Source organism: Amycolatopsis sp. NPDC051106 (assembly GCF_040682775.1).
Classification (GTDB): Bacteria; Actinomycetota; Actinomycetes; order Mycobacteriales; family Pseudonocardiaceae; genus Amycolatopsis.
Genome location: NZ_JBFBBQ010000076.1, coordinates 1 through 41,253, shown reverse-complemented (window position 1 = coordinate 41,253; position 41,253 = coordinate 1). Strand labels below are relative to the sequence as shown.

Genomic DNA, 41,253 nt, shown 5'->3' with positions numbered 1-41,253 from the left:
GGCTTCTTCTTCGCCATGGGATCCATGATGAGGGACATCCCTTCCAGGAGCTCCCGCCCCTGATCAGAGGTGTCCGCCAAACCGGGTCAAGCCCACGGCGTCCGACGCCAGGAATGAGTCATTCACTGCATCGGCGGCCGGGGTCTCGGCGACGGCGGGGCAGCGCTGCCGGGTCGCGCCGGCAGCCGGACGACATGAACGACCCGTTCATGTCGTCGGACGAGGTGAACGAGTCGTTCACGACATCGCAGCGGCCCCTGTCGGACACCTGCGCCCCGACCTCGCCGAAGCCCTGGGCGCAGGTCGACGGGCGTGGTCGCCTCGGCGAACGTCTTGAATGAGTCATTCAGGACCTCGCACGCCCTGAATGACTCATTCAGGACATCGGCGACCGGCGCCAGCCGTCACAGGCCGTCGACACCCGCCCCCACCTCAGTCACAACCTCGTCACACATATTGTCAACAATTTCATCGACGATTAGTGTGCGAGTATCCAGCATGCGGAGCGACGAGGAACTGCCTTGATCATCGACTGCCACGGCCACTACACGACCGCGCCACCCGCCCTCGCGGCGTGGCGCGACCAGCAGATCGCGTCGCTGGACGATCCCGGCGTCGCGTCCTCGCGGGCCGACCTGCGGATCAGTGATGACGAACTGCGCGAGACCATCGAGCCGAACCAGCTTCGGCTCATGGACGAACGCGGCATCGACCTCACGATCTTCTCGCCGCGCGCCTCGTTCATGGCCCACCACGTCGGCGGCTTCGAGACCTCCGCCGAGTGGGCGGCGATCTGCAACGAGCTCTGCCACCGCGTCAGCACCCTCTACCCGGAGCGGTTCGCGCCGGCCGCGATGCTCCCGCAGTCCCCAGGTGTCGACCCCGCGACCTGCGTCCCGGAGCTGACCCGCTGCGTCGAGGAGTACGGCGCCGTCGCGCTCAACCTCAACCCCGACCCCAGCGGCGGCCACTGGACGGCCCCGCCGCTCACCGACCGGTCCTGGTACCCGATCTACGAGAAAATGGTCGAGTACGACATCCCGGCGATGGTGCACGTCAGCACGAGCGTCAACCCGGCGTTCCACACCACCGGCGCGCACTACCTCAACGCCGACACGACCGCGTTCATGCAGCTCGTGCAGGGTGACCTCTTCGCCGACTTCCCGACGCTGCGACTGGTCATCCCGCACGGCGGCGGCGCGGTGCCCTACCACTGGGGCCGGTTCCGCGGCCTCGCGATGGCGCTGGGCAAGCCGGAACTGGAAGAGCACGTGCTGAACAACGTCTTCTTCGACACCTGCGTCTACCACCAGCCGGGCTCGGACCTGCTCTTCGACGTCATCCCGGCGCGCAACATCCTGTTCGCCTCCGAGATGATCGGCGCCGTCCGCAGTGTCGACCCGCGCACCGGCCACCACTTCGACGACACCCGCCGGTACGCCGAAGCCGCGAAACTGTCCGAAGAGGACTGGGCCGCGATCCGGGAGCACAACGCCCGCGCCGTCTACCCGCGCCTCGACGCCCTCCTGAAGGGACAAGGCCGATGACCAAGACGCCCGGCTGGCTGGACTGGTACGCGAATCCGTCCACACCGGACTTCGCACTGCCGTACGGCACCGTCGACGCCCACTGTCACGTCTTCGGCCCGGAGAAGGAATTCCCGTTCGCGCCGGAGCGCAAGTACACGCCCTGCGACGCGAGCAAGAACCAGCTCTTCGCCCTGCGTGACCACCTCGGCGTCGCGCGCAACGTCATCGTGCAGGCCACCTGTCACGGCGCCGACAACTCCGCCATGCTCGACGCCGTCCGGGCCGCGGACGGCCGGGCCCGCGGTGTCGCGACCGTCCGGCCGGACATCGGGGAAAAGGAACTACGCGAACTCGACGCGCAAGGCGTCCGCGGCGTGCGGTTCAACTTCGTGAAGCGGCTCGTCGACGCCTCGCCCAAACAGGACCTCAGCACGATCGCGAAGAAGATCGCCCCGCTCGGCTGGCACGTCGTGCTCTACTTCGAAGCCGCCGACCTGCCCGAACTCGAGGACTTCTTCGGCGAGCTCCCCGCGCCGCTCGTGATCGACCACATGGGACGCCCCGACGTCACGAAACCGGTGCACGGACCGGAGTTCGCGCGGTTCCTGGAGTTCGTGGACCGCAACGACGTGTGGGTCAAGGTGAGCTGTCCCGAGCGCCTCACCGTGACCGGCCCGCCGGCCCTCGACGGCGAACGGCACGCCTACACCGACGTCGTCCCGTTCGCGCGGCGCGTCGTGACGGAGTTCCCGGACCGCGTGCTGTGGGGCACCGACTGGCCGCACCCGAACCTGAAGGACCACATGCCCGACGACGGCCTCCTCGTCGACTACGTCCCGCAGATCGCCGAAACCACCGAGCAGCAACGGAAACTGCTCGTCGACAACCCGATGCGCCTCTACTGGCCCGGCGAAACCGCCTGAAACCCCCGAAGGGCATGCAATGCAGCACGCCAACGCGTTCAACCGGCTGAACCGCCTGCCGATCTCGCGCTTCCACAAGGTCACCCTGCTCGCCGTCTCGTTCGCCTACTTCTTCGAGTTCGCGGACATCAACAGCTTCGCCACCACCGCGCCCAAGCTGATCAAGCTGTGGGGCGTGACGGTGAACCAGGTCGCCTACGTGACCTCGTTGTCGTTCGTCGGCATGTTCTTCGGCTCGATCATCGCGAGCAAGCTCGCCGACCGCTGGGGCCGCAAGAACGCGCTCATGTGGACGACCGTCTGGTTCGGCGTCTTCTCGTTCGCGGCGGTGTTCTCGTGGGACATCGTGTCGCTGGGCGTGTTCCGCATCCTGACTTCGGCGGGCCTCTCGGCGATGACCGTCGTCGCGGTCATCTACGTCAGCGAGCTGTACCCGGCGGCGAGCCGCGGCAAGTACCAGGCGTACGCGATCGTGATCGGCATCTGCGGCACGCCGGTGACCAACCTGATCGCCAGCGCGGTGGTGCCGATCAACTCCTGGTCGTGGCGGCTGGTGTACCTGTGGGGCGCGCTCGGTGTCCTGCTCGTGCTGTTCACCCGGCACCTGAAGGAGTCGCCGCGGTGGTACGAGAGCCGCGGCGAACACGCCAAGGCCGACGCGGTGCTGCGGGAGATCGAGGAGCAGGTCGCGGCGGAGAAGGGCCCGCTGCCGGAGCCCGCGCCGCCGATCGAGGAAGCCCCGGTGGGCAAGGCGCCGCTGCGGCTGCTGCTGCAGAAGAAGTATTTGTATCCGACGCTGCTGCTGACCGTCCTGTGGGTGACGCAGACGATCGGCTTCTTCGGCTACTCGAGCTGGGCGCCGACGCTGCTGGCCAAGGAGGGCTTCAGCGTCGAGAAGTCGGTGTTCTACGTGGCCCTCACGACGGTCGGCGCGCCGCTCGGCTCGTACCTGGCCGCCCTGGTCACCGACCGGTTCGAACGCAAGTGGTGCCTGGTCGCGTTCGGCGCGGTCATCGCGCTGTGCGGCCTCTTCTACGGGCTGACGTTCAACCCGATCCTGATCGTGGTGTTCGGCTTCCTGGTGAACCTGTTCGAGCGGGGGTACACGGCGCTCGGGTACGCGTACTCGCCGGAGCTGTTCGACACGCGCGGCCGGTCGCTCGGCACGGGGGTGTCGTACGGCCTCGGGCGGCTGTCGAACGCGGTGGGCCCGCTGATCGTCGCCGCGCTGTACAACGGGAGCGGCTACCAGAGCGTGTTCCTGTTCATCGCCGGGACCTGGCTCGTCGGCGCGGTGGTTTTGGCCATCTTCGGGCCGCGGACACGGCAGGCAAGGCTGAAGTCCACAGCGCCGGAAGCGATCACGACGACACCGTGAACGTGTGCCGCCCCGGTCCCGCGTCGACGCTTTCCGAGCCGGGAAGCCTGACGTCGCCCGGTCGAGGCCGCCGCCGGGGCACGGCCGGACGAGGAACCGCCGGTACCCCGCTTCGGCGTGACCCGGGTCGTCCGGCAGCCGGATCCCGGCGACGTGGGTGTGCAGGTCCGGACGCGGACCTGCCACGCCGTCGCCGGACGTCGGGGCAGGTCGACGAGCACGGATCGGTCGCTTTCGCACCGCCCCGACGTCCAGTCCGGGTCGGTCAGCCGGATCTCGTACGCGGGCTGGACGGCCGAACCGGCGGGCAGCCACCAGGAACCGCGCGGCGAAACCGAAGGGCGGCCCGGCGTGAGGTGGTCGAGCCGCAACCGGGTGGGCCGCTTCGGCACTAGCGCACCTTCCGGATCGGCAGGATCAGCACCGCGCCGAGCAGTCCCGCGATCGCGCCCGCGACGAACAGCGCCGGGAAGTTCTGCGGCACCGCGGCCGTCGCGCCGATCGCGAGGATCGCCGGGGCCAGGGCCGGCACCACGGACGTCGGCAGGTTGCCGGCCAGGTTCATCAGCCCCAGGTCCTTCGCCGTGTCGGCCGGGTCGGGGAGCACCTGGGTGATCAGCGCGATGTCCACCGCGAAGTAGACCCCCTGGCCGAGGCCGATGATGCCCATCGCGAACAGGAACAGGGGATAGGTGCCGGTGAACGTCGCGAGCAGCAGGCCGCAGCCGAAGATCACCGCCGCCGTGACGACGAACGGCTTGCGGCGCCCGGCGCGGTCCGAGAGCTTGCCCGCCAGGGGAGCGAACAGCAGGGCCGCGCCGGTGAGCACGAGCGTGGACAGGAAGACCGCGTTCGCGATGCCGGCCGGCGGGATGTGGAAGACGTTCATCAGGTAGAACGCCTGGTAGGCCTGGATCGCGGCGACCCCGAAGAAGATCAGCAGCCGGCTGAGCCAGGTGTAGCCGAAGTTGGGGTGCCGCACCGGGTTCACCCAGAACGTGCGGGGCAGGTCGCGCCAGGCGAACGCGGGCCGCTCCGTCACCGGCAGCCGCCGGTCCCGCATCGTGACGGCGAGCAGGAGCGTCCCGAGGACCGCGAACCCGGCCGGCAGCAGGATCATCGCGGGCAGGTCCGGGGCGACGAGCTGCGCGATGAACAGGCCGAGGACCGCGCCGACGGGGAGGCTCAGCCCGACGACGGCCGACGCCGGACCGCGGCGGTCCGGCGGCAGCTGGTCGGGGATCACCGAGGTGAACGCGACGGTGGCCGCGCTCGCGCCGACCGTCGTGCAGCTCGCCGCCACAGTCAGCGCGAACGTCGTCGCGCCCAGCTGCAACCCGATCGCGCCCAGCGTGAACAGAATCGCGCCGAGCACGAGGAACGGTCTGCGCCGGCCGAACCGGCCCGTCGTCCGGTCGCTGAGCCTGCCGAAGACCGGGAAGGCGACCAGGGAGCACAGGGCGCTGACGCTGGTCACGATGGACACCATCGTCGTCGCGCCCGCCGGGTCGAGCAGCGTCGCCTTCACCGACAGCGTCAGCACGGCCGGGACGAGCACCGCCATCCCCGCGCCGACCGCGGCGAAGGCGAAGAAGAAGAGAAACCCGCGCCGGGGCCCGGGGAACGCCGTCCCGGCGGGTGCGGAGGCCTGGCGGAAAGAAGTACTCATCGTTGGGCACCTTTCACGGCTCGATCGCGGCTGACCTGCGGGAAGGATGAGCGCCCGGGGCCGTGTACCGTGAGAGGGATGCCAACCAATGGAACGCCGAGGTCGTCGTGACCGAGTCCGTGCGCGTGCGGGGACGCCGTCCGCCGCACGGGGAACCGGTCGTCGACCGGGCGTTGTCGCTGCTGTCGGCGTTCGACGCGGAGCACCGGACGCTCACGCTGGCCGAGCTGAGCCGCCGGGCCGGCATCCCGCCGAGCTCGGCGTTGCGGCTCGCGAACCGCCTGGTGGACTGGGGTGCGCTGGAGCGCGACGACAGCGGCCGGTTCTGCGTCGGGCTCCGGCTCCTGGAGGTCGCGACGCTCGCCCCGCGCGGCCACGGGCTGCGGCAGGTGGCGCTGCCGTTCATGAACGACCTCGCCGAGGTGACCCACCAGCACGTCCAGCTCGCCGTCCGCGACGGGATGCAGGCGATGCTCGTCGAGCGGCTTTCCGCGCACCAGGCGACGCCGGTCGACTACCGCATCGGCGGGCGGCTTCCGTTGCACTCCACCGGAGTCGGGCTCGCGCTGCTGGCCTTCGCCCCGAAGGAAGTCCAGGAAGAGCTGCTCGCCAAGCCGGTCTACAGCGAACCGGACAACCGCCTCATCTCCGCCGACGTCCTGCGCCGCACGCTCGCCGAGGTGCGCCGCGAGCGGCTCGCGATCTTCCGGCGCGAGGACGAGCACGAGTCGATCGTGTCCGTCGCCGCACCGGTGTTCGGCCGCGGCGACACACTGGCGGGCGTGCTCGGCGTCCTCGTCCCGAAGCGGGTCGCCCAGCCGCGGCGCCTCGGCTTGGCCGTGCAGACGGCGGCGCGCGGCATCTCCCGGGAGCTGGCCGGCCGCTGACGGTTCAGCGCAGGAGCGTCCCGAACGCGATGGTGAAGAACGCGGCGAAGGAGGAGCCGTCCTTGGTGGCGCGCTCGCCGACGATGGCGCCTTCCCAGGCGTTGACGAGGAACCGCGCCAGCACCTCCGGGTCCTGCGGCGAAGTGACGGACCCGTCCGCCTGGGCTTCGCGGATCGTGTCCGCCACCGCCCCCGCCCAGGTCGCGAAGCTCGTCACCAGGCCGTCGCGGATGGCGGGGCTGTGGTCGGCCGCTTCGTTGCTGAAGTTGCCGAACACACAGCCGCGTTCATAGCCGTGGTCTTCGATGTCCTTGGCGAGGAATTCGAAGTGGGCGCGCAACCGGGCCAGCGGCGCGCCGGACCGGTCGGCGAGCTCCGGCACCCGCCGGGTGGCGCCGTAGCGCTCCATCACCACCAGCGCGAGCGCTTCCTTGCTGGCGAAGTGGTTGTAGAACGACCCCTTCGGCACGCCGGCGCTGTCGGTGATCAGCTTGACGCCGCAGGCGTGGTAGCCGCGCCGGTGGAACTGCTCGTACGCGGCGTCGACGATCTGTTCGCGCACGCTCGCCCTGGCCATCCGGGTCTCCTCCTCCGCAGGTGCGTCAAGCCGACGGGAACGGCGCGTTCGCCTGCCACCAGGCGGTGATGGCGCGAGCGTATCCGGCCGCGTCCTCTTCCCAGGCGAAGTGACCCGTGTCGAGGACGTCGAGCCGGCTGTGGGGCAGCCGCTCGTGCAGGTACTCGGCGTTGGCCGGCGGCACGACCGGGTCCCGCCGCCCGGCGATGATCTGCACCGGCGTCTCGATGCCGGGCAGCAGCTCGCCGAGGACGGGGAGCTCGGCCGGGTACGCGCGGACGTAGGGCATCTGCTCGGCGAACCGTTGTCCCCAGTAGGCGGCGAGGTAGTCCTCGCGCACGACCTCGGGCAGCTCGTAACCCTCGATCGTGCTCAACGCGAGCTTCACGACGTCCTTGGCGCCCAGCGCCCGGTACGGCGCCAGGTCCTCGGCACGCACCCACTCGTCCAGCACGCCGCCCAGGTCCAGGGGGACCGACGCCCCGCCGGACCCCACGGTGACGCTGCGGAACCGGCCCGGGTGGGCGGCCGCGGCGAACAGCGCGGCGCTGGTGCCGATGTCCGGGCCGACGACGTGCGGCTTCGCCAGCCCGAGCTCGTCGGCGATCCGCACGACGAACTCGCCCATCGCCCGCGGCGAAAGCAGGTCTTCGCGCAGTTCGGAGTGCCCGAACCCGGGCAGGTCCACGGCGACCAGGTGGGCGTGCGCGGCCAGGTGCGCCCAGCTCGCGTCGAAGGCGAACAGGCTTTCCGGCCACGGGCTCAGCAGCAGGGCATCCGCTTCGTGCGGCCCGTCGCTCTCGGCGTACCGGATGGACAACCCGTCGATGCTCCGGAACCGGGGCTTGATCTCAGTCATGTTTTCAATATGACCGGTCGTCTTAGATTCGTCAAGGGAGGGCGATCCGACCGCTGCCGGACTCGCGCGGCTACACGTGCCGCCGGAGGCTGGACAGCGCGCGGTGCTGGCTCACCCGCACCGCGCCCGCACTGGGCATGCCGAGCGTGGTGGCCGTGTCCCGCGCGGACAGCCCGAGGAGCACCCGCAGGACGACGATGTTCCGCTGCTGCGCCGCCAAGTGACCGAGCAGGCAGGCCACCCGCTCGCGCCCTTCGGGGTCTTCCGAGGGGGAGAGCTGCGTGGCGGCCAGGTGGGCCACCGGTGAGCTGGCGTCGCGGGTGCGGCGGCGCCGGGCGTCGACCACCTTGTGCGCCGTGATCCCGTAGACGAAGCCCAGGAACCGGTCGGCGTCGTACCGGTAGTGCGGCAGTGCGCGCAGGACGCCGAGCAGGACCTCCCGAGCGCAGTCCTCCGCGTCACTGTCGCGCACGTTCCGGCCGCCGAGCCGGGCGCGGCAGTAGGTGAGCACCGCGGGGCGCACCAGCCCCAGCAGGGTGTCCGTGGCGGTGGGGTCGCCCGCCATCGCCGATCGCAGCAGGGTTTCGTCGACCGTCATCGGCTGCTCCTCGGACGCTCGTCCCGGATGAGGGATGCACGCCCTCGCGTTTTCCTTGGCGCGCCTCGAATCGCGGAAGACGGTGCCCGCCGAAACCCCGGGGAGCCAGGGTTCCGGCGGGCCGTGGTGAGCAATTCCCTTACACCGTCGACGTCCGTTCCGGCTCGGGGGCCGGCACCTGCGGTGTGCCGGGGCCGCGTGAGGCGCCGCGCGCGGCGATCCAGATCAGCGTCACGCCGCCGGCGAGCACGAGCAGGCCCACACCGAGGACGAAGGCCGCCACCCAGCCCAGCGCCGGAACTGTTGCCCCGGCTTCGACCTGCGCCACCACGCCGCGAGAACCGTCGGCGTTCAGCACCACGAGCGTCCAGTCGCCGTCCTGCACCGGCCAGGCGAGCGTCTGAGTGCCCACGCCGGTGGCGCCGGCGGCCCAGATCCCGGCGTCGCCCGGTCGCGTGGCGAGCGCGCCACCGGGGTGGACCGTGGCCACGGCACCGTCTTCCGTCAGGTCCGTGACGGTGCTGTACTCCGCCGCGGCGAGGTAACGCTCGACGTCCGCGGTCTTGGCGATCCCGACGAAGACCGGCTTCTCCGCGCCGGTCGCGCGGATCCGCGTCTCGCCGACGGTCGCGGCCCAGCCGGCGGCACCGGCTTCGACGCCGTGGAGCTGGATCGGGTCGCTCGTGAGGGCGTATCCGCCGGCGGAGAAGCCGTTCGAGCCACTGAAGTAACCGTCGGCGTCGCGCTGGGTGCGGTCCGCCCACAGGACGGCCGCGCCGCCGGTGAGCAGGCCGGCCGAAACCAGGACGAGCGCCGCGCCCGCGATCGCCGCCGCGGTCCGGCCGCCGGTCCAGCCGGCGCGCCCGGGTGCGGGCGAATCCGGAGACGGCACCGGCTCGGTGCCGCCCGGCTCGGCCCCACCCTGGTCGAGGCGGAACGGCGGGTAGACGTCGGTCAGCAGCGACACGTAAGCGGCCACCCGCAGCACCCAGCGGTCCAGGCCGAGCAGGAAGTCGAAGAGCGGCCGCGGGTACCGGCCGGTCACCAGCAGGATCACCCCGGCCACCAGCACGAGGACGCCGACCAGGCCGCCGGCCGCCCAGGTGAAGCCGTCCGAGCCGTCGCGGCCGGCCAGCCAGCTGCCGCCACCGGCGAACAGGCCGACCAGGACGAGGTGCGGCAGGGCCAGCAGCCACGACTTCACGAGGACGAGCCCGCGCGAAAGGTGTTGCGGATACTCGACTTCCAGCCGGGCCGGGTAGTCCGGCACGTCGGCGAGCGTGAACGGGGGATACCGGTCCGTGCCGAGCGCGCTGGTCGCGTAGAACTGGACACGCCAGCTCCAGCGCAGCACGCCGACGGTGAAGTCGAAGAGCGGCCGCGGGTAGCGCCCGGTCACCAGGATCGCGAAGAACGCCACGACGCCGACGAACGGGTAGGCGACCCACAGGACCGCCAGGACCAGGTAGTGGGGGACCGCGAGAACCCATTTCACCAGCCAGAGCCAACGCGACAGGGGTTCGTCGAGCCGGGCTCCGACCCGGACCGGGTAGGTGCGTGCGGCGGTCATGGGTGTCCTTCCTCGAGGCGAGCTCGTGCCGCGCCGATCCGCCCCCGGGTCCGGATCGGCGGGCGGGTCGCCGTGGCCGCCGCCGCCGATGTCCGTCGTGGTCGCGACGGGCCGGGAGGTGGCCGGGTCTCCGGCCGGATGGCCGGTTTCCCCTCTCCAGCCTGGGGCCGCCCGGCGCGCGGGCCAGAGTCCGGCGACCCCCGGGTTCCCGGCGAACGTCACCGGCTCGGGGAACAGCCGTCCTGGACGGGGACCGCTCGCCGGGCGGCCGGCGTGCTCGTCCCGGCGAGGGTCGCCGCGGCCAGGCCCGCCACGAACACGCCCGGGGAGCCCGCGCCGGCGAAGAGCGCGCGCTGGCGCTGCGCGCCGGTTTCCCCGGCTCGCACCACGGCGAGCTGCCGCTCGACCGCCGCCAGGTCCCCGGCGGCCAGCAGCGCCGGCCGGACGTACTCCAGCAGGCCGTCGACGATCAGCCGCTGGGGGCGGAGTTCGCCGGTGAAGGGGTCGACACCGTGGCCGGGGGCGCCTTCGCGGGCCGCGGCGGTGAGGGACGCGAGCACCAGCCGGTCCGGTACCGCCCGGACCGCGACCCCGGCGCGGGCTTCCTCGAGGATCGTGACGACGAGGGCGCGGGCCAGGCCGGCCATCAGCACGGCGTCCTCGACGGTCAGGCCGACGTCCGAGATCCGGATCTCCACCGTCGGGTACTTCGGCGAGAGCCGGGCGTAGAAGTAGACGCCGTGGGCGTCCATCGCGTCACCCCGGCGTACCGCGTCGTCGACGCTCGCGGCGTAGGTGGCCGCGTCCGGCCAGTCGAGCGGCGGGGTCGCGGTCGGCCACCGCGACCACAGGGGGTACCGGCCGCTGGCCCACCCGGAGTCCTCGCCGTGGGCGAGCGGCGAATTCGCGCCGAGCGCGAGCAACGGGGCCAGCCAGGGCCGCAGCCCGGCCAGGACCCGGACGCCGAGCGCCGGGGACGGGATGCCGACGTGCACGTGGCAGGCGCACGTGCCCGCCTGCTGGATGAGCGACGGGAACCGGGCGGCCAGCGCCTGGTACCGGGGTTCGGGAGTGACGCCGGGCAGGCCCGGCAGCTCGCCGTACGGCGGTGTCCCGGATGCGAGCACCAGGCAGCCGGCGTGGCCGGCGGCGTCCGCCACGAGCCCGCGCAACCCGAGCAGGTCCGCCCGGAGCTCGTCGAGGCCGGTGCGGACCCCGGTGGCGGTTTCGATCTGGAAGCGCAGGAACTCCGGCGTCACCGCGGGCTCGCCGTCGAGCAGCTCCAGCACCCGGGGCGCCGCGAGCGCCACCCCGCCGCTGACCGGGTCCGCGAGGACGAATTCCTCCTCGACACCGAAGGTGAGCGGCTCTCGTTCCGGCGGCGGAAGTCGCACGTGCAAGGCCCGCTCCGTTCCTTGGTGGGATCGCCAGTCTCACCGGCGGGCCCGCGCCGGAGAAGGGCCGCCGGTCACTCGTCGGGCAACTTTCGGCCCTTCCGCGGGCCGTACGCCCGGACGCAAGCGATCCTGTCGGCCAACCGGGGAAACCGCGCGTGCGTGGGCGTCGCGCGCACGATCCAGCCGATGACGGCCGGGCAGGCCATCCCGCGGCGGCGAAAGGTTCGTTCGGCCCCCGGGTCGAGGACGGTCGGCCCTGGGCAGGCCGGGGCCGGGGCGACCACGATGACCGGAGGCCGCCCACCCGCTTCGCGCGGACCGGGCCGGCCGGTCGTCGAGAGGACAACGCATGCTGATCCAGATCAGCACGGACCGGACCCTGCACGGCGGCGAAGAGCTGATCCGGCACTTCGAATCGGAGCTCGCCGCCCGGCTGTCGCGGTTCAGCGACCACATCACGCGGCTGGAAGTCCACTTCAGCGAGGAAACCACCGCCGACGGGCCGGACCGGCGCTGCGTGCTCGAAGCCCGGCCGGCCGGACGGCGGGCGCTGACCGTCAGCCACCACGCCGGCTCGGTCGCCGAGGCGTGCCGGGGTGCCGCGCACAAGCTCGAGAGCGCGCTGGAAAGCCAGTACGGCCGGACGGACCACCACAAGGGTGGGGACTCGATCCGGCACCAGGACAGCTGCACCGGCATGTAGTCGTCCGCTATGGACGGTCATTTACGCTGAACTGATTGCCATGAAAGGGGATCCGATCGTGAAACCCGTCGCCGTCCCGGGTCCCCGCCGCCCGGTGCTGGAATTCCCGCGGCCTTCCGGGAACCGGGAGCCGGCCCTTCGGTACCAGGACCTGACGATCACCGAGGAGTGGTGCGGCCCGGCACTGGTCGTCGCCGTGGACGGGGAGGTCGACCTCGGCAGCGCGCCCCTGCTCCGCCACGTCCTCGACGCGGCGCTGGACCGGGCACCGCGGCGGATCGTCGTCGACCTGTCGTACGTCCGGTTCCTGAACGCCGCCGGTCTCGCGGTGCTGATCGACGCCCACCGCCGGGCCGGGCCGGGCACCGACGTGCGCCTGGTGGCCACGACCCGGTCGACCTGGCACCCGCTGCGGCTCACCCGGACGTGCGAACGCCTGGCCGTCCACTACTCGCGGACAGCGGCCCTCGCCGCGCCGCGTGGCCCGGGAGACGGCCGCCGCTGACCCGCCGGGTCAGCGCCGCCGCGCCTGCGGGGTGCTTCGCCACCGGCGGTGCGGTTCCGGCGGTTCCGCGTGAGCGTCGGCCTCCGGCGGACGGCCGTCGGCCGCGGCGAGACCGAGGACGGCGAGCAGCAGCGCGCAGTCGCCGGCGTCGTGCGAGGCGGAGGCGACCACGCGAACGGCCCGGTGCCGCTGTTCTCCCGTCAGGACGAAGGGATCGGTCCGGTCCTCGGGCGGCGGCCACGACCGTGAGCCGGTCATCGGAGCGGGGCTGGGCGCGCGTTCGTGCGGGGGATGGCGTGGGCTGTCATTCCGGCCCTCCGGTCGGCTTCGACCACAGGAGTGGTGCCGCCGGGGACCGGGGCGGAGTCACCGGGGCCTGCTGGCTCCCGGACCCCCGAATGTAGTCCTCCCGGCCGCTCGCCGGGGACGGCAAACGGGTTGGAGTGTGCGGCCCGGACGACGGTTGCGGGACATGGCTTTCGGCTCGCTTGGCGTCCGCCACGACCGCGAAGCCGAGCGACGACAGTCCGCCGGCGACGGGGATTCCGCTCAGCCACGGCCCGAACACCGCGCCCGTCCGGCCGACGCCGGCCACCCAGCCGAGCGCCGTGGCCCGGCTGTCGGCGGGGTAGTAGGCGCCGGCCGCCGCGTAGATCAGCGTCTGCGCGCTGAACAGCCGGGCGAGATAGGGGCCACAAGCGTTGCGTCAAGATTGTTGACAATTCTGGGAATCAGCTATGGACGCAAGTTGGTCACGAGCGGCGGACGCGACGTCGGCACGCACGTTCAGCTCGCCGAGCATCTCCGCGGCCGCCGCCATCTCGTGGGTCCGGCGGACGGCGTGCTTGAAGGAGCCGTCGACGAGCCGGTCCACGGTGGCCGCGTTCGCCGAGGTGAGCTCATCGACGATGATCTTCCGCAGCCAGTCCTCGCAGCCCGCGGCGCGTGCGGCCGTCAGGGCTTCGACCACGGCGGCCGACATGCCCTTGAAGAACACGCTGCGGAGCAGTTTGCGTTCGGCGGCGAGTCCGGCGTCGCCGGCCATGACCTCAATCGCGGCGCCGAATGTGGTGAGCGAATCGGCGACGATCTCGGCGGCGACACCGGTGGCGAGCATCGGGACACGCAGGCCGCGGCCCGGCACCGGCGCCATGATCGCGATGTCGGCGAACGGCACGCCGTGCCGGGCGGCGATGTCCGCCAGCTTGCGCTTGGTGCCGGGGGAGGCGGTGTTTAGATCGGCCCAGGCGGCGCCCGCCTTCAGGCCGGTCAGGCCGGCTTCGAGCGCGCCGACGGCCGCTGCCGCGCTGTTCACGCTGAGCACCAGATCGGCACCCTCGGCGGCTTCGGCCTCGGAGCCGGCCGCGACGACACCCTCGACGGCGGCGACGGCCGGGTCGTAGCCGCGCACGACGGCTCCGGCGGCGGCCAGGTCGCGAGCGAGCGCGCTGCCCGCTTCGCCGAGTCCCAGTACCGCGATGGTTCCGGTCATAGCAAAATCCTCTCTACAAGCTACGATCGAGTACACGATGTTCTCGACAAAATTGTCAACAAACGGAGCCGGGGTATGACGGAGAGTGCGGCCGACGGGCAGCCGGGGGAGCGTTCCGTGGTGGCGGCCATCCGCGACGCGATCGTCCGCGGCGAGTTCGTGCCCAACCAGAGGCTGGTGGAGGCGGACCTGTCCGGCCAGTTCGCCGCGAGCCGCGCGACGGTGCGCGCGGCGCTGATCGAGCTGACGAACGAGGGGCTCGTCGAGCGCGTGCAGAACCGGGGCGCCCGGGTGCGCGCGGTGTCGCTGGAAGAGGCCGTCGAGATTTCCGAAGTCCGGATGATGCTGGAGTCGCTGTGCGCGGCGAAGGCGGCGGAGCGCATTTCCGACGCGGAGGTCGGCGAGCTGCGCGAGCTGGGCGAGCTGATGCACCAGGCCGTGGCAGGCGGGGACGTGGTCGGGTATTCGGGTCTCAACCAGCGGCTGCACCGCCGGGTCCGCGAGATCAGCGGCCAGCGCACGGCGGCGCAGGTACTGGAGAGGCTGCGCGGGCAGAGCGTGCGCCACCAGTTCCGGCTGGCGATGCGCCCGGGCCGGCCGCAGGTATCGCTGCCGGAGCACTTGGCGATCATCGACGCGATCTGCGCAAACGACCCGGCCCGCGCAGCCGAGGCGGCGCGGGCCCATTTGGGGAGCGTGATCGAGGCCCTCAAGGCGGCTGACGCCGCGGAGGTTTCGCCGCTCCACCGCTGATCTCGGGTCGGTTCGGAGCGCCCCAATGTGGCGTTGGGTGCGTTGGACGCACCGAACGCCACATTGGGTGCGTGGGATGCACCGAAGGCCACTTTGGGTGCGTGGGATGCACCGAAGGCCACTTTGGGTGCGTGGGATGCACCGAAGGCCACTTTGGGTGCGTGGGACGCGCCGAAGGCCACTTTGGGTGTGTGGGGCGCACCGAACGCCACTTTGGGTGCGTGGGACGCACCGAACGCCGCGTTGGGTGCATGGCCGCGCCGAACGCCACTTTGGGTGCGGGGGAGCAGCAAGGCCGCCGGGTGCGGAGGTCACGGCCGGTTGCCACCGTCACGCATCCGAGTCCGGCGCGCGCAGCAGGGGCTTGGTGCGCCGGGCGCACTGCGGTGCGTGGGGCGCACCGAACGCCGCATTGGGTGCGTGGGGCGCACCGAACGCCACATTGGGTGCGTGGGGCGCACCGAACGCCGCATGGGTGCGTGGCGCCGGGCGTCGCAGAGGTGCACCCACCTTCGGTCCCACTTTCCGCGCCCATGACCGCGCCGGACTTGCTCACCAAAATTGTTGACAATTTCGTCAACCGAACCGTACCGTGAACCGTATGAAGCCCGTCATCGTCACTGATCCGCCGCGCGCCGATCTCGAGCAAGTCGCGCGCCTGGCCGACTACGGCGTTGCCACCGTGCACGAGGCCCTCGGGCGCTCCGGGCTGCTCGGCCCGGACCTGCGCCCCATCCAGGACGGCGCGCGCATCGGCGGCACCGCCGTCACCGCGCTCTGCTGGCCCGGCGACAACCTCATGATCCACGCGGCCGTCGAGCAGTGCCGCGAAGGTGACGTCCTCGTCGTCACCACCACCTCGCCGTGCCGCGACGGGCTCTTCGGCGAACTGTTCGCCACCGCCCTGCGGTACCGCAAAGTCGCCGGCCTCATCATCAACACCGGGGTCCGCGACGTCGCCGAGCTGCGCGCTCTCGGCTTTCCCGTGTGGTCGGCCGCCGTCAGCGCGCAGGGGACCGTCAAGGCGACCGCCGGTGCCGTCAACGTGCCCGTCGTCATCGGCGGCCAGGTGATCCGCCCCGGCGATGCCATCCTCGCCGACGACGACGGCGTCATGCGGGTCCGCCGCGAGGACGTCCGAAGTGGACTCGAAGCTTCGCAGGCACGGCTGGAAAAGGAAGCCGCCGCAAGGGAAGCGTTCGCCCAGGGGCAGCTCGGCCTGGACCGCTACGGCCTGCGCGAGAAGCTGGAAGCCCTCGGCGTCCGCTACCTGACCGCCGAGGAGTACGAGAAGGAGCAGGCATGACCGGCGTGCGCTGCATGCTCCTGCGCGGGGGCACCTCCAAGGGCGCCTACTTCCTCGCCGAAGACCTCCCCGCCGACCCGGAAACCCGCGACGACCTGCTGATGCGGATCATGGGCACCCCCGACCCGCGCCAGATCGACGGCGTCGGCGGGGCCCAGCCCGTCACCAGCAAGGTAGCCATCGTCTCGAAGGCGAGCGAGCCCGGGCACGACATCGACTACCTGTTCCTGCAGCTCGGCGTCGAAGAACCCACCGTCTCCGACCGGCAGACCTGCGGCAACCTGCTGGCCGGCGTCGGGCAGTTCGCCGTCGAGCGGGGCCTGGTGCCCGCCGGCGGAGACCGCACCACCGTGCGCGTGCGACTGGTCAACACCGGCACCATCGCCGTCTCGACCTTCGCCACCCCCGGCGGCGAAGTCGACTACAGCGGTAGCACCGCCATCTCCGGCGTGCCCGGCACCGCCGCCCCCGTCGAGCTCGACTTCACCGAGACCGAAGGGTCCGTCTGCGGCAGCCTCCTGCCCACCGGCAACGTCCGCGACGACGTCGGCGGCATCCCGGTGTCCTGTGTGGACAACGGCATGCCGGTCGTCGTCGCGCGCGCCGAAGACCTCGGCATCACCGGGTACGAAGATGCTGCCGAGCTCGGCGCGAACACCGCTCTCGCCGAGCGGATCGACGCGCTGCGCGTCGAAGCCGGGAAGCTGATGGGCCTCGGCGACGTCCGCGGCAGCTCGGTCCCCAAGACCACGCTCGTCGCCGCGCCCCGCGACGGCGGCGCGATCTGCACCCGGACGTTCATCCCGGTCAAGCCGCACCCCTCGATCGGCGTGCTCGGCGGCGTCAGCGTCGTCACGGCGCTGCTGCTCGAGGGTGCCGTCGGCCACGAGCTGCTCGAAACCGACGGCGGTCCCGTGCAGATCGAGCACCCGAGCGGCAAGCTCGCGGTGGCGATCGAGTTCGACGGGTCTCGCGTCCGCCGGTCGACGGTGATCCGCACCGCGCGGAAGCTGTTCGACGGCACCGTCTTCCCCCGCCCCTGAGGAGCCCTCGATGCCGCAGCCCTCGCCCCGCCACGAGATCGCGCACCTCGGTCACGTCGAGCTGCTCACCCCGGAGCCGGAGAAGAGCCTGGACTTCTTCGTCCGCGTGCTCGGGCTGACCGAGAACGGCAGCGAAGGCGACTCCGTCTACCTGCGCACCTGGGACGACTACGAGCACCACAGCCTGAAGCTCACCGCCGCGAAGACGTCCGGGGTCGGGCGGACCGCGGTGCGCGCGTCCAGCGAAGAGGCCCTCAAGCGCCGCGTGGTCGCCCTCGAAGAGCGCGGGCTCGGCGTCGGCTGGGTCGACGGCGACACCGGGATCGGCCCCACTTACCTGTTCCGCGACCCGGACGGCCACGAGCTCGAGGTCTACTGGGAAACCGAGCGCTACCGGCCGCCGGAGCACCTGCGGCCCGCGCTGAAGAACCAGGCGCAGGCCTACCCGGGGCGCGGGGTCGGCGTCCGGCGCCTCGACCACGTCAACTACCTGGCCCGGGAGGCCGAGGTCAACGGCCGGTTCGTCTGCGACGCGCTGGGCGGCCGGGTCACCGAGCAGATCCAGCTCGACAGCGGCGTGATTTCGGGGCAGTGGACGCACTTCGCGCAGAAGTCCTACGACATCGTCTACACGACGGACTGGACGAAGTCGAACGGGCGCCTGCACCACATCGCGTTCGCGACCGACACGCGCGAGGACATCCTGCGGGCGGCCGACATCGCGCTCGACAACGACGTCCACATCGAGACCGGCCCGCACAAGCACGCGATCCAGCAGACGTTCTTCCTCTACCTCTACGAGCCCGGCGGCAACCGCATCGAGCTGTGCAACCCGACCGGGCGGCTGATCTTCGCGCCGGACTGGGAACCGGTGACGTGGACCGAGGCCGAGCGGGCGAAGGGGCAGGCGTGGGGGCTGAAGACGATCGAGTCGTTCCACACGCACGGCACGCCGCCGGTGGAGTGATCAGGAGACGTCCGCGGTGGGCCGCCGGCTGATTTCCCGGAAGGCGTCGGCGACGCGGCAGAGGTACTCGGTGTCGCTGCCGAGGTCCTGTCCACCTTGGACGGTCGTCTCGGGAGCGAGCGGGGGCAGGCCGTCCTCGCGGGCGCGCAGGGCGGCCAGGATCTCGGCGGCTTCTTGGTGTTCCCCGGCGCCGGACCCGCTGCGGTACGGGCGGATCACGAGCAGACCGTCGCGAATCTCGATGACCCGCCGGTAGAGCTGCAGGCGGGTCGGGAACACGGTGGTGCGCGGCGGTTCCAGGGCGATCGCGGGCTCGGCCCGGTAGAGGGCCAGCCAGAGCGGGCCGAGCCGGCGGTACTGCCGGTGGCGGCGCAGCCAGCCGGCCGCCGCGGGCACGCCGACGCCGACGAGCACGAGCAGGTGCGCCGTCGTGGGGAGGGCCTTGCTCAGCAGGAAACCCCGGCCGTAGTCGAAGTCGAACGGCGCGCGGGCGGAGATCGCGATGACGGTCCGGATCACCATGTACGCGGCCGCGGCGACGATCCCGGCGACGACCAGGCCGAGCCCGGTGCGCAGGATCCGGTCCGGCGCCTTGCGCGCGTCCTGCAGGCACAGCCGCCCGATGACCGCGAACTCGGGCAGGAGCGCCACCGCGTAGGCGATGCAGTACTCCATGACGAACGGCGACTGCGGCATGACGTCGGGGGCCAGCGTGAAGGTGACGACCATCGCGGCGCCGCCGGCGAGGGCCCAGGCGGTGTGGCGGCGGGCGCTCGCCGGAAGTCCGTGCAGGCGCAGGAGGACCTGGGCGCCGGCCCAGACCGCGCCGACCATGGCGAGGTGGGCGACGAGCAGTTCGACGCTGGGCACGCCGAGGGCGCGGGTGAGGTCGCGGACGGCCGGGATCAGCGCGGTCTGCGAGACGGCGAGACCCAGCACGCAGAACCGCACGAGCCGGCGGCCGGCGGCGGGGCCGGGGCGCAGGACCAGCAGCAGGACCCAGGCCAGGGCGGCGGGGCCGTAGCGGCGCAGGACTTCACCCACGGTCGCCGCCGTCCTCCAGGGCCGAGCGCAGCCGGTCCGCGACCGAATCGCCGCGCTGTGCCAGTCCCGTGTGCTGGCCCAGCATCGAAGCGAAGAACTCCGCCTCCCGCTCCTCCACGCTCGTGTACCCCGCCCGTCCCAGTACCCGCCGCACCATGGCCGGATCCAGGCTGGGCAGCAGCAGCCGCATCTGCTCGGCCGGGGTGAGCGACGCCGGGTAGTGGTCGCACAGCATGTGGCCGATCTCGTGCAGCACGATGTGGTCCTGGTGCGGCGCGCTCGTGTGGCGCTCGTACGCGATCAGGTCGGTCGTGTCCGTCGCGATCCACAGCCCGCACACCTCGGACAGCCCCGGCAGCGGCAGCAGCCGGATCGGCCGGCCGCGCCGCTCGCCCAGGGCCGCGCACAACGCCGGCACGTCGAAGGAGGCCGGCAGGTCCAGGTCCCGCAGCACCGCGGAGAAGCGGTGACGCAGCTGCCGTCGCCCGCGCGAGCTCATCGTTCGGCGTCGCTCGCCGGTTCGGGCAGGCCCTCGAGCTCGCGGACGCGATCGACCATGTCGCTGATCGCTTCGAGGCTCTTCGCCGACAGCCCGCGCGCACGAAGGGCGATCTGCCGGACCGGCGCGTCGCGGAACGCGCTGAGCAGCGTCAGCTCGGCGTCGATGCGCTCGGCTTCCGCGTCGTCGAAGAAGTACGCCGGGGGCACGCCGAAGAACCCCGCGAGCGCTTCGAGGTGCCGCTTGGTCGGGTTGTCGCGCAGGCCTTTGCGCAGCTGCCACAGGTAGGTCGCGGAAATGGTCGGGCCGCCCTGGGTGCGGATCGACTCGGCGACCTCGTCGAAGGTGTACTCGTCGCCGTCGGCGGGGCGCACGACGCCGAACAGGTGGTTCAGCTTCGCGGAGAGGGTTCCCGCGGCGATCTCCTCCGGCATGTCCGGAGTTTAGCGCGGCGCCAGCTGCGGTGAGGCCGGTTCACGGTCACCGGTCCACCTCAGTTGACCGCGCCGGTCACGTCAGTTTACGATCGCCGCCGAGTTCACCAACTGATGTGAATGGGCGAGGGGGCGGTTCACATTCCGAGGAAGACGGTCCGAGCGAGGACGATTCCGGGACGGCTGGCCGTGGTGGGCGCTGCCGGACTGCTCTACGCCCACTGCATCGGAGGCGCCGGCTGCCCTGCGGGGCAGCGAACCTGAAGCGAAGACGCTTCCCCCGACGTCGTGCTCGTCGCGGCGTCCAGCTGCGAGACGACACCGATCATCCACCTGATCCGTATAACGGTCTACACGACGGTGCTCACCGGATCCGGTCCGCCGGTTCCGGTGCCGGTGACGCGCATCGTCCCCGTCCGGCACCCCGGGCCGGCGGACGCCCGCTGCGCCGGTTCCAGCCGCTAGTCCTCTTTTGCGGGACGTCCATCGGGTTCGCCGCCGGTCGTGACCGGAGTCGATAAATCGGCTAGCGGAAAGTGGTGAGCAATTTGGCCAGCGCGCTGCAGGCGGTGGCGGAGGTGTACGGGCCCAGGGCCACCAGTGACGCGACGAGGGCGGCGACCTCGCCCGGGCTGAAGGTCACCGGAGCCACGATGGACGGCATCGTGAGCCGGTAGCCGCCGCCGGCGCCGCGCTTGACCTCGACCGGGACGCCCGCCGCGCGCAGGCGCGTGACGTCGCGTTCGACCGTCCGCACGGTCGTGCCGGTGCGCTCGGCCAGGACCCGGCCCGTGACGAACCGGGGCGCCCGCGCGCGCATCTCCTCGATCAGGGCGTGCTGCCGCTCGACCAGCGGCACGGCCTGGTGCAGCTGGGCCATCCCCGGGTAGCGGCCGGAGCCGACGAGCCGATCCACCTGAGTTCCCCCAACCGACATCGCCTTGTCGGGCATCCGATCCTACGGTGATCCCATGGTCCTGATCCGCCCTGCTTCGCGCTTCGAAGACGTCGCCGCGATCCTCAACCCCAGCGGCAACGACCGCGCCTGCTGGTGCCTCGCGTACCGCGTCACGTCGGCCGAGTACAGCGCGCTGCGCGGCGAAGCGCGAGCTGACCGGGTCCGGGGCCTCTGCGCCGGCGAGCCCGCGCCGGGCGTGCTCGCCTACGACGGGGACACCCCGGTCGGCTGGTGCGGTGTCTCGCCGCGGTCGAGCATGGAACGTCTCGTGCGGTCCCGGACGATGCCCCCGCTCGACGACCTGCCGGTGTGGAGCGTGGTGTGTTTCGTGGTGCGCTCGCCCTACCGCCGCCGCGGGGTGTCCGCGGCGTTGCTGGCCGGGGCGGTCGACCACGCGCGTTCGCACGGCGCGCCGGCGGTGGAGGGTTACCCGGTGGACCCGGAGGGCGCCCGCATCAGTTCGAGCGCCGCCCACGTCGGCACGACGTCGCTGTTCGAAGCGGCGGGCTTCGAGCGGGTCCGGCCGACCGAAGCGCGGGCGGATCGCCGGGTCCGCTGGCTCATGCGGCTCGATCTCCGCTGATCGCGGCCACCGGACACACGCGACAGCCGGTCTTCAGCGGTTCAGGACACGGCGGAGCCCGGCCCGCGATTCGGTCCCGAGGAGCTCGTGGACGCCGAGTTCGAGCTTGCGGACGGTGTCGAGGTCGAGCACGGTCTTGTGCGCGATCTCGGCTTCCGAGTGCCCGTCGGCGGCGAGCTCCGCGACCCGCCGCGAGCGGGGCGGGAGGGCGTTGACCCGCGGCGGCCGGGCGACGGTGACCCCCAGCTCGCCGAGCTCGCCCTCGAGGTCCTTCCGCAGGGCGGCCGCGCCGCACTCGTCGGCCAGCGCGACGGCCTCGGTGAACGTGCGCCGGGCGTCTCCGGTGTGCCCGGACCGGACGAAGGCCGCACCGAGCCGGGCGAGAGTGCGCAGGTACTCCCCGCGCTCCGGCGCGTTCCGCAGGAGGTCGGCGGATTCCGCCAGCAGCGCCGGGCGCTCCGCGTCGACCGCCGCGAGTGTCCGGAGCGCCTGGCCGCGGGTGGCGGGGTCGGCGAACCCGTCGGCCAGCCGCACCGCTTCGGCCGCCACTTCTCGCGCCTCCTCCGGCGCCGAGTGCCGCACCGCTTCGACGAGGTCGAAGCGCCACCCGCAGACGGCGGGGTTGACCACCGGGGCGGCGTCGAGCCGGCGTCCCACCTCGCGCAGGACCGTGGCGGCCCGGCCGTGGTCGCCTTGCGCGAGGAGCAGCTTTCCCGCGACCGCCTCGGGCACGGGCATGACGACCGCGTCCGGCCGGCGGTCACGATATCCCCGGTCCGCGCAGATCTTCGCCGCCGCACCGGTTTCCCCGCGGGCCAGCAGGGTCTCCACGAGCGTGCCGGTGGCGAACCACTCGGCGGGCGTCCCGGTACCGCTGCGGATGGCCAGGCGCAGGGCGATGTCCGTGTCGGCGACGGCGTCGTGGAGCCGGCCGAGCCGGAGCGCCGAGTGCCCGCGGTTGGCGTAGGCGAACGCCAGGTGCGTGCCCCGCCAGCCGTTGCGCTCGAACTCGTCGACCGCCTGGTCGAACAGGCCGTGGGAGACGTCGGCGGCGCCGGAGTAGAGGTGCACGAAAGCGGACACGGTGGCGATCTCCATGCCCTGGTCCACGTCGGCGAAGACCACCCCGGCCCGGATGACCCGCTCGACCGCCGCGAACGCCTCGGCGCGCGGCCGGCCGCGCAGGACGAGGCTCCACGCGTGCAGCGCGATCAGCAGCCGTTCGACGTCGGTGTCGCCGGGCAGCGGGGGCGCGATCCGGTCCAGCACGGCCATCCGGTCGGCGCGGCGCGGATCGTCGGCCCACCAGGTCGCCCAGAGCAGTTGTTCGGCGAGCAGCCGCTGCCGCTGCCGTTCGTCCGGGCAGCGCTCGAGCGCCGCGTCGAGCAGGCGGACGCCGTCGCCGAGCTGGTCGGCGTAGCCGTGGGTCTTGGCCAGCGCCACGGCCGCGTCGGTGCGCAGCAGGTCGTCGGGGGCCAGCCGGTAGGCCGCGCGCAGTTCGGGCAGCGCCGCCGCCACCTGCTCCAACGCGAGGGCTTGGCCGTGCCGGAGCCGCACGCGGCCCTGCCGGGGCACCGGCGGCGGTTCTTCGATCGCCCGCTTGAGGTAGCGCGCCGCCGTGGCGGCGAGCCCCGCCCCGAGCGCGTCCTCGGCGGCGGCGGTCATCCGGTCGACCACCCACGGGTCACCGGCGGCGTGGACGTTCAGCAGGTGCGCCGCGACGGCGTCGGGCGCGGCGTCCCGTTCCTGCAGCAGCCGGGCGGCGGCCAGGTGGAGATCGCTGCGGGGGGACGGGTCGATGTCGTCGTAGACGGCGCTGTGGATGATCGGGTGGCGGAACTCGACCGTCGATCCGGGGACGAGGATCGCCTCGTCGCAGAGCCGGTCGTACTCGCGTTTGGCCTCGGCCGTCGCCAGCCCGGCCAGCCGGGCGGTGTCCCCGAGCGGGTGTCCCGGGCCCAGGACCGCGATGGCCCGGGCCAGCCGCCGTGCCTCCGGGCCGAGGTGGACCAGCCGTTCGGACAGATAGCCCACGACGTGTCGCGGAGTGAGCGTGCCGACCCGGTCCGCGCCGGAGGCCGTGGGTTGCAGGTCGCGTTCCCTCGCCGTGTCGAGCATCCACCGCAGGTAGAACGGATTGCCGCCGCTGCGGTCGAGCAGCGCCGCGCAGAAGCGGTCGTCGGGTTCGTCGCCCCGGCCCCGGGTCGCGAGCGAGCCGCGGTGGACCAGCGTCCGCACCGCCGCCAGGCCGAGGGGCCGCGGCCGCACGACCTCCGTCGCCCGCACCGCGATGCGCGCGAGTGCGGCCCGTTCGTGCGGCCGGTGCGCGAGCAGCAGCACGACGGGCAGCCCGGTGAGCCGGTCGGCGAGGAACTCCAGCCACCGCAACGACTCCTCGTCCAGCCAGTGCACGTCGTCGACCGCGAGCAGCAGTCCTTCCTCGTCTCCGCCGGCGCCGAGGAGGGACGTCGCGTTGACCACCAGCCAGTACAGTGCCTCGGTCAGCCCGATCATCGAATCCGGGCCGCGGTGCCGGGCCCGGGGTACGCCGAGCGGCACGCGGGCGAAATCGGCCGCCCCGGCGAACAGCGCGCGCCGCTCCCGCTCGCCGTGGCCGGCGACCCAGCGGGCCAGCAAGGTGCGGGCCGCGCCGAACGCCATCGTCTGGTCACGCTGGTTGCCCCGCACCGCCAGCGGCACGATCCCGCGCACCGCCGCTTCCGTGCACACCTGGGCCACGAGGTGCGACTTGCCGATCCCGGCCGGGCCCTCGATCACCACCGTGGCGCCGACCCGGTCCCGCACCGCCTCCAGCACCGCCGAGCAGCGGTCCAGGTCCTCGTCGCGCTCCAGGAGCCCGCTGTCGGCCGCGGTGTGCCCGGGCAGCCGCAACGCGTGCAGGACCCGCCGCACGTCCATCGGGGCCTGGCCGTTGACCCGGGCCGACACCACGCATCCGGCGACCACCTTGGCGACGAACTCTTCGCGCGGGCTCCGCTTGCCCGACATCACCTCGGAGAAGGTGGCCGCGGACAGCCCGCTGCGCCGGGCCAGGACGGCGTCGCTCGGACCGCCCACCGCGCGCTGCAGGGTGCGCAGCCGCCGCCGGACGCGGTCATCGGGATCAGCCATTTCCGCCTCCACCCCCGGTTCCGGGCCGCCGGCGAACAGGAGCCGGCGTACGTCCAGGTTATCCCCGGGGCGAAAACCGTTCGGTTCTTCGAATCGCGTGCCGGGCCGGGGGACGGTGGCCACGCTGGTGTGAAAGGCCACTTTTCCCCGAATCGGAGGGCGGAAACACCATGGGCACTTGCGCCGACCTCGAGCGGTTGTTCACCTCGTTGCGAGGAGACGGGACATACCGGCTCACCGTCGTTTCGAACCAGCCCGACGGCATCGCCGGGTTCTGCGGGCGGTTCCCCGGGAACTTCACGCTGAACGCCCGGCTGTCCGGTCCGGGCGAGCTGACGGCATCATCCGACCACTATTTGTTCAGCGACCGCACGTTCGCCACTCCTTCGGACGGTCCCTTCACCGGCCCCGCACAAGGGTTCTCGATCTACGCGCGCGAACCGGTCACCGTTTCGGTGCGGTCGGCGGGAGCCGGGCAGTACGTGGTGATCCTGAACTTCACCGGGGCGATCAACCGCCGCTTCGAGTTTCCCTGCCAATGCGTCGGCGAAGCCATCGTCGGCTACGGCAACGCGATCGGCGCCACCGAATACGCCGACCACGCCACCTACGTCGTCACCGTCGGCCCGTTCACCGCGGACCCGAGGTGAACGGGCGGTGCGCGCGAACACCCGACCTCACGAAAGGAAATCGCCGACCATGAAAATCCTGTTCACCCCGGTTTCGATCGTCAAGATCTGCGGCTTCTGCCTGCTGGTGGGGTTTCTCGCCAGCCTGCTCCTCTGACACGACCCGCGTCAGAGGTCCAGGACGACGTCCTCCCGCGGCCGGGCGCAGCACACGAGCGCCTCGCCGCCGGCCGGGGGCTCCAGCGGGTCCGGGTCGTACTCCACCCGGCCCGAGAGCACCGGGGTCACGCACGTGTGGCACACCCCGGTCCGGCACGACCAGCGCGTCGGCACGTCGCACGCCTCCGCGAGCTCCAGGAGGCTCGGGTACCGCTCGCTCCACGGCACCGTGAGCCCGCTGCGCGCGAACGTCACCGCCGGGCCGGTTCCCGCCGCGCCCGACGGGACGTGCGGGGTCTTCCGGACGACGCCGGTGAGTCCCGGGTTGATCGCGGACACCCCGCCGAACAGTTCACTGTGGACACGGGACGCGGCGAAGCCCAGGGACACCAGGGCTTCCCGCATCGCCGTCATGAACGCGTCGGGGCCGCAGAGGTACGCGGTGGCGTCCGGCGGGAGGCCCAGCGCGGACAACGTCTCCAAGGTCAGCCGGCCACTCTCGGCCGTGTAGTGGACGTGTTCGCGGCCGTGGGGAAGGGCCGCGATCAGCCGGTGCGCCTCGTCCGTGAACGCCTGCTCGGCCGCGGTCCGGGTGGTGTGCAGCCACCACACCTCGCGCGTGGTCCGGGCCGCGGCGAGCGCGTGCAGCATCGCCAGCACCGGCGTCACGCCGATGCCCGCGGACACCAGCACCACGGGACGGTCGTCGTCGGCCAGGACGAAGTCGCCGCGGGGTGCCGCCACGTCCACCAGCGCGCCGGCCGTCAGCCGCGTGTTGAGGTAGCTGCTGACGGCTCCGTCCCGCTTGACGCTGATGCGGTACTCGTGGTCCGACGGCGCCGCCGACAGCGAGTAGCTGCGGACCGGCGCGGGGTCGCCGGCGCCGGGGACGCGCAGGGTGAGGTACTGGCCGGGCTTCGGCCGGGGGAGCGGCGCGCCGTCGTCGGCGGCCAGGTGGATCGAGGACACCGCGGGGCTCTCGGCCACCACCCGGGCGACGCGCATCGGGCGGAAGCCGCTCCACCCGCCCGGTGCGGGGGCCGGCTTCGCCTCCTCGGCCAGGAGGTCGCGGAACGACCCCTGCCAGCCGGGGCTGAGCGCGGGGATGTCGACGGCCTTGCGGAGGGCGCCGGCGTCGCGGCCCGGCAGGTAGAGGAGGGCGTCGATGTCCGCGACGCTCATCTCGTGGCGGCCGGTGCGGGTGCGGACGATCTCGTCGCCGGCTCCGACGTGGCCTTCGGTGATGACGCGCAGGTAGAAGCCGGGCCGGTGGTGCGCGACCAGCAGCGCCGGCATCCGCGGTTCGCCCAGGCGCATCCCGACGCGGAAGCAGGTGACGCGCGGCTGGGTGACCTCGAACTCGGCCTCGCCGATCCGGTACCGGTCGCCGATGTGCACCTCGTCGTCGGGGAGGCCGTCGACGGTGAAGTTCTCGCCGAACTGGCCGTCCTCGAGGTCGTCGCGGCCGAGGAACCGCCGCCAGTGCTCGTAGGACTCGCGCTGGTAGACGAGCACCGCGCGGTTCTCGCCGCCGTGGCCGCCGAGGTCGCCCTGGCCGTCGCCGTCGACGTTGAGCCGGCGGACCAGCCGCCTGCCCTCGACCGGGTACTTGAAGATTCCCGTGTGGACGGTCCGCCCCTGCCAGGGCACGTCCTGGGGCATCCCGACGTTCAGTGACACCAAGCGGGCCATGGTGGTCGTCTCCTTCAGTCCGCCGCGGTACGGGAGCGCTGGTAGTGCCGCCGGGCCTTCATGCGGTTGCCGCACACGGCCATCGAACACCAGCGGGCGCTGTTGGGCTTGCTGTGGTCGATCAGGAACAGCCGGCACTCCGGGTTGGCGCACGGGCGCAGCCGGCCGGGGCTCGACTTGGCGAGCGCGTCCCAGGCGAGCACGGCCCGCGCGGCGGCGGACCGGCCGGCGGGGACGTCGAGGACCCACTCGACGCCGTCGTCGCCGAAGGACGCCCGGTAGGTCACGTCGTCGACGAACCGCGCCGCGGCGGCGGGCGCCTCCTGGCCCCGCACGATCGCCTGCAGCACGGACCGCGCTTCGAGCACCGCGCGGTGCTCGTCGGCGGTGGCCGGCTGCCCGTGCTCGGCGAGCCACTGGCGAGCCGCCTTCGCGTCGGAGAGGTCGTCCCCGGGGGTGCCGTCGCGCACCGGGGTGGTGTTCAGCAGATCCAGGAGCAGCATCTCGTCGGTCATCATCCACCTAACCTCCAAACTTACCCTTGACAGGTTACCCTACCGGTGCTTGCATGTCTAACCATCAAAGAGAGTCAAAAAGGTTAGGAGGACGTCATGGGACTGGCCTGGCAGCAGGGACCACTGGCGACGCGGGCGGTGGGGCACTTCCTGGTCGAGCAGCCGCTGCCCGAGCGGATGCTGTTCGCCGAGCCGCTGCGGCGGCGGATGCGCGTGCGGTTCGGCGGGGAATGGGTGGCCGACAGCGAGGACGTCGTCCTGCTGCACGAACCCGGCCGCTACCCGGTGGCGTACTTCCCCCTCGCCGACGTCCGCGAAGACGTGCTCGCCGCCGAAAACCGGACGACGGCGCACCGCGAGCTCGGGCCGGCCGAGTGGTTCACCGTGCGAGCCGCCGGCAAGCAGGCGCCGCGCGCGGCCTGGCGCTACACCGGCCTCCCGGGCCACGCGGACGTCCTGCGCGACCGCGTCGCCTTCGCCTGGCGGGCGATGGACGCGTTCTACGAGGAGGACGAGCGGATCGTCGGTCACGCGGCCGACCCGTACCACCGCATCGACATCCGGCAGACGTCGCGCCACCTCGTCGTGCGCGACGGCGACCGCGTCGTCGCCGAGACCCGGCGCCCGGTCGTGCTCTACGAATCGGGCTTCGCGCCGCGCTGGTACGTGCCGCGCGAGGACATCGACCTGAACGCGCTGACGCCGGTCGAAGGCGAGACCTTCTGCCCGTACAAGGGGCTGGCCGGCTACTTCGACATCGGCGCGGGCAAGCGCGCCGCCTGGTCGTACCCGGAGGCGTGGCCCGAGGTCGAGCGGGTGTCCGGGTTCGTGTCGTTCGAGCCGGACGTCGTCGACGTGACCCTCGACGGCCGCAAGCTCGCCCTGGAACCGGGCCAGAGCGTCACCCCGCACGGCATCGACCGGGGCCTGGACCCCGGCGAACTGCTCGCCTCGAAAGGAAACTGAGATGACTTCGCTTCAGGATCGCCGCGTGCTCGTCGTGGGCCGCGGCAGCGGGATCGCCCGGGCGGTGACGCTCGCGGTCCGGGCGGCCGGGGCCACGGTCGTCGTCGCCGGGCGCGGCGAGGAGGCGTTGGCCAAGGCTTACGACGACCCGGACGTCACGGCGGCCGCCGTCGACCTGACCGACGAGGACTCCGTCACCGCGCTGGCCGAACGGCTCGGCCGGGTCGACCACGTCGTCTCGACGGCGTCGGCCCGGGCCCGCGGCGCGGTGGGCGAACTCGCCCACGACGTCGTGCTCCGGTCGTTCGACGTCAAGATGCTCGGCCCGCTGCTGCTGGCGAAGCACTTCGCGCCGCGCATGCCCGGGGACGGCTCGTTCGTCTTCTTCTCGGGATCGTCGGCGCGCAAGCCCGCCGCCGGCATGCTCGCCGTCGGCGCCACGAACGCCGCGGTGGACGCGCTGACCCGCGGGCTCGCGGTGGAGCTGGCGCCGATCCGGGTGAACGCGGTTTCGCCCGGCACGATCGACACCGGCGCCTACGACGCGCTCGGGGAAGAGAAGAAGGCGGAGTTGTTCGCGTCTCGCGCGGCCACCAGTCCGGCGCGCCGCGTCGGACGTCCTGAAGAAATCGCCGAAGCCGTCGTCTTCGCGCTGGGCAGCACCTTCCTCACGGGGGTCTCGCTCGGCGTCGACGGCGGCGAACCCCTCGTGTGATGGGAGCGGTCATGAGCACTCGCAAGATTTCGCGCCCGGCCGGCGCGGTGACGCCGGAGGCCGGATTCGTCCCGGCGATCTACGTACCGCGCCGGGTCGTCCGGCGCCCGGCCCGGCGGGGGCGTGCGTGATGGAGTTCCGCATCGAGGTCCTCACCCTGCCCGTCGCCGACGTCGACCGGGCGGTCCGGTTCTACACCGCGCAGGCCGGCTTCACCCTGGACGTCGATTACGCGCCGCACGACGGCTTCCGGGTCGTGCAGCTGACCCCGCCCGGCTCGGCGGCGTCGGTCCAGCTCGGGACCGGCCTGACCGCCGCCGCCCCGGGTTCGGCCCGGGACCACTACCTGGTGGTGGCCGACATCGAGGCCGCCCACCGGGAACTGGCGGAGCGTGGCGTCGCGGTCGGCGCGGTGCGGCACAAGAAGTCCGTGGACTGGCAAGGGGATTTCGCGCCGGGAGCCGACCCGGACCGGCGTGACTACGCGAGCTTCTTCGGCTTCGCCGACCCGGACGGCAACACGTGGATCGTCCAGGAACGCGGCTACACCGCGCGGTAGGCGACGCCGCTCGCGTTGGGTGCCGTGCCGGAGTAGAGGCCCGTCGGGGACGTCGACGTCGAGAGCGAGAACCACGCGTACCGCTCCACGAACGACAGCCCGTCGAGCATCGCGGTGGACCGCTGCACGAAGTCGACCTGCTGGGCCGACGACGGATAGCGCGGAGCCGAGCCCGAGAAGTCGATCAGCGCGTACTCCGTCAGCCAGATCGGGAGGTGGTAGCGGTCGTGGACCTTCTGCAGGTAGGACTGCAACTGCCCGCTGGCCGCGCTCGAGAAGTCCCCGCCGTACCAGTGCAGGGGGATGAAGTCGACGCGGTACCCGCGCGCGGCGGCGCCACTCATGAACCGGTCCAGCCACCCGCCCGCGACGTCGCCGCCGTACGCCACGGCCGGCGCGCCGAGCCGCATGCCGGTGGACTGCAGCCGCGGCCACAGGTCCAGTGCCGTCTCGACGGGCATGCTCGCCTGGCCCGCCAGGTCCGGCTCGTTGAAGGCCAGCAGGGTGCGGCCGGCCGCCTTGGCCCGGTCGAGCTGGTCCTGCGTCACGGAGTCCCGTCCCCAGATCATGGGCACGAACTCGGTGCCGGCCGGCGCGGCGATGCCCTGGGGGTCGGCTGCCCAGGTGTAGAACCACTTCGCCCCGACGTCCTGCAGCGCGGTCGCGGCCCCGGCATAGGGGTTCGCGCTGACGCCTTTCTTGCTGCTCGCCCCGGCGGCGGGACTGGCAAGGCCGCCGAGCGCGAGGAGAACGACGGCCACGACGGCGAGCATTTTCTTCACGAGCCGCTCCTGGAGAGGAAGTCGCGCTGGTCCTCCACCGGGGTAACGCACTCCCGGGAGCCGCGGCAAGAACGCGGGCCCGCCGGGGGTGCGAACGGGAACCGTCGTTGCCCGATCGGCGGTCAGGGGACGGGGAACGTGGTGCCGATGCCCATGCCGGTGATCCATTCGGGCACCGGCTCGTAGCCGGTCCAGACGAGGGGTGCCCCGGCGGCGACCTGGCCGATGAGCCAGCAGCGCACCTCGTGGCCACCCCGGCCCGCCGACGCCTCGAGCGCCTCGTGGCCGAGGCCGGCCACCGCGCCGGCGTCGCCGGTGCTCAGGCGGTCGAGGAACCACCGGTCCCACTCCGTGTTCACCCGGGCGCCCGGGTCGCCGCCCATGGCGCGGACGCGGGGTTCGCGGGCCGCGGCGAAGGCGCGGACGTCCGAGCGCCCGTGGATCAGCGACTCACGGCGTTCGCCCGCCACCTCGCGGGGGTCGTTCGACGGAAGCCAGTGCGACAGTCCGCCGCTCGCCGCCACCAGGACCCGGCCGGGGAAGCTCGCCGACCGCAGAGCCGCCCCCAGCGCCCGGCCCAAGGCGAGGCACCGGTCCAGGGTGGGCAGCGGCGGCGCGGCCGTGTTGACGACGAGGGGGACCATCGGCAGCGTCGTGCCGCCGGTCAGCATCTCGTAGGTCTGCACGATGCCGTGGTCGACGGTGAGGGAATACGACAGCGACACGTCGAAGCCCGCCGTCGTGAGTCCGTTGTGGACCGACCACGCCAGCTCCCCGGCGACCGGCAGCGGACCTTCGGTGCTGCCGAAGTCGCCGAACCCCACCGCGTGTTCGACCCCGAGCACGAACGGCGGCATCACGTCGTAGAAGTTGCCGTGGAAGTGGTCGGGCCCGATCACGACGACCGCGTCGGGGGCGAGGGCCTCGACCGCGCGGCGGACCCGGTCGGCGTCGGCCAGGAACTTCGCGCCCGGCCCGCCCTCGGACGGCGGCGGCAGCAGCGTCGCGAACGGGCTGTGGGACATGCCCGCGAACCCGGCGATCCCGGCCATCAGGACGGGTCCTCTCCGGACAGCAGCCACGTGCGGTGCACGTCGAGGAACTCCGCGACCTTCTCCCACTGCGGCCAGTGCCCGGCGTCGTCGATGACGTGCAGCCGCGCGTCGGGCAGCCAGCCGAGCAGCAGCTCGGCTTCGTCGAGGCCGCCGGTGGGGTCGTGGCTGGTCCACAGCAGCAGCGTCGGCGCCTTGACCTTCGCCACCCACGCCGGGTCCCACGCGAAGTCCTTGCGCACCTCGGGGTCCTGCAGCACGAGCGTGTTCGTGATCGCCTGGACGAACCCGGGGCGGGAGTAGACCCGGCGGCGCAGGTTCACCAGCTCGTCGGTCACCATCTCCTTGTGGTGGAACAGGAATTCGACCCGCCGGCGCACGGTTTCGTCGCTCGGGTCGAGCACGGCCGCCATCGTGCTGTCGCGCATCCGCGCCATCACCTCGGGCTTGTTCGCGATGTTGCCCGGGGTGTTGAGCACGAGCTTCTCGACGCGGTCCGGGTGGTGGGCGGCGGTCCAGGCGACCACCCAGCCGCCGAGCGACTCGCCCGAGAGGTGGGCCCGCCCGATGCCGAGAACGTCCAAAAGGGACACGAGGTGCGCGGACAGGACGTCGATCGTGTAGGGCCGGTCGGGCAGGTCCGACCAGCCGTGGCCGACCATGTCGTAGGCCGTGACGCGGAAGTCGCGGGCGAGGCCGGCCAGGTCGCGGGCGTAGGCCTCGAGGTGCCCGCCGGTCCCGTGGAGCAGGACCAGGTCGGGGCCGGTGCCCGCCTGCAGCACCCGCGTCCGCACGGGACGTCCGTCGAGCGGGACGTCGACGTGGCGCAGCGTGTGGTCGAGCTCGCCCAGCTCGCCCCAGATGCCGACGTGGTCGGGGATCGGCTCGGTCACTGGTCCTCCCGGTGGTCGAAGCGGGCGCGGGCTTCGGCGAGGGTCGCCGTTCCCGCGCTCTGCCGGCGGTTCAGCCCGAGCGAGCCGAGCAGCCGCGAGTTCTCGATGGTCAGGAACTCGACCGGGTGCTCGGCCGAGTCGTTGTGGTGGCGGTGCCAGGTCCACGGCGGCGTGTAGACGAACGACCCGGCCGTCCAGCCCACGGTCTCGTCCTCGATCTCGCTGTGGCCGTCGCCGGTCAGGACGAAGTGGACGGTCTCGTGGTGGTGGCGCTGCAGGTCCGAGCTCTCGCCGGCCGGGATGACCTGCCGGAAGAGCTCGAACGTCGCGGTCGGCAGCAAGCCGGCGATCCGCAGCGACGTCGGGTTCGGGACGGCGCCCGGCGGGATCTCTTCGAGGTCTCCGTCGTGCACCACGAGCGGCCGCCGGCCGTCGGGGCGGACGGCGTGGCTGATGCTCGCGAGGAAGTCGGTCATGGCGAAACCGGGTCCGGAGGTGGTCATGGCGTACCTTCCGCTCAGGCGGGACATTCCGTGCGGCCGCCGTCGACGGTCAGCACGGATCCGTTGACATAGCCTGCTTCGGGCGAGGCCAAGAACGCCACTGCGGCCGCGACCTCGCGCGGCGCGGCGGCCCGCCCGGCCGGGATGGCGGCGAGGTCTTCGGCCAGCGCGGTCGCGACGTCGACGCCCGCCGCGCCGGCCCGGCTGCGCACGATCTCCATGCGCCGCGGGGTGAGGGTCGCGCCGACCGCGACGCAGTTGACCGTGACGCCGCGATCGGCGTACTCGAGGGCGGCCAGCTTCGCCGCCGACGTCGTCGCCGAGCGCAGCACCGTCGAGGCGGCGAGCTCCGGCTGCGGCTGCCGCACCGCCGTCGAGCTGATCACGACGACGCGGCCGAACCCGCGCTCGGCCATCGTGGGCAGCGCGGCGCGCAGGAGGGACAGCGGGCCGAGGACCAGCAGGTCGAGGTCGTGGTGCCACTGCTCGGCGGGCACGTCGAACACGCGGCCCGGCGCGGGTCCGCCGGCGTTGGCCACGACGACGTCGAGCGAGCCGTGCCGCTCGTGCACCCGGGCCACGGCCTCGGCCGCGGCGGCCGGGTCGGCGAGGTCGCACCTGACGTAATCGACACTGTCGACGCCCTCGCCGAGTGCCGACGCGGTTCCGGCCAGCGTCTCTTCCGTGCGCCCGGCGAGGACCACGCGGTGCCCGGCCGCCAGGAGCGCGGCCGCGCAGGCCGAGCCGATGCCGCCGGCACCGCCGCCGACGAGCGCGACGCGGCGGCGTTTCCCGAAGGACTGGTTGCTCTCCATGATGTGACCTACATTCGCGTCATGACCGCCGACCGGCCAAGGACGGGTCCCACTGCCCGGGACTCCAGCGACTCCCGCTTGGACGTCGCGGCGTCCGGCGCGCTCGAACGCGCCGCCGCCCTGCTGGACGCCTTCGACGCGACGCACCGGGAGCTCACGCTGTCCCGGCTCGTCGAGCGCTCGGGCCTGCCGCGGTCGACCGTGCACCGCACCGCGGCCCGGATGATCGAGCTGGGCTGGCTGGACAAGCCCGGCGAGAAGTACCGGATCGGGAATCGCCTGTTCGAGCTGTCCGGCCTGGTGCCGGTGCGCCACGAGCTGCGTGAGGCCGTCCTGCCGTACCTGCAGGACCTCTACGCGGCGGCCAAGACGACCGTGCAGCTCGGTGTCCTCGAAGGCACCCGGGTGCTGGTGGTCGAGAAGATCAGCGGGCACCGTCAGCTGCCGATGCTCGACCAGGTCGGCGGGTTCATCCCGGCGCACTGCTCCGGGCTGGGCCGAGCGATCCTCGCTTGGTCGGACGCCGAAACGGTCGCCGCGGTCGTCGCCGGTGGGCTCGCTCGGCGCACCGCGCGCACGATCACCGGTGCCGCCGCGCTCGAGCGGGAGCTCGCCGTCGTGCACGAGCAGGGCTGGGCCTACGACCGCGAGGAGGGCAACGCCGGGATCAGCTGCGTCGCGGCGCCGATCTTCGACTTCACCGGCGGCGTGACCGCCGCGCTGTCGGTCACCGGGCCCAGCACCGCGGTGCAGCCCGACCGGATCGGCCCGGCCGTCCGGATGGCGGCCGCGGCGGCCAGCCGGGCCTACTCCGCGCGGCGGTGGGCGGTGCCGCGGCCGGAGCTGCCGTCCCAGTGACCAGGACTCGCGGTTGGTCCGCGGTGCGCGGCTGATCCACGCTGTGGCGCACGCCGAGCCGGGCCACCGGTCCCGGCCGTGCCGGACGAGGAGGACCAGGCAATGCGCGTCGCGATCATCGGGGCCGGACTGGCCGGGCTGACCACGGCCAAGGTGCTGTTGCAGGCCGGCCACGACGTCGAGGTCTTCGACCGGACCCCGGACGTCGGCGGGGTGTGGAGCCGGACCCGGCGCTACCCGGGGCTGACCACCCAGAGCCCCAAGGTGCAGTACTCGTTCTCGGACTTCCCGATGCCCGGGCACTTCCCGGAGTGGCCGACGGGAGCCCAGGTCCAGGAGTACCTCGCGGACTACGCCGACGAGTTCGGCGTCACGCCCCACCTGCGACTCGGGACCACCGTCGAGTCGGTGGTCCCGGACGGCGCGCGGTGGGCGGTGACCACCGGGGCGCAGGGGGCCTCGGTGGTCGACCGCGTCGTCGTCGCGAACGGCGTGTTCTGCGAGCCCGCGCTGCCGGACTACCCGGGCCGCGCGGAGTTCGGAGCGGCGGGCGGGCGGCTGCTGGCGGGGTCGGACTTCCACGACGTCTCCGAGGCGCGGGGCAAGCACGTGCTCGTAGTCGGGTACGGCAAGTCGGCCTGCGACGTGACCGTGGCGATCAGCGAAGTCGCCGAGACGACCGACGTCATCGCCCGCCAGCTGCTGTGGAAGGTGCCGCGCAAGATCGCCGGCGTGCTGAACTTCAAGATGCTGCTGCTGACCCGGCTGGGCGAGGCCCTGTTCCGCTACCGGTGGCTGCGCGGGTTCGAGAAGTTCCTGCACGGCCCGGGAAACCGGCTGCGGCGCGCGATGCTCAACTCGATCGGGAGCGTGTCGGTGCGGCAGTTCGGGCTCGCGAAGCACGACCTGGTGCCGCGCGGGCGGATGGAGGACATCATCAAGAACGCGATCGGCCTGGCCACCGAGGGCTTCTTCGAAGGCGTGGCCGACGGCGCGATCCGCGTCCGCCGCGACCAGGTGATCCGGCGGCTGTTCGCCGACGGCGGCCGGCCTCGGGCCGAACTCGCCGACGGGACGGTGCTGCCGGCCGACCTGGTGGTCTGCGCGACCGGGTTCACCCAAGGCGTCCCGTTCCTGCCGGAAGCCGTCCAAAAAGGATTATTCGACGAGCGCGGGAACTTCCTGCTGTACCGGCAGATCCAGCCCCTGGCCGCGCCGGGCCTCTACTTCAACGGGTACAACTCGTCGTTCTTCAGCCCGCTCAACGCCGAGATGGCGGCGCTGTGGATCGCGGCCGACCTCGCGGGCGCGCTCGCCCTGCCCGACGAGGCGACCCGGCGCGCGGACGTCGTCGCCCAGGTGGCCTTCCTCGACGAAGCGACCGGCGCGCACCACTGCCGCGGCACCAAGATCATCCCGTTCTCCGTCCACAACGTCGACGAGGTGCTCGGCGACCTCGGCGTGCAGATCGGCCGCTTCACCCGGTTCACGCACTGGCTGAACCCGGTCGTCCCCGCGGCCTACCGGTCGCTCACGCCCGCCGTCCTGAGCCGGCTGAAGGACACCCCCGAACCCGCGAAGACCCCGCTGGAGCAAAGGAGTTCCCGATGAGCACCGCGACCGGCCACCACGTCATCCACCCGGGCGACGGCACCAACCTCGGAGCGATCGGGCTGGGCATCCACGCCCGGCTGACCGGCGCCGACACGAACGGCGCGTACTCGCTGTTCGAATACGTGGTGCCGCCGGGCCTCGGCGGGCCGCCGACCCACGTCCACACGCGGGAGGACGAGCTGTTCACGTGCGTCCAGGGCCGCGTCGAGGTGGAGCTCGACGGCGAGCGGCACGTCCTCGGCCAGGGCGATTCGCTGCTGCTGCCGCGCGGGGTGCCGCACGTGTTCCGCAACCCGTTCGAGGAGGAGACCCGCGTCATCGCCGTGGTTTCCCCGCCGGGCCTGGAGAACTACTACCGGGAGCTGTCGCAGCTGCCGCCCGGGCGGGACATGAAGCTGGTCGCGGAAGTGATGACCCGCTACGGGCTGGAGCTGCGGAAGTGAGCGGCTCGCGTGAGCGGATGGTCCGCGCGATGTGCGCGGCGGTCGACGCGGGGGACGCTCCGGCGTTCGCCTCGTGGTTCGCCGACGACGCGACGTACGTGTTCGCGAACGGCGAGCCGCTGACCGGCCGCGCCGCGATCACCGAGGCGACGGCCGGCGCGGCGGGCGCGCTGCCGTGGGTCCGCCACGTCGTCGAGCAGGTCGCGGAAGTGGGGGAGGACCAGCTGTTCTGCCGGTTCACGATCGAAACGGCGGCCCCGGACGGCACCCCGCTGGCCCTGCCGTGCGTGACGGTCCTCCGGCTGGCGGGGGACCGGGTGACCGACTACCGCGTCCACATGGACATCAGCCCGGCCTTCGCCCCGGTCGGTGCACCGTCCTGATGGCACACTCGTGGCGCGCACCGGCTGCGCACCACCGAGAGGACCTTCGTGGACGTCGAAACCCTGATGGCCAGGCTCGCGCGGGCCGGGGTCACCGCCCTGATCAAAGCCGACGACGAACGCATGAGCGCGGGCGGCGAACCGTGGACCGTGGTGTTCTCGGGGGCGGCTCTGGGCGCGGAAGGCGGAGTCCGGTCCGACGCGGCCGAGTTGCGTTCGGCACTGGCGGAAGCGCTTGACCGCCTCGCGACACGACCTGGGGATTGGTCGTGGCTCGACGAGTTCCGGACGCCGCGTCCGGCGAGTGTGCCGGGCCCGCCCGCGCGGGCCCGGCACTCCGGTCAGGCGCCGGGGCCCGAGTAGATCTCCGACGCTTTGGGGGCCGTGACCGTCGTCGGCTTGTCCCAGTCGGAGAACTCCAGCGTGCCTTCCTTGGGGGCCTGCATGCGCAGCAGGTAGTGCGGGTCCGCGGCGGCCACCGTCGCGGTGCCGTCGACGCTGGTGAACGTCAAGGCCGGGACGCCGCCGGCGGTGGTCTCCCCGCCGGCCTTGAAGGTCTCCGACGCCAGCTGTCCGACCGTGTTGTCGGTGAAGGTCTTGTAGTCGAGGAACTGCTTGAACGACTCGCCGATCCCCGCGCCGATCTGCGACTTCGAGGACACCCACTTGTCCTTGAGCTGCTTGCCCACCGACGCCGGGATCCCGGCCTTGTCGATCAGCGACTGGCTGAACCGGAAGTAGTACTTGTCCCCGTCGCGCAGGACCGGGATCTCGAGTCCGTCCTGCACCACGGTGCCGCTGGCGCTGCTCGGGTTGAGCTGCAGGTCGAGGTTGACGCCACCCTCGGAGACGGTGCCGCGGACGTGGACCGCTTTGGCCTGCTTCGCGGCGTCGGCGACGGCGGAGCCGGCCTTCGAGCCGTCGAGCGAGGCGGCCGCGGCGCTCGCGGACGTCGTGGTGCCGGTGGACGCGGCGGCCGGCGCCGCCGTCCCGGAGGTGGTCGAGCAGCCGGTGCAGATGAGGGCCGCCGCGGCCCCGGTGGCGATGAGTGCTCCCAGGTGGAGACGAAGCATGGTCAGAGGTCCCCTCGTGAAGGCCCGGGTCGTCCGGACACGAACGGGATATCGACCATTCGGGTGATCCGTTACGCCTCGAGCTCGCGGACTCTTGTGGCGAGGATCGCGTACTCCGTACGAGTGAACTTGAAGTTTCAATTTCTAACCCTGGGTAACGATGGTGGGCGAGTCACGCACCGCAGCCACCTGCGGAAATGATCGAGGACCGACCGGCTCGAGTCCGCTTCGTGACCAAGAGTGTGATTCGGGTCCTGTTACGCGCACGGCTCGCATGGCGACGAACGGCCCAGAACGTGACCGCATCCGGTCCTGCCGTCGCTGCGCTGAAAGAGGCATCCATGTCCTACGCCCCCGTGCCACCCGTGTCCGCTCCGGTCCAGTACAAGAACGGGCTCGGCACCGCCGGGTTCGTCCTCGGTCTGGTCGGCCTGATCTTCGCGTTCATCCCGCTCATCGGGGTCGTCGCGTGGCCGCTGGTGATCCTCGGGCTGATCTTCGGCATCGTCGGCACGCTGCGCGCGAACCGCGGCCAGGCGAGCAACAAGGGGCTGGCCATCACCGCGGTCGTGCTTTCCGCGCTGGGGCTGGTCATCTGCATCATCTGGACCGCGGCGTTCGGCAAGGCCGTCAGCGACACGGCGAACGGCCTGCCGGCCGCGGCGGCGCCGGCGGCGGTCGCCGACGCGGGAGCGGCGCCGGCCAACGCGGCCCCGACCGCGGCGGCGTCGGCCAAGCACACCATCGTCCTCGAGGTCACGACGGCGGCGAAGTCGAACGTCCAGTGGAACAGCGGGTTCACCGCGAACTCCCAGGAGGTCCTGGAGAAGGGCAAGACCTGGCGCCAGACCCTGTCGATGGACGACCTGGCGTTCACCTCGGTCACCGTCACCCCGGTCGACTTCAAGCTGGGGGACAAGGACAACACCTGCAAGATCACCGTCGACGGCAAGACTGTGGTCGAGAAGTCCAACAGCGTCGGCGCCTTGTGCACCTACCAGCCCTGAGCCGGCCCGGCGCTCAGCGCGCCAGGTGCTTCCGGACGTCCTCGGCGACGGCGCCGCGTCCGCTCATCCGGTACTTCGCCAGGATGTTGCGGACGTGGGTCTTGACGGTGTGGAGGCTGATCCTCAGCTCGCGGGCGATCCGCTCGTTCGGCAGGTCGCTGCTCAGGAAGACCGCGACGCCCTGTTCCGCGGCGGTGAGCGTGCGGAAGCGTTCCTCGGGGCCGTTGTCGATGTCGAGCGTGAGCTCGACGAGGTCCGACTGGAGCTGCTGGCAATCGGTGACGATGCGCTGCAGGGCCTCGCGCAGCGAAGCGTCCGGTGCCGCGAGGACGTCCTGGGCTCGCTGCCGGATATCCGCGACGCGGGACGACAGCAGTTCGACGATGTGGTCCGCGGTGACCAGCTGCGGCGCGTCGCCGACGTCGGCCGGCAGCCGGCGTAGCGCGTCGAGGTCTTCGGCTTCCTTGGTCAGCACGCGCGCCACGAGATCGGCGAGCCATTCGAAGGCGCGGACCGCGTTGTCGTCGAAGGTGTCCGGCCGGTAGCTCTGCATGGACATCATGCCGAACACCGCCGGCTCCCCGTCGCGGCCGCGGCGGAACAACGGAGTGGTGACGGCGTCGGCGGACGCGCGGCTGGTGTCCCCGGACGCGACGCCGGCGTTGAGCGCGGCGCCGTTGTCGTACTGCATCCGGTAGGTCTGGCGGTGCTTCAGCAGCCAGGCGGCCTGACCGTGCGGGCCGTAGATGTGCGACGCGGGATCGGTGTACATGCCGCCGTCGTAGCCGTAGGGGTAGCGGACGCGGTTCGCGCCGTGGAAGAACCCGATGTAGAAGTGGTCCAGGGGAACGATCTTGCTCATGACGGCACGGGCGTAGTCGTAGAGGCCGTAGTGGTCGCTGCGGTAGTTGGCGTCGATCTTGTGAAAGGCCTCGCGCAGGATCAGCGTCGTCTCGGCGTCGACCCGGAGACGGGCCGGTGGTTCCGGGTCGGCGGGCACCGCTCCATGATGAGGCCCCGCGCCGATTCCGTCACTCCGCGAGCGATGGAGACCCGGGCGCTGTGCTGAGACCGTCGACGGGGCAACGATCCGCTGCGGGAAACGGAGGAATTCCGATGGAGACCCACACGCGCTCGTGACGCCTCGGGTGAGGGGAGGACCGCCCGGCCGCGGATGTTTCGGCGGCCGGGAATCCGGGTACGCGCTCCAGCGGAGCGGCTTCGGCCGAGCTGGGCGCCGTCGTGCGCTCGGTCGGCTCGGAGCTGCCGGAACGGTCGAGGAAACCGGAGGTGAAGGTGACCGCTGACGGGAGTCGGGTGCGGCCCCAGGATCTGTTGCGCGTGATGGAGCGCCGGGTCGATGGCGCCGAGGTGCTGGAGGTGTCGGGCGAAGTCGACCTGCTCAGCGCCGAGGTCCTGGAAAACGCGCTCCTGGCGGCCGTGAGCCGGGAGCCGGCGGTGCTGGTGGTCGATCTGACCGGGGTGTCCTTCCTCGCTTCCGTCGGGATGACCGTCCTGCTCAAAGCCCACCGCGGCGTCGGGAAGACCACCCGCATCCGGGTCGTGAGCCCCGAGCGCAGCACCGTCGGGCGGGCCTTGAAGCTGACCGGCCTGACCGAGGCGCTGGCCGTCGTCGACACCCGGGCCGAGGCTCTTTCGGCTGCCTGATCGCGGTCGTGCGGAGCCGGCCGGCTCCTAGGGCGTGTCCTGTAAGTGATCCAGCTGCGGTTCGGTTGGATTGCGGACGTGGTCGGTCGCGGTGAGTTGACGGATAAGGCGTGGGCGGTGA

General features: G+C 72.2%; 46 protein-coding genes. 24 read left to right on the top strand and 22 right to left on the bottom strand.

Annotation, left to right across the window (positions count from 1 at the left end; genetic code table 11):
- The first annotated feature begins 194 nt into the window (after positions 1-194).
- The 4 genes from AB0M83_RS37610 to AB0M83_RS37595 all read left to right on the top strand — a co-directional run bounded on the left by AB0M83_RS37610 (position 195) and on the right by AB0M83_RS37595 (position 3,830).
- Entirely contained in the window at positions 195-341 is a 147-nt protein-coding gene (locus tag AB0M83_RS37610) for a hypothetical protein (RefSeq protein WP_364524702.1), read from the top strand.
- 180 nt (positions 342-521) lie between these two features.
- A complete protein-coding gene (locus tag AB0M83_RS37605) occupies positions 522-1,547 on the top strand; it encodes an amidohydrolase family protein (protein WP_364524700.1) in 1,026 nt (341 codons plus the stop codon).
- A complete protein-coding gene (locus tag AB0M83_RS37600; RefSeq protein WP_364524698.1) occupies positions 1,544-2,452 on the top strand; it encodes an amidohydrolase family protein in 909 nt (302 codons plus the stop codon). Before AB0M83_RS37605 ends, AB0M83_RS37600 begins: the two co-directional genes overlap by 4 nt.
- 19 nt (positions 2,453-2,471) lie before the next feature.
- On the top strand, positions 2,472-3,830 hold the full coding sequence (locus tag AB0M83_RS37595) for an MFS transporter (RefSeq protein ID WP_364524696.1): 1,359 nt from the start codon (positions 2,472-2,474) through the stop codon (positions 3,828-3,830).
- A gap of 391 nt (positions 3,831-4,221) precedes the next feature.
- Here AB0M83_RS37595 and AB0M83_RS37590 read toward each other — a convergent pair whose 3' ends face one another.
- Entirely contained in the window at positions 4,222-5,499 is a 1,278-nt protein-coding gene (locus AB0M83_RS37590) for an MFS transporter (RefSeq protein ID WP_364524694.1), read from the bottom strand.
- Between the two features lie 107 nt (positions 5,500-5,606).
- On the opposite strand from AB0M83_RS37590, the gene AB0M83_RS37585 reads away from it, so the two are divergent.
- The gene (locus tag AB0M83_RS37585; protein ID WP_364524692.1) at positions 5,607-6,386 is read left to right on the top strand and encodes an IclR family transcriptional regulator; all 780 of its coding nucleotides are present in this window, start codon (positions 5,607-5,609) and stop codon (positions 6,384-6,386) included.
- A gap of 4 nt (positions 6,387-6,390) precedes the next feature.
- Here AB0M83_RS37585 and AB0M83_RS37580 read toward each other — a convergent pair whose 3' ends face one another.
- The 5 genes from AB0M83_RS37580 to AB0M83_RS37560 form a co-directional block, all read right to left on the bottom strand.
- On the bottom strand, positions 6,391-6,963 hold the full coding sequence (locus AB0M83_RS37580; RefSeq protein WP_364524690.1) for a TetR family transcriptional regulator C-terminal domain-containing protein: 573 nt from the start codon (positions 6,961-6,963) through the stop codon (positions 6,391-6,393).
- Between the two features lie 25 nt (positions 6,964-6,988).
- Positions 6,989-7,822 (bottom strand): alpha/beta hydrolase, encoded by an 834-nt coding sequence (locus tag AB0M83_RS37575; protein WP_364524688.1) that lies wholly within the window; start codon positions 7,820-7,822, stop codon positions 6,989-6,991.
- Between the two features lie 70 nt (positions 7,823-7,892).
- Entirely contained in the window at positions 7,893-8,420 is a 528-nt protein-coding gene (locus AB0M83_RS37570; RefSeq protein ID WP_364524686.1) for a sigma-70 family RNA polymerase sigma factor, read from the bottom strand.
- 139 nt (positions 8,421-8,559) lie between these two features.
- Positions 8,560-9,990: a DUF4389 domain-containing protein gene (locus tag AB0M83_RS37565; RefSeq protein WP_364524684.1), complete on the bottom strand. Its 1,431-nt coding sequence runs from the start codon at positions 9,988-9,990 to the stop codon at positions 8,560-8,562.
- A 218-nt stretch (positions 9,991-10,208) separates the two neighbouring features.
- A complete protein-coding gene (locus tag AB0M83_RS37560) occupies positions 10,209-11,384 on the bottom strand; it encodes a YbdK family carboxylate-amine ligase (RefSeq protein ID WP_364524707.1) in 1,176 nt (391 codons plus the stop codon).
- 352 nt (positions 11,385-11,736) lie between these two features.
- Here AB0M83_RS37560 and AB0M83_RS37555 point away from each other — a divergent pair, with 352 nt between their 5' ends.
- Together AB0M83_RS37555 and AB0M83_RS37550 are read left to right on the top strand one after the other, a co-directional pair.
- A complete protein-coding gene (locus AB0M83_RS37555) occupies positions 11,737-12,090 on the top strand; it encodes an HPF/RaiA family ribosome-associated protein (RefSeq protein ID WP_364524682.1) in 354 nt (117 codons plus the stop codon).
- A 40-nt stretch (positions 12,091-12,130) separates the two neighbouring features.
- On the top strand, positions 12,131-12,595 hold the full coding sequence (locus tag AB0M83_RS37550) for an STAS domain-containing protein (RefSeq protein ID WP_364524680.1): 465 nt from the start codon (positions 12,131-12,133) through the stop codon (positions 12,593-12,595).
- 9 nt (positions 12,596-12,604) lie between these two features.
- Here AB0M83_RS37550 and AB0M83_RS37545 read toward each other — a convergent pair whose 3' ends face one another.
- Together AB0M83_RS37545 and AB0M83_RS37540 are read right to left on the bottom strand one after the other, a co-directional pair.
- Positions 12,605-12,853: a hypothetical protein gene (locus AB0M83_RS37545; protein ID WP_364524709.1), complete on the bottom strand. Its 249-nt coding sequence runs from the start codon at positions 12,851-12,853 to the stop codon at positions 12,605-12,607.
- Between the two features lie 448 nt (positions 12,854-13,301).
- On the bottom strand, positions 13,302-14,087 hold the full coding sequence (locus AB0M83_RS37540) for a DUF1932 domain-containing protein (protein ID WP_364524678.1): 786 nt from the start codon (positions 14,085-14,087) through the stop codon (positions 13,302-13,304).
- A 75-nt stretch (positions 14,088-14,162) separates the two neighbouring features.
- Between AB0M83_RS37540 and AB0M83_RS37535 the strand changes: the two genes are divergently transcribed.
- The 4 genes from AB0M83_RS37535 (at position 14,163) to AB0M83_RS37520 (ending at position 18,156) form a co-directional block, all read left to right on the top strand.
- A complete protein-coding gene (locus AB0M83_RS37535) occupies positions 14,163-14,840 on the top strand; it encodes a GntR family transcriptional regulator (protein ID WP_364524676.1) in 678 nt (225 codons plus the stop codon).
- 601 nt (positions 14,841-15,441) lie between these two features.
- Positions 15,442-16,146: a 4-carboxy-4-hydroxy-2-oxoadipate aldolase/oxaloacetate decarboxylase gene (locus AB0M83_RS37530; RefSeq protein WP_364524674.1), complete on the top strand. Its 705-nt coding sequence runs from the start codon at positions 15,442-15,444 to the stop codon at positions 16,144-16,146.
- Complete coding sequence (locus tag AB0M83_RS37525; protein ID WP_364524672.1) at positions 16,143-17,189, top strand: 4-oxalomesaconate tautomerase; 1,047 nt, start codon at positions 16,143-16,145, stop codon at positions 17,187-17,189. Before AB0M83_RS37530 ends, AB0M83_RS37525 begins: the two co-directional genes overlap by 4 nt.
- A 10-nt stretch (positions 17,190-17,199) precedes the next feature.
- Positions 17,200-18,156 (top strand): catechol 2,3-dioxygenase, encoded by a 957-nt coding sequence (locus AB0M83_RS37520; RefSeq protein WP_364524670.1) that lies wholly within the window; start codon positions 17,200-17,202, stop codon positions 18,154-18,156.
- Here the strand turns inward: AB0M83_RS37520 and AB0M83_RS37515 are convergent, their stop codons facing one another.
- The 4 genes from AB0M83_RS37515 to AB0M83_RS37500 all read right to left on the bottom strand — a co-directional run bounded on the left by AB0M83_RS37515 (position 18,157) and on the right by AB0M83_RS37500 (position 21,049).
- Positions 18,157-19,200 carry an MAB_1171c family putative transporter gene (locus AB0M83_RS37515; protein ID WP_364524668.1) on the bottom strand — a complete coding sequence of 348 codons (1,044 nt, stop codon included), beginning with the start codon at positions 19,198-19,200 and terminating at the stop codon, positions 18,157-18,159.
- On the bottom strand, positions 19,193-19,699 hold the full coding sequence (locus tag AB0M83_RS37510) for a hypothetical protein (protein ID WP_364524666.1): 507 nt from the start codon (positions 19,697-19,699) through the stop codon (positions 19,193-19,195). Before AB0M83_RS37510 ends, AB0M83_RS37515 begins: the two co-directional genes overlap by 8 nt.
- On the bottom strand, positions 19,696-20,133 hold the full coding sequence (locus AB0M83_RS37505; protein ID WP_364524664.1) for a helix-turn-helix domain-containing protein: 438 nt from the start codon (positions 20,131-20,133) through the stop codon (positions 19,696-19,698). The genes AB0M83_RS37510 and AB0M83_RS37505 overlap by 4 nt, the downstream gene beginning before the upstream one ends.
- A 526-nt stretch (positions 20,134-20,659) precedes the next feature.
- Entirely contained in the window at positions 20,660-21,049 is a 390-nt protein-coding gene (locus tag AB0M83_RS37500) for an HTH domain-containing protein (protein ID WP_364524663.1), read from the bottom strand.
- Between the two features lie 55 nt (positions 21,050-21,104).
- On the opposite strand from AB0M83_RS37500, the gene AB0M83_RS37495 reads away from it, so the two are divergent.
- Positions 21,105-21,674, top strand: a complete 570-nt coding sequence (locus AB0M83_RS37495; RefSeq protein ID WP_364524662.1) for a GNAT family N-acetyltransferase — start codon at positions 21,105-21,107, stop codon at positions 21,672-21,674.
- A gap of 33 nt (positions 21,675-21,707) precedes the next feature.
- Here AB0M83_RS37495 and AB0M83_RS37490 read toward each other — a convergent pair whose 3' ends face one another.
- A complete protein-coding gene (locus AB0M83_RS37490) occupies positions 21,708-24,806 on the bottom strand; it encodes an AAA family ATPase (RefSeq protein ID WP_364524661.1) in 3,099 nt (1,032 codons plus the stop codon).
- A 170-nt stretch (positions 24,807-24,976) separates the two neighbouring features.
- Between AB0M83_RS37490 and AB0M83_RS37485 the strand changes: the two genes are divergently transcribed.
- A complete protein-coding gene (locus AB0M83_RS37485; protein ID WP_364524660.1) occupies positions 24,977-25,456 on the top strand; it encodes a hypothetical protein in 480 nt (159 codons plus the stop codon).
- 7 nt (positions 25,457-25,463) lie between these two features.
- A complete protein-coding gene (locus AB0M83_RS37480; protein WP_364524658.1) occupies positions 25,464-25,592 on the top strand; it encodes a hypothetical protein in 129 nt (42 codons plus the stop codon).
- 11 nt (positions 25,593-25,603) lie between these two features.
- On the opposite strand, the gene AB0M83_RS37475 is transcribed toward AB0M83_RS37480, so the two are convergent.
- Together AB0M83_RS37475 and AB0M83_RS37470 are read right to left on the bottom strand one after the other, a co-directional pair.
- Positions 25,604-27,286: an MOSC and FAD-binding oxidoreductase domain-containing protein gene (locus AB0M83_RS37475; RefSeq protein WP_364524656.1), complete on the bottom strand. Its 1,683-nt coding sequence runs from the start codon at positions 27,284-27,286 to the stop codon at positions 25,604-25,606.
- Positions 27,287-27,300: 14 nt separating this feature from the next.
- Positions 27,301-27,804, bottom strand: coding sequence for a CGNR zinc finger domain-containing protein (locus AB0M83_RS37470; RefSeq protein ID WP_364524654.1), 504 nt, complete (start codon positions 27,802-27,804; stop codon positions 27,301-27,303).
- A gap of 93 nt (positions 27,805-27,897) precedes the next feature.
- Between AB0M83_RS37470 and AB0M83_RS37465 the strand changes: the two genes are divergently transcribed.
- The 3 genes from AB0M83_RS37465 to AB0M83_RS37455 all read left to right on the top strand — a co-directional run bounded on the left by AB0M83_RS37465 (position 27,898) and on the right by AB0M83_RS37455 (position 30,041).
- Positions 27,898-28,767, top strand: coding sequence for a DUF427 domain-containing protein (locus AB0M83_RS37465; RefSeq protein ID WP_364524652.1), 870 nt, complete (start codon positions 27,898-27,900; stop codon positions 28,765-28,767).
- 1 nt (position 28,768) lies between these two features.
- A complete protein-coding gene (locus tag AB0M83_RS37460) occupies positions 28,769-29,482 on the top strand; it encodes an SDR family oxidoreductase (RefSeq protein WP_364524650.1) in 714 nt (237 codons plus the stop codon).
- A gap of 130 nt (positions 29,483-29,612) precedes the next feature.
- Entirely contained in the window at positions 29,613-30,041 is a 429-nt protein-coding gene (locus AB0M83_RS37455; RefSeq protein ID WP_364524648.1) for a VOC family protein, read from the top strand.
- Here the strand turns inward: AB0M83_RS37455 and AB0M83_RS37450 are convergent.
- The 5 genes from AB0M83_RS37450 to AB0M83_RS37430 all read right to left on the bottom strand — a co-directional run bounded on the left by AB0M83_RS37450 (position 30,026) and on the right by AB0M83_RS37430 (position 34,086).
- On the bottom strand, positions 30,026-30,814 hold the full coding sequence (locus tag AB0M83_RS37450; protein ID WP_364524704.1) for a glycoside hydrolase family protein: 789 nt from the start codon (positions 30,812-30,814) through the stop codon (positions 30,026-30,028). The two genes, AB0M83_RS37455 and AB0M83_RS37450, sit on opposite strands and share 16 nt — an antisense overlap.
- A 131-nt stretch (positions 30,815-30,945) precedes the next feature.
- Positions 30,946-31,875 (bottom strand): 2,3-dihydroxyphenylpropionate 1,2-dioxygenase, encoded by a 930-nt coding sequence (locus tag AB0M83_RS37445; protein ID WP_364524646.1) that lies wholly within the window; start codon positions 31,873-31,875, stop codon positions 30,946-30,948.
- On the bottom strand, positions 31,875-32,768 hold the full coding sequence (locus AB0M83_RS37440) for an alpha/beta fold hydrolase (RefSeq protein ID WP_364524644.1): 894 nt from the start codon (positions 32,766-32,768) through the stop codon (positions 31,875-31,877). The genes AB0M83_RS37445 and AB0M83_RS37440 overlap by 1 nt, the downstream gene beginning before the upstream one ends.
- Positions 32,765-33,271 (bottom strand): cupin domain-containing protein, encoded by a 507-nt coding sequence (locus AB0M83_RS37435; protein WP_364524642.1) that lies wholly within the window; start codon positions 33,269-33,271, stop codon positions 32,765-32,767. Before AB0M83_RS37435 ends, AB0M83_RS37440 begins: the two co-directional genes overlap by 4 nt.
- Before the next feature lie 14 nt (positions 33,272-33,285).
- The gene (locus AB0M83_RS37430) at positions 33,286-34,086 is read right to left on the bottom strand and encodes an SDR family oxidoreductase (protein WP_364524640.1); all 801 of its coding nucleotides are present in this window, start codon (positions 34,084-34,086) and stop codon (positions 33,286-33,288) included.
- Between the two features lie 21 nt (positions 34,087-34,107).
- Between AB0M83_RS37430 and AB0M83_RS37425 the strand changes: the two genes are divergently transcribed.
- The 5 genes from AB0M83_RS37425 to AB0M83_RS37405 all read left to right on the top strand — a co-directional run bounded on the left by AB0M83_RS37425 (position 34,108) and on the right by AB0M83_RS37405 (position 37,747).
- The gene (locus AB0M83_RS37425; RefSeq protein WP_364524638.1) at positions 34,108-34,944 is read left to right on the top strand and encodes an IclR family transcriptional regulator; all 837 of its coding nucleotides are present in this window, start codon (positions 34,108-34,110) and stop codon (positions 34,942-34,944) included.
- A 102-nt stretch (positions 34,945-35,046) separates the two neighbouring features.
- Positions 35,047-36,555 carry an NAD(P)/FAD-dependent oxidoreductase gene (locus AB0M83_RS37420; RefSeq protein WP_364524636.1) on the top strand — a complete coding sequence of 503 codons (1,509 nt, stop codon included), beginning with the start codon at positions 35,047-35,049 and terminating at the stop codon, positions 36,553-36,555.
- Positions 36,552-37,001: a cupin domain-containing protein gene (locus AB0M83_RS37415; RefSeq protein ID WP_364524634.1), complete on the top strand. Its 450-nt coding sequence runs from the start codon at positions 36,552-36,554 to the stop codon at positions 36,999-37,001. The genes AB0M83_RS37420 and AB0M83_RS37415 overlap by 4 nt, the downstream gene beginning before the upstream one ends.
- Positions 36,998-37,384, top strand: a complete 387-nt coding sequence (locus AB0M83_RS37410; RefSeq protein WP_364524633.1) for a nuclear transport factor 2 family protein — start codon at positions 36,998-37,000, stop codon at positions 37,382-37,384. The genes AB0M83_RS37415 and AB0M83_RS37410 overlap by 4 nt, the downstream gene beginning before the upstream one ends.
- Positions 37,385-37,432: 48 nt before the next feature.
- Complete coding sequence (locus tag AB0M83_RS37405) at positions 37,433-37,747, top strand: hypothetical protein (protein ID WP_364524631.1); 315 nt, start codon at positions 37,433-37,435, stop codon at positions 37,745-37,747.
- Here AB0M83_RS37405 and AB0M83_RS37400 read toward each other — a convergent pair.
- A complete protein-coding gene (locus AB0M83_RS37400) occupies positions 37,726-38,457 on the bottom strand; it encodes a hypothetical protein (protein ID WP_364524629.1) in 732 nt (243 codons plus the stop codon). The two genes, AB0M83_RS37405 and AB0M83_RS37400, sit on opposite strands and share 22 nt — an antisense overlap.
- Positions 38,458-38,798: 341 nt before the next feature.
- Here AB0M83_RS37400 and AB0M83_RS37395 point away from each other — a divergent pair, with 341 nt between their 5' ends.
- Positions 38,799-39,464: a DUF4190 domain-containing protein gene (locus AB0M83_RS37395; protein WP_364524627.1), complete on the top strand. Its 666-nt coding sequence runs from the start codon at positions 38,799-38,801 to the stop codon at positions 39,462-39,464.
- A 13-nt stretch (positions 39,465-39,477) separates the two neighbouring features.
- Here AB0M83_RS37395 and AB0M83_RS37390 read toward each other — a convergent pair whose 3' ends face one another.
- The gene (locus tag AB0M83_RS37390) at positions 39,478-40,464 is read right to left on the bottom strand and encodes a LuxR C-terminal-related transcriptional regulator (RefSeq protein ID WP_364524625.1); all 987 of its coding nucleotides are present in this window, start codon (positions 40,462-40,464) and stop codon (positions 39,478-39,480) included.
- Between the two features lie 317 nt (positions 40,465-40,781).
- Between AB0M83_RS37390 and AB0M83_RS37385 the strand changes: the two genes are divergently transcribed.
- Positions 40,782-41,132, top strand: a complete 351-nt coding sequence (locus AB0M83_RS37385; RefSeq protein WP_364524623.1) for an STAS domain-containing protein — start codon at positions 40,782-40,784, stop codon at positions 41,130-41,132.
- The last annotated feature ends 121 nt before the right edge of the window (positions 41,133-41,253 follow it).

Bases quoted from the DNA above. Each gene is read 5' to 3' on its own strand.
- AB0M83_RS37435 (WP_364524642.1), bottom strand. From the start codon at position 33,271: ATGACCACCTCCGGACCCGGTTTCGCCATGACCGACTTCCTCGCGAGC.
- AB0M83_RS37445 (WP_364524646.1), bottom strand. From the start codon at position 31,875: ATGGCCGGGATCGCCGGGTTCGCGGGCATGTCCCACAGCCCGTTCGCG.
- AB0M83_RS37505 (WP_364524664.1), bottom strand. From the start codon at position 20,133: ATGCCGGAGGAGATCGCCGCGGGAACCCTCTCCGCGAAGCTGAACCAC.
- AB0M83_RS37520 (WP_364524670.1), top strand. From the start codon at position 17,200: ATGCCGCAGCCCTCGCCCCGCCACGAGATCGCGCACCTCGGTCACGTC.
- AB0M83_RS37475 (WP_364524656.1), bottom strand. From the start codon at position 27,286: ATGGCCCGCTTGGTGTCACTGAACGTCGGGATGCCCCAGGACGTGCCC.
- AB0M83_RS37420 (WP_364524636.1), top strand. From the start codon at position 35,047: ATGCGCGTCGCGATCATCGGGGCCGGACTGGCCGGGCTGACCACGGCC.
- AB0M83_RS37470 (WP_364524654.1), bottom strand. From the start codon at position 27,804: ATGATGACCGACGAGATGCTGCTCCTGGATCTGCTGAACACCACCCCG.
- AB0M83_RS37600 (WP_364524698.1), top strand. From the start codon at position 1,544: ATGACCAAGACGCCCGGCTGGCTGGACTGGTACGCGAATCCGTCCACA.
- AB0M83_RS37465 (WP_364524652.1), top strand. From the start codon at position 27,898: ATGGGACTGGCCTGGCAGCAGGGACCACTGGCGACGCGGGCGGTGGGG.
- AB0M83_RS37535 (WP_364524676.1), top strand. From the start codon at position 14,163: ATGACGGAGAGTGCGGCCGACGGGCAGCCGGGGGAGCGTTCCGTGGTG.
- AB0M83_RS37455 (WP_364524648.1), top strand. From the start codon at position 29,613: ATGGAGTTCCGCATCGAGGTCCTCACCCTGCCCGTCGCCGACGTCGAC.
- AB0M83_RS37485 (WP_364524660.1), top strand. From the start codon at position 24,977: ATGGGCACTTGCGCCGACCTCGAGCGGTTGTTCACCTCGTTGCGAGGA.
- AB0M83_RS37525 (WP_364524672.1), top strand. From the start codon at position 16,143: ATGACCGGCGTGCGCTGCATGCTCCTGCGCGGGGGCACCTCCAAGGGC.
- AB0M83_RS37510 (WP_364524666.1), bottom strand. From the start codon at position 19,699: ATGAGCTCGCGCGGGCGACGGCAGCTGCGTCACCGCTTCTCCGCGGTG.
- AB0M83_RS37450 (WP_364524704.1), bottom strand. From the start codon at position 30,814: ATGCTCGCCGTCGTGGCCGTCGTTCTCCTCGCGCTCGGCGGCCTTGCC.
- AB0M83_RS37575 (WP_364524688.1), bottom strand. From the start codon at position 7,822: ATGACTGAGATCAAGCCCCGGTTCCGGAGCATCGACGGGTTGTCCATC.
- AB0M83_RS37400 (WP_364524629.1), bottom strand. From the start codon at position 38,457: ATGCTTCGTCTCCACCTGGGAGCACTCATCGCCACCGGGGCCGCGGCG.
- AB0M83_RS37590 (WP_364524694.1), bottom strand. From the start codon at position 5,499: ATGAGTACTTCTTTCCGCCAGGCCTCCGCACCCGCCGGGACGGCGTTC.
- AB0M83_RS37545 (WP_364524709.1), bottom strand. From the start codon at position 12,853: ATGACCGGCTCACGGTCGTGGCCGCCGCCCGAGGACCGGACCGATCCC.
- AB0M83_RS37490 (WP_364524661.1), bottom strand. From the start codon at position 24,806: ATGGCTGATCCCGATGACCGCGTCCGGCGGCGGCTGCGCACCCTGCAG.
- AB0M83_RS37570 (WP_364524686.1), bottom strand. From the start codon at position 8,420: ATGACGGTCGACGAAACCCTGCTGCGATCGGCGATGGCGGGCGACCCC.
- AB0M83_RS37425 (WP_364524638.1), top strand. From the start codon at position 34,108: ATGACCGCCGACCGGCCAAGGACGGGTCCCACTGCCCGGGACTCCAGC.
- AB0M83_RS37530 (WP_364524674.1), top strand. From the start codon at position 15,442: ATGAAGCCCGTCATCGTCACTGATCCGCCGCGCGCCGATCTCGAGCAA.
- AB0M83_RS37415 (WP_364524634.1), top strand. From the start codon at position 36,552: ATGAGCACCGCGACCGGCCACCACGTCATCCACCCGGGCGACGGCACC.
- AB0M83_RS37395 (WP_364524627.1), top strand. From the start codon at position 38,799: ATGTCCTACGCCCCCGTGCCACCCGTGTCCGCTCCGGTCCAGTACAAG.
- AB0M83_RS37595 (WP_364524696.1), top strand. From the start codon at position 2,472: ATGCAGCACGCCAACGCGTTCAACCGGCTGAACCGCCTGCCGATCTCG.
- AB0M83_RS37430 (WP_364524640.1), bottom strand. From the start codon at position 34,086: ATGGAGAGCAACCAGTCCTTCGGGAAACGCCGCCGCGTCGCGCTCGTC.
- AB0M83_RS37580 (WP_364524690.1), bottom strand. From the start codon at position 6,963: ATGGCCAGGGCGAGCGTGCGCGAACAGATCGTCGACGCCGCGTACGAG.
- AB0M83_RS37610 (WP_364524702.1), top strand. From the start codon at position 195: ATGAACGACCCGTTCATGTCGTCGGACGAGGTGAACGAGTCGTTCACG.
- AB0M83_RS37540 (WP_364524678.1), bottom strand. From the start codon at position 14,087: ATGACCGGAACCATCGCGGTACTGGGACTCGGCGAAGCGGGCAGCGCG.
- AB0M83_RS37460 (WP_364524650.1), top strand. From the start codon at position 28,769: ATGACTTCGCTTCAGGATCGCCGCGTGCTCGTCGTGGGCCGCGGCAGC.
- AB0M83_RS37565 (WP_364524684.1), bottom strand. From the start codon at position 9,990: ATGACCGCCGCACGCACCTACCCGGTCCGGGTCGGAGCCCGGCTCGAC.
- AB0M83_RS37555 (WP_364524682.1), top strand. From the start codon at position 11,737: ATGCTGATCCAGATCAGCACGGACCGGACCCTGCACGGCGGCGAAGAG.
- AB0M83_RS37550 (WP_364524680.1), top strand. From the start codon at position 12,131: ATGAAAGGGGATCCGATCGTGAAACCCGTCGCCGTCCCGGGTCCCCGC.
- AB0M83_RS37495 (WP_364524662.1), top strand. From the start codon at position 21,105: ATGGTCCTGATCCGCCCTGCTTCGCGCTTCGAAGACGTCGCCGCGATC.